Origin of the sequence: Streptomyces sp. NPDC090499 (assembly GCF_044769305.1) — a bacterium.
Classification (GTDB): Bacteria; Actinomycetota; Actinomycetes; order Streptomycetales; family Streptomycetaceae; genus Streptomyces.
The window spans coordinates 1-55,852 of the sequence record NZ_JBIVXP010000026.1 but is presented as its reverse complement, the minus strand read 5'-3'; the positions used below and the strand labels follow the sequence as shown (position 1 = coordinate 55,852).

The 55,852-nt window shown below is 70.4% G+C and carries 56 protein-coding genes, 1 tRNA gene and 1 pseudogene (1 of these 58 cut by a window edge); 13 read left to right on the top strand and 45 right to left on the bottom strand.

Translation table 11 applies throughout. The annotated features are described in order from the left end of the window. The 5 genes from ACIQVL_RS46740 to ACIQVL_RS46720 form a co-directional block, all read left to right on the top strand. Window positions 1-374 carry the 3' end of a cellulose-binding protein gene (locus tag ACIQVL_RS46740; protein ID WP_393809627.1) on the top strand. 562 nt of this gene lie to the left of the window's left edge, so the window shows 374 of its 936 coding nt (coding positions 563-936); its start codon lies beyond the left edge, outside the window; it ends in the stop codon at window positions 372-374. 233 nt (window positions 375-607) lie between these two features. Continuing rightward, window positions 608-1,564, top strand: a complete 957-nt coding sequence (locus ACIQVL_RS46735; RefSeq protein ID WP_403444342.1) for an ABC transporter ATP-binding protein — start codon at window positions 608-610, stop codon at window positions 1,562-1,564. A gap of 1 nt (window position 1,565) precedes the next feature. After that, the gene (locus ACIQVL_RS46730; protein ID WP_403444340.1) at window positions 1,566-2,342 is read left to right on the top strand and encodes an ABC transporter permease; all 777 of its coding nucleotides are present in this window, start codon (window positions 1,566-1,568) and stop codon (window positions 2,340-2,342) included. 122 nt (window positions 2,343-2,464) lie between these two features. Next, window positions 2,465-3,718, top strand: a complete 1,254-nt coding sequence (locus ACIQVL_RS46725) for an ABC transporter ATP-binding protein (RefSeq protein ID WP_403444337.1) — start codon at window positions 2,465-2,467, stop codon at window positions 3,716-3,718. Further along, complete coding sequence (locus tag ACIQVL_RS46720) at window positions 3,715-4,596, top strand: ABC transporter permease (protein ID WP_403444334.1); 882 nt, start codon at window positions 3,715-3,717, stop codon at window positions 4,594-4,596. Before ACIQVL_RS46725 ends, ACIQVL_RS46720 begins: the two co-directional genes overlap by 4 nt. A gap of 66 nt (window positions 4,597-4,662) precedes the next feature. Here ACIQVL_RS46720 and ACIQVL_RS46715 read toward each other — a convergent pair whose 3' ends face one another. Further along, a complete protein-coding gene (locus ACIQVL_RS46715; RefSeq protein ID WP_391381604.1) occupies window positions 4,663-5,004 on the bottom strand; it encodes an ATP/GTP-binding protein in 342 nt (113 codons plus the stop codon). Window positions 5,005-5,227: 223 nt separating this feature from the next. On the opposite strand from ACIQVL_RS46715, the gene ACIQVL_RS46710 reads away from it, so the two are divergent. Next, window positions 5,228-6,256: an LLM class flavin-dependent oxidoreductase gene (locus ACIQVL_RS46710; protein ID WP_403444332.1), complete on the top strand. Its 1,029-nt coding sequence runs from the start codon at window positions 5,228-5,230 to the stop codon at window positions 6,254-6,256. Window positions 6,257-6,359: 103 nt separating this feature from the next. On the opposite strand, the gene ACIQVL_RS46705 is transcribed toward ACIQVL_RS46710, so the two are convergent. Further along, window positions 6,360-6,752: an SCO5389 family protein gene (locus tag ACIQVL_RS46705; RefSeq protein WP_403478613.1), complete on the bottom strand. Its 393-nt coding sequence runs from the start codon at window positions 6,750-6,752 to the stop codon at window positions 6,360-6,362. A 328-nt stretch (window positions 6,753-7,080) separates the two neighbouring features. On the opposite strand from ACIQVL_RS46705, the gene nucS reads away from it, so the two are divergent. Then, complete coding sequence (nucS, locus tag ACIQVL_RS46700; RefSeq protein ID WP_403444329.1) at window positions 7,081-7,752, top strand: endonuclease NucS; 672 nt, start codon at window positions 7,081-7,083, stop codon at window positions 7,750-7,752. 811 nt (window positions 7,753-8,563) lie between these two features. Here the strand turns inward: nucS and ACIQVL_RS46695 are convergent. From ACIQVL_RS46695 to ACIQVL_RS46685, 3 genes are all read right to left on the bottom strand, one after another. Beyond that, the gene (locus ACIQVL_RS46695) at window positions 8,564-11,098 is read right to left on the bottom strand and encodes an ATP-binding protein (protein ID WP_403478612.1); all 2,535 of its coding nucleotides are present in this window, start codon (window positions 11,096-11,098) and stop codon (window positions 8,564-8,566) included. 355 nt (window positions 11,099-11,453) lie between these two features. Then, window positions 11,454-11,777: an STAS domain-containing protein gene (locus tag ACIQVL_RS46690; protein WP_093499049.1), complete on the bottom strand. Its 324-nt coding sequence runs from the start codon at window positions 11,775-11,777 to the stop codon at window positions 11,454-11,456. 185 nt (window positions 11,778-11,962) lie between these two features. After that, window positions 11,963-12,811, bottom strand: a complete 849-nt coding sequence (locus ACIQVL_RS46685; protein ID WP_403444324.1) for a 3-hydroxyacyl-CoA dehydrogenase family protein — start codon at window positions 12,809-12,811, stop codon at window positions 11,963-11,965. A gap of 208 nt (window positions 12,812-13,019) precedes the next feature. Here ACIQVL_RS46685 and ACIQVL_RS46680 point away from each other — a divergent pair, with 208 nt between their 5' ends. After that, entirely contained in the window at window positions 13,020-13,592 is a 573-nt protein-coding gene (locus ACIQVL_RS46680; RefSeq protein ID WP_403444322.1) for a cob(I)yrinic acid a,c-diamide adenosyltransferase, read from the top strand. A gap of 38 nt (window positions 13,593-13,630) precedes the next feature. Here ACIQVL_RS46680 and ACIQVL_RS46675 read toward each other — a convergent pair whose 3' ends face one another. The 4 genes from ACIQVL_RS46675 to ACIQVL_RS46660 are packed head-to-tail and all read right to left on the bottom strand — an operon-like array spanning window position 13,631 to window position 16,469. Then, window positions 13,631-13,855, bottom strand: coding sequence for a hypothetical protein (locus ACIQVL_RS46675; protein WP_403444319.1), 225 nt, complete (start codon window positions 13,853-13,855; stop codon window positions 13,631-13,633). Next, the gene (locus tag ACIQVL_RS46670) at window positions 13,852-14,265 is read right to left on the bottom strand and encodes a hypothetical protein (protein ID WP_403478611.1); all 414 of its coding nucleotides are present in this window, start codon (window positions 14,263-14,265) and stop codon (window positions 13,852-13,854) included. Before ACIQVL_RS46670 ends, ACIQVL_RS46675 begins: the two co-directional genes overlap by 4 nt. Window positions 14,266-14,316: 51 nt before the next feature. Further along, complete coding sequence (locus tag ACIQVL_RS46665; RefSeq protein WP_403478610.1) at window positions 14,317-15,780, bottom strand: sensor histidine kinase; 1,464 nt, start codon at window positions 15,778-15,780, stop codon at window positions 14,317-14,319. Beyond that, window positions 15,777-16,469: a response regulator transcription factor gene (locus ACIQVL_RS46660; protein ID WP_403444311.1), complete on the bottom strand. Its 693-nt coding sequence runs from the start codon at window positions 16,467-16,469 to the stop codon at window positions 15,777-15,779. The genes ACIQVL_RS46665 and ACIQVL_RS46660 overlap by 4 nt, the downstream gene beginning before the upstream one ends. Window positions 16,470-16,529: 60 nt before the next feature. Here ACIQVL_RS46660 and ACIQVL_RS46655 point away from each other — a divergent pair. The 3 genes and pseudogenes from ACIQVL_RS46655 to ACIQVL_RS46645 all read left to right on the top strand — a co-directional run. Then, window positions 16,530-16,815, top strand: a pseudogene (locus ACIQVL_RS46655) (LuxR C-terminal-related transcriptional regulator); the annotation flags it as partial. A 91-nt stretch (window positions 16,816-16,906) separates the two neighbouring features. Next, a complete protein-coding gene (locus tag ACIQVL_RS46650; protein WP_403444308.1) occupies window positions 16,907-18,733 on the top strand; it encodes a glycosyl hydrolase family 18 protein in 1,827 nt (608 codons plus the stop codon). A 200-nt stretch (window positions 18,734-18,933) separates the two neighbouring features. Beyond that, on the top strand, window positions 18,934-19,149 hold the full coding sequence (locus ACIQVL_RS46645; protein WP_403478609.1) for a hypothetical protein: 216 nt from the start codon (window positions 18,934-18,936) through the stop codon (window positions 19,147-19,149). Here the strand turns inward: ACIQVL_RS46645 and ACIQVL_RS46640 are convergent. The 26 genes from ACIQVL_RS46640 to ACIQVL_RS46515 form a co-directional block, all read right to left on the bottom strand. Beyond that, window positions 19,146-19,592, bottom strand: a complete 447-nt coding sequence (locus tag ACIQVL_RS46640) for a DUF2550 domain-containing protein (RefSeq protein WP_403444303.1) — start codon at window positions 19,590-19,592, stop codon at window positions 19,146-19,148. The two genes, ACIQVL_RS46645 and ACIQVL_RS46640, sit on opposite strands and share 4 nt — an antisense overlap. A gap of 130 nt (window positions 19,593-19,722) precedes the next feature. After that, window positions 19,723-20,097 carry a F0F1 ATP synthase subunit epsilon gene (locus ACIQVL_RS46635; RefSeq protein ID WP_189268499.1) on the bottom strand — a complete coding sequence of 125 codons (375 nt, stop codon included), beginning with the start codon at window positions 20,095-20,097 and terminating at the stop codon, window positions 19,723-19,725. Window positions 20,098-20,231: 134 nt separating this feature from the next. Next, complete coding sequence (atpD, locus tag ACIQVL_RS46630) at window positions 20,232-21,668, bottom strand: F0F1 ATP synthase subunit beta (RefSeq protein ID WP_362596823.1); 1,437 nt, start codon at window positions 21,666-21,668, stop codon at window positions 20,232-20,234. After that, window positions 21,668-22,588, bottom strand: coding sequence for a F0F1 ATP synthase subunit gamma (locus tag ACIQVL_RS46625; protein WP_403444460.1), 921 nt, complete (start codon window positions 22,586-22,588; stop codon window positions 21,668-21,670). The genes atpD and ACIQVL_RS46625 overlap by 1 nt, the downstream gene beginning before the upstream one ends. 21 nt (window positions 22,589-22,609) lie before the next feature. Continuing rightward, window positions 22,610-24,199: a F0F1 ATP synthase subunit alpha gene (gene atpA / locus ACIQVL_RS46620; RefSeq protein WP_403444463.1), complete on the bottom strand. Its 1,590-nt coding sequence runs from the start codon at window positions 24,197-24,199 to the stop codon at window positions 22,610-22,612. 125 nt (window positions 24,200-24,324) lie between these two features. Continuing rightward, window positions 24,325-25,146 (bottom strand): F0F1 ATP synthase subunit delta, encoded by an 822-nt coding sequence (locus ACIQVL_RS46615; RefSeq protein WP_403444466.1) that lies wholly within the window; start codon window positions 25,144-25,146, stop codon window positions 24,325-24,327. Then, the gene (locus ACIQVL_RS46610; RefSeq protein ID WP_403444469.1) at window positions 25,143-25,688 is read right to left on the bottom strand and encodes a F0F1 ATP synthase subunit B; all 546 of its coding nucleotides are present in this window, start codon (window positions 25,686-25,688) and stop codon (window positions 25,143-25,145) included. Before ACIQVL_RS46610 ends, ACIQVL_RS46615 begins: the two co-directional genes overlap by 4 nt. A 37-nt stretch (window positions 25,689-25,725) precedes the next feature. Then, window positions 25,726-25,974, bottom strand: a complete 249-nt coding sequence (locus ACIQVL_RS46605; RefSeq protein ID WP_067003022.1) for a F0F1 ATP synthase subunit C — start codon at window positions 25,972-25,974, stop codon at window positions 25,726-25,728. Window positions 25,975-26,050: 76 nt separating this feature from the next. Beyond that, on the bottom strand, window positions 26,051-26,887 hold the full coding sequence (gene atpB, locus ACIQVL_RS46600; RefSeq protein ID WP_393809642.1) for a F0F1 ATP synthase subunit A: 837 nt from the start codon (window positions 26,885-26,887) through the stop codon (window positions 26,051-26,053). A gap of 210 nt (window positions 26,888-27,097) precedes the next feature. Next, window positions 27,098-27,529 carry a hypothetical protein gene (locus ACIQVL_RS46595; protein ID WP_403478608.1) on the bottom strand — a complete coding sequence of 144 codons (432 nt, stop codon included), beginning with the start codon at window positions 27,527-27,529 and terminating at the stop codon, window positions 27,098-27,100. Between the two features lie 302 nt (window positions 27,530-27,831). Next, window positions 27,832-29,196, bottom strand: a complete 1,365-nt coding sequence (locus tag ACIQVL_RS46590) for an MraY family glycosyltransferase (protein ID WP_403444474.1) — start codon at window positions 29,194-29,196, stop codon at window positions 27,832-27,834. A 150-nt stretch (window positions 29,197-29,346) separates the two neighbouring features. Further along, window positions 29,347-30,591 carry a serine hydroxymethyltransferase gene (gene glyA / locus ACIQVL_RS46585; RefSeq protein ID WP_403478607.1) on the bottom strand — a complete coding sequence of 415 codons (1,245 nt, stop codon included), beginning with the start codon at window positions 30,589-30,591 and terminating at the stop codon, window positions 29,347-29,349. A gap of 276 nt (window positions 30,592-30,867) precedes the next feature. Beyond that, window positions 30,868-31,551, bottom strand: coding sequence for a protein-tyrosine-phosphatase (locus ACIQVL_RS46580; protein WP_403444479.1), 684 nt, complete (start codon window positions 31,549-31,551; stop codon window positions 30,868-30,870). Continuing rightward, window positions 31,548-32,195, bottom strand: coding sequence for an L-threonylcarbamoyladenylate synthase (locus ACIQVL_RS46575; protein WP_189268510.1), 648 nt, complete (start codon window positions 32,193-32,195; stop codon window positions 31,548-31,550). Before ACIQVL_RS46575 ends, ACIQVL_RS46580 begins: the two co-directional genes overlap by 4 nt. 61 nt (window positions 32,196-32,256) lie before the next feature. Then, window positions 32,257-33,102 (bottom strand): peptide chain release factor N(5)-glutamine methyltransferase, encoded by an 846-nt coding sequence (gene prmC, locus ACIQVL_RS46570; RefSeq protein WP_403444482.1) that lies wholly within the window; start codon window positions 33,100-33,102, stop codon window positions 32,257-32,259. 42 nt (window positions 33,103-33,144) lie between these two features. Next, entirely contained in the window at window positions 33,145-34,221 is a 1,077-nt protein-coding gene (gene prfA / locus ACIQVL_RS46565; RefSeq protein ID WP_403444485.1) for a peptide chain release factor 1, read from the bottom strand. A 113-nt stretch (window positions 34,222-34,334) separates the two neighbouring features. Continuing rightward, window positions 34,335-34,559: a 50S ribosomal protein L31 gene (gene rpmE, locus ACIQVL_RS46560; RefSeq protein WP_062155333.1), complete on the bottom strand. Its 225-nt coding sequence runs from the start codon at window positions 34,557-34,559 to the stop codon at window positions 34,335-34,337. Window positions 34,560-34,811: 252 nt separating this feature from the next. After that, window positions 34,812-35,927, bottom strand: coding sequence for an LCP family protein (locus ACIQVL_RS46555; protein ID WP_403444488.1), 1,116 nt, complete (start codon window positions 35,925-35,927; stop codon window positions 34,812-34,814). Window positions 35,928-36,156: 229 nt separating this feature from the next. Then, on the bottom strand, window positions 36,157-37,953 hold the full coding sequence (locus ACIQVL_RS46550; RefSeq protein WP_403478606.1) for a trypsin-like serine protease: 1,797 nt from the start codon (window positions 37,951-37,953) through the stop codon (window positions 36,157-36,159). Window positions 37,954-38,202: 249 nt separating this feature from the next. Then, a complete protein-coding gene (gene rho / locus ACIQVL_RS46545; protein ID WP_403478605.1) occupies window positions 38,203-40,209 on the bottom strand; it encodes a transcription termination factor Rho in 2,007 nt (668 codons plus the stop codon). Window positions 40,210-40,616: 407 nt separating this feature from the next. Continuing rightward, window positions 40,617-41,546: a homoserine kinase gene (thrB, locus tag ACIQVL_RS46540; protein WP_403444497.1), complete on the bottom strand. Its 930-nt coding sequence runs from the start codon at window positions 41,544-41,546 to the stop codon at window positions 40,617-40,619. 258 nt (window positions 41,547-41,804) lie between these two features. Then, a complete protein-coding gene (gene thrC, locus ACIQVL_RS46535; protein WP_403444500.1) occupies window positions 41,805-42,863 on the bottom strand; it encodes a threonine synthase in 1,059 nt (352 codons plus the stop codon). A gap of 6 nt (window positions 42,864-42,869) precedes the next feature. After that, window positions 42,870-44,162, bottom strand: a complete 1,293-nt coding sequence (locus ACIQVL_RS46530) for a homoserine dehydrogenase (RefSeq protein ID WP_403444503.1) — start codon at window positions 44,160-44,162, stop codon at window positions 42,870-42,872. A gap of 158 nt (window positions 44,163-44,320) precedes the next feature. Then, a complete protein-coding gene (gene lysA, locus ACIQVL_RS46525) occupies window positions 44,321-45,712 on the bottom strand; it encodes a diaminopimelate decarboxylase (protein ID WP_403478604.1) in 1,392 nt (463 codons plus the stop codon). Between the two features lie 15 nt (window positions 45,713-45,727). Further along, on the bottom strand, window positions 45,728-46,705 hold the full coding sequence (gene nrtL / locus ACIQVL_RS46520; RefSeq protein WP_403478603.1) for an ArgS-related anticodon-binding protein NrtL: 978 nt from the start codon (window positions 46,703-46,705) through the stop codon (window positions 45,728-45,730). A 108-nt stretch (window positions 46,706-46,813) separates the two neighbouring features. Beyond that, window positions 46,814-47,353 carry a response regulator gene (locus ACIQVL_RS46515; RefSeq protein ID WP_403478630.1) on the bottom strand — a complete coding sequence of 180 codons (540 nt, stop codon included), beginning with the start codon at window positions 47,351-47,353 and terminating at the stop codon, window positions 46,814-46,816. 60 nt (window positions 47,354-47,413) lie between these two features. Between ACIQVL_RS46515 and ACIQVL_RS46510 the strand changes: the two genes are divergently transcribed. Next, window positions 47,414-47,485, top strand: a tRNA-Arg gene (locus tag ACIQVL_RS46510). A gap of 184 nt (window positions 47,486-47,669) precedes the next feature. Here ACIQVL_RS46510 and ACIQVL_RS46505 read toward each other — a convergent pair. The 9 genes from ACIQVL_RS46505 to ACIQVL_RS46465 all read right to left on the bottom strand — a co-directional run bounded on the left by ACIQVL_RS46505 (window position 47,670) and on the right by ACIQVL_RS46465 (window position 53,811). Continuing rightward, entirely contained in the window at window positions 47,670-48,125 is a 456-nt protein-coding gene (locus ACIQVL_RS46505; RefSeq protein WP_355718437.1) for a hypothetical protein, read from the bottom strand. 158 nt (window positions 48,126-48,283) lie between these two features. Further along, window positions 48,284-49,678, bottom strand: a complete 1,395-nt coding sequence (locus ACIQVL_RS46500) for a tyrosine-type recombinase/integrase (RefSeq protein WP_403478602.1) — start codon at window positions 49,676-49,678, stop codon at window positions 48,284-48,286. Then, window positions 49,675-49,887, bottom strand: coding sequence for a helix-turn-helix transcriptional regulator (locus tag ACIQVL_RS46495; protein ID WP_403478601.1), 213 nt, complete (start codon window positions 49,885-49,887; stop codon window positions 49,675-49,677). The genes ACIQVL_RS46500 and ACIQVL_RS46495 overlap by 4 nt, the downstream gene beginning before the upstream one ends. Further along, window positions 49,877-51,250, bottom strand: a complete 1,374-nt coding sequence (locus tag ACIQVL_RS46490; RefSeq protein ID WP_403478600.1) for a replication initiator — start codon at window positions 51,248-51,250, stop codon at window positions 49,877-49,879. Before ACIQVL_RS46490 ends, ACIQVL_RS46495 begins: the two co-directional genes overlap by 11 nt. Then, window positions 51,247-51,507: a hypothetical protein gene (locus tag ACIQVL_RS46485; protein ID WP_403478599.1), complete on the bottom strand. Its 261-nt coding sequence runs from the start codon at window positions 51,505-51,507 to the stop codon at window positions 51,247-51,249. Before ACIQVL_RS46485 ends, ACIQVL_RS46490 begins: the two co-directional genes overlap by 4 nt. 104 nt (window positions 51,508-51,611) lie before the next feature. Next, the gene (locus ACIQVL_RS46480) at window positions 51,612-51,902 is read right to left on the bottom strand and encodes a hypothetical protein (protein ID WP_362655990.1); all 291 of its coding nucleotides are present in this window, start codon (window positions 51,900-51,902) and stop codon (window positions 51,612-51,614) included. Between the two features lie 32 nt (window positions 51,903-51,934). Then, window positions 51,935-52,129, bottom strand: a complete 195-nt coding sequence (locus ACIQVL_RS46475) for a hypothetical protein (RefSeq protein ID WP_108014878.1) — start codon at window positions 52,127-52,129, stop codon at window positions 51,935-51,937. A gap of 12 nt (window positions 52,130-52,141) precedes the next feature. After that, window positions 52,142-53,464, bottom strand: a complete 1,323-nt coding sequence (locus tag ACIQVL_RS46470; RefSeq protein ID WP_403478598.1) for an FtsK/SpoIIIE domain-containing protein — start codon at window positions 53,462-53,464, stop codon at window positions 52,142-52,144. Continuing rightward, window positions 53,464-53,811 (bottom strand): hypothetical protein, encoded by a 348-nt coding sequence (locus tag ACIQVL_RS46465; RefSeq protein ID WP_403478597.1) that lies wholly within the window; start codon window positions 53,809-53,811, stop codon window positions 53,464-53,466. Before ACIQVL_RS46465 ends, ACIQVL_RS46470 begins: the two co-directional genes overlap by 1 nt. Window positions 53,812-54,014: 203 nt before the next feature. Between ACIQVL_RS46465 and ACIQVL_RS46460 the strand changes: the two genes are divergently transcribed. Next, complete coding sequence (locus ACIQVL_RS46460; protein WP_403478596.1) at window positions 54,015-54,755, top strand: GntR family transcriptional regulator; 741 nt, start codon at window positions 54,015-54,017, stop codon at window positions 54,753-54,755. A 465-nt stretch (window positions 54,756-55,220) separates the two neighbouring features. Here the strand turns inward: ACIQVL_RS46460 and ACIQVL_RS46455 are convergent, their stop codons facing one another. Further along, the gene (locus ACIQVL_RS46455; protein WP_403478595.1) at window positions 55,221-55,556 is read right to left on the bottom strand and encodes a hypothetical protein; all 336 of its coding nucleotides are present in this window, start codon (window positions 55,554-55,556) and stop codon (window positions 55,221-55,223) included. Between the last annotated feature and the right edge of the window lie 296 nt (window positions 55,557-55,852).

The following is a 55,852-nucleotide window of genomic DNA, read 5'->3' as shown; positions in this document are numbered from 1 at the left end:
AGCGTGACCTGGCGTCCCGCCAGCAGAAGGCCGAGAAGCGCCTCGCGGAGATCGAGCACCGTGCGGAGCAGCTGCGTCTCGAGGCCGAGAAGCTGCGCACCGACGCGGAGCGCCGTGCCCGCCAGACCGTCGAGACGGCGCAGCGCCAGGCCGAGGACATCGTTGCGGACGCGAACGCCAAGGCCGACCGGATCCGCTCGGAATCCGAGCGTGAGCTGGCCGCGCTGACCAACCGCCGCGACAGCATCAACGCCCAGCTGACCAACGTCCGCGAGATGCTGGCGACGCTGACGGGGGCGGCGGTGGCTGCCGCCAGCTCGCCGACCGAGGACGAGCCGATCTCCCGTGGGGTTCCGGCGCAGCAGTCCCGGTAAGCGCCGGTTGCCATAACGAGGGTCCGCATCCTTTCGGGGTGCGGGCCTTCGTCGTTCGGCCGCGGGCCCGGTGGGGGTTGTTCGCGCAGTTCCCCGCGCCCCTAAAAGAAGAGGGACGCTGCAGCGAGCGCCCCTTCAGGGGCGCGGGGAACTGCGCGACCAGCCCCCACGGCGCTGCACCCGGCCACGCCGCTCGGGTGGCACCCCCGGTGAGCCCGCCCTAGCGTGGCCGCATGATCGAGCTGGCGGGCCTGACCAAGCGCTACGGCGACAAGACGGCGGTCGACGACCTCACGTTCACCGTCAGACCCGGCATCGTGACCGGGTTCCTCGGGCCCAACGGTGCCGGGAAGTCCACGACCATGCGGATGATCCTCGGGCTCGACCACCCCACGGCGGGCCGGGTGCGGATCGACGGCAAGCGGTACGAGCAGCTGAAGGACCCGCTGACGTACATCGGGGCGCTGCTCGATGCGAAGGCCGTGCACGGCGGGCGCAGCGCCTTCAACCACCTGCTCTGCCTCGCGCAGAGCAACGGGATCCCGCGGGCGCGGGTGGCCGAGGTCCTCGACACCGTCGGGCTGACGGCGGTGGCGCGGAAGAAGGCCAAGGGGTTCTCGCTCGGGATGGGGCAGCGGCTCGGGATCGCGGGGGCGCTGCTCGGCGATCCGCGGATCCTGATGTTCGACGAGCCGGTCAACGGGCTCGACCCCGAGGGCATCCACTGGATCCGGACCCTGATGAAGACCCTGGCCGCCCAGGGCCGGACCGTGTTCGTGTCGTCCCATCTGATGAGCGAGATGGCGCTGACCGCCGACCATCTGGTGGTCATCGGGCAGGGGCGGCTGCTCGCCGACACCTCCATGGCGGACTTCATCCGGACGAACTCTCGGTCGTACGTACGGGTCCGCTCCCCGCAGCGCGAGCGGCTGCTCGACGTGCTGCACGGGGCCGGGATCACCGTCGTCGAGACGGGGACCGGCACCCTGGAGGTGGAGGGCGGGAAGGCCGAGCCGATCGGGGAGCTGGCGGCGCAGAACGGGATCGTGCTGCACGAGCTGAGCATCCAGCAGGCCTCGCTCGAGGAGGCGTTCATGCAACTGACGGCGGAGTCCGTGGAGTACCACGCGCACGCCGACTCGCCCCCGGTGCCGCAGGCCTGGGGCACCGGCTGGGAAAAGGGAGCGTGAGATGGCCGTCGTCACCCAGGTCGTACGGTCCGAGTGGACCAAGATCCGGTCCGTCGCCTCGACGGTGTGGACGCTGTCGCTGGCCGTGGTGGTCACGGTGGCCCTCGGGATGCTGCTCTCCGGGCTCGCGAACAGCCAGTTCTCCAACATGCCCGCCCGTGAACGGCTCTCCTTCGACCCGACGAACATCAGCTTCGCCGGGATGACCCTCGGCCAACTGGCGATGATCGTGTTCGGGGTGCTCGTCGTGTCGAACGAGTACAGCACCGGCATGATCAGGGTCTCGCTGGCCGCGGTCCCGCAGCGGGCCACCTTCCTGTTCAGCAAGGTCGCGGTGGCGGCCGGCCTGGTGCTGGTGGTCGGCATGGTGACCAGCTTCGCCGCCTTTTTCCTCGGGCAGGCCATGCTCGGCTCGCACCGGGCCCACCTCGGCGACCCCGGGGTGCTGCGCGCGGTCGTCGGCGGCGGGCTCTACATGACGCTGATCGCGATGTTCTCCATGGGCGTGGCCGCGATGCTGCGCTCGCCGATGCTGTCGCTGGGCATCCTGATGCCGTTCTTCTTCCTGATCTCCAACATCCTCGGCAACGTCGACGCGACCAAGAAGATCGGCCGGTTCCTGCCGGACCAGGCGGGCAGCCACATCATGCAGGTGGTGCCGAGGGTCGGCGACGACGTCCCCTACGGCCCCTGGGGCGGGCTCGGGATCATGGGCCTGTGGGTGATCGCCGCGCTGGCGGGCGGGTACGTCCTGCTGAAGCGGCGCGACGCCCAGTGACCGGTCCCGCCCGGCCGAGACTTTGCTTGCTCTTGGCCGGAACCGTCAGCTCCCCGATATCCTCCTAACCCTTACGGGGGGCGTCTGCCCCGCTGTCCTGATCCTTTCGATGGGTGCGGAGCATGATCGAGGCTGTCGGCCTGACCAAGCGCTACGGCGACAAGACCGCCGTGTACAACCTTTCCTTCCAGGTACGACCCGGAGCCGTGACCGGCTTTCTCGGGCCGAACGGCTCGGGCAAGTCGACGACCATGCGGATGATCCTGGGCCTGGACAACCCGACCGCCGGCTCGGTGACGATCGGCGGCTTCCCCTACCGCAAGCTCCCGAACGCCGCCCGCCAGGTCGGCGCGCTGCTCGACGCCAAGGCGGTGCACGGCGGCCGGTCCGCCCGCAACCACCTGCTGTCGCTGGCCCAGCTGTCCGCCATCCCGGCCCGCCGGGTCGACGAGGTACTCGGCGTGGTGGGCCTCCAGGACGTGGCCGGAAAGCGCTCCAAGGGCTTCTCGCTCGGCATGGGCCAGCGCCTCGGCATCGCCGCCGCGCTGCTCGGCGACCCCCAGGTGCTGCTCTTCGACGAGCCGGTCAACGGCCTCGACCCCGAGGGCATCCTCTGGGTGCGCAACCTGATGAAGTCCCTCGCCGCGGAGGGCCGTACGGTCTTCGTCTCGTCCCACCTGATGAGCGAGATGGCGCTGACCGCCGACCACCTCATCGTCATCGGCCGGGGCCAGCTGCTCGCCGACATGAGTGTGACGGACTTCATTTCGGCCAACTCCGCCGACTTCGCACGGGTGCGCACCCCGGACACCGAGCCGCAGCTGCGCGAGAAGCTCAGCTCGGCGCTGACCGAGGCCGGCGGCCACGTCCTGCCCGAGCAGGACGGGGCGCTCAGGGTGACCGGGCTGCCGCTGCCCCGGATCAGCGACCTCGCGCACGAGGCGGACGTACGGCTGTGGGAGCTGTCCCCGCACCAGGCCTCGCTGGAAGAGGCGTACATGCGGATGACGCAGGGCGCCGTGGACTACCGGTCCTCCATCGACCAGAAGGTGGGCCTCCAGCAGCCGCTGCCGCCGGGCGCCCAGCCGCCGATGCCGGTGCCCGGACAGGGCCAGCCCGGCTGGTACGCCCCGCCGCCGCCCCAGCAGGGCGGCCGGCCGTTCGCGGGGCCGTACGCGGCACCGGGGGCGCCCGCCGCGCCCGGGAGCGGGTACGGCGCCCCGCAGGGTCCCTACGGGCCGCCGCAGGCCGCTCCGAACCCCTACGCGCCGCCGACGCCGGCCCCGGCGGCCGCTCCTCCCGCCCCGGCCCCTGCCGCCACTCCTGCCCCCGCCTCCGCCCCCGCCGACCTGACCAAGCCCGAGGACGCCCGATGAGCACCCACCAGCCTCCGCTGCCGCAGGCCGCCCCGTCCGCGCCCGACTGGCAGGCGGCGCCCGGCGGCCCGTACCCCGGCTACGTCTCGCCGATCCCGGTGGTGCGCACCCACCTCGGGCACGCCATCGCCTCGGAGTGGACGAAGATCAGGTCCGTGCGGTCGACGATCTGGACCCTCGGCGTCTTCGTCCTCCTGGTCGTCGGCATCGGCCTCCTGGCCGGCGCGGTGGTCAGCAACTCCTCGTCGTCCGACGACCTGTCCAGCGAGAGCGCGCTGTCGCTCGGCTTCTTCGGCCTGCTGCTCGGCAGCATGTGCATCATGACGCTCGGCGTCCTGACGACCGCCTCGGAGTACGGCACGGGAATGATCCGTACGACGATGGTGGCCTGCCCCTCCCGCGCGCGTGTGCTCGCGGCGAAGGCGATCGTCTTCTTCGCGGTCGCGTTCGTGATCACCCTCGCGGCCAGCGCGTTCGTGGCCATGACGCAGGTGTCGATGCTGAGCGACGTCGCCCGGACGCCGACCGCCGGGGAATGGCTGAAGGGAACCGTCGGCGTCAGCCTCTACATCGCGCTGCTCGGGCTGCTCTCGCTGGTCATCGGCTCGATCATCCGGCACTCGGCGGGTGCCATCACCATCATGATCGGCGCGGTGCTGGCCCCGCTGGTGATCGCGCTGTTCATGTTCTCGTCGTCGCTGGAGAAGGTGCGCACGGCCCTGTTCGAGTACTCGATCCCGAACCAGCTGAGCATCTTCTACTCCAACTCGCTCAGCGATTCCGGCCCTTCGGGCTGGGACCCGCTGTGGATCATCCTGGGCGTGACGGCCGTCGCGTTCGCCGGCGCCTACGCCCTGCTGGAGAAGCGGGACGTCTGACGGCGCTCCAGAACCTCGGCTCCAGAACCTCGGCTCCAGAACCTCGGCTCCAGAAGAACCTCGGCTCTAGAACTTCGGCGCGTTACGGGACCGCTGCACCCGCGTGGTGCGGCGGTCCTTCGCGTTCCAGCAGGCCTTGTGCCAGTGCCGGCGCTCGTCCACGCCCGAGTGCTCGGGCCAGGCCACGACGTGCGGGACGCCGGAGGCGATCACCTGGTCGCAGCCCGGACAGCGGTACGTCTTGCCGACCGCGCTGGCGCCGGCCACGTGCCGGACGCTCCACTCCTCGCCCTGCCAGCTCTCGGTGGACTGCCAGCCGCCGTAGCGGTCCGCGCGGTCGTCCTCGGCGCTCCGGCCGGACGAAGCCGCTCCGTTCGGGCCCTTGGGTCGGTTGCGACGCGGGGACACGGGACACCTCTCGGGGCTATACAGGAAGCATGGGCTGTGTCCAGCCTACGACGCGCGCACGGGGGTACGCGTAGGGCACGAACCCGCACAAGTCCCCCTCCAGGGCGACCCATTCTCCAGACAATCCGCAAATCTCTCCGCCAGGCCGTGTCCTCGGCACGTGTCAGACGGTTATGCCCGGTGGGGGAGCTCCGGGTCGGAGCCAGGAAAGCAGGAAGAAACGATGCGCGTAGGTAGTTTTGTGCTGGCCGCCCAGTTCCCGGGCCAGGGTCAGGGGGAAGCCCTGCACCGGGCGGTGCGCACGGCGGAGGTGGCCGAGGAGTCCGGTCTGGACGCGGTCTGGCTGGCCGAGCACCACTTCGTGCCGTACGGCACCTGCCCGTCGGCGGTCACGCTGGCGGCTTTACTGCTGGGTCGCACCCGGCGTCTGCGGGTCGGTACGGCGGTGAGCGTACTGCCGACCGTCCATCCGGTCGCCCTCGGCGAGCAGGCCGCACTGCTGCACGTGACGAGCGGCGGCCGCTTCACGCTCGGCGTGGGGCGGGGCGGGCCCTGGGTGGATCTGGAGGTCTTCGGATCGGGCCTGGAGGCGTACGAGCAGGGCTTCCCCGAATCACTCGATCTGCTGATGCGCTGGCTGCGCGAGCCGGCCGTGTCGGCCTCCGGGCCTCGCTTCTCGTTCCGTGAAGTCCCCGTCGTACCACGCCCGTCGGAGGCGCTGACGGAGGCGCCGGGGCCGGAGGTGGTGGTCGCCTGCACCTCCGCGGCGAGCATCCGGCTGGCCGCCGAGCGGGGGCTGCCGATGCTGCTCGGGATGCACGTCGGCGACGAGGAGAAGGCCGAGATGGTCGCGTTGTGGCGGCAGCATGCGCGGGCGGCCGGGCGGCCGGGCGACGAGATCACCGCGGCGGCCCATGTCTCGGCCGGCGTCTGCCAGATCGCGGACAGCCGCACCGACGCCGCGGAGACCCTGACCAAGGCGATGCCGGGCTGGCTGAAACAGGGTCTGGAGGCGCATGTGACGGTGGACGGCCGGTTCCGCTCCATGCGGGACCCGCTCGCGTACACCGAACTGCTCTGCGGACTCCACCCGGTGGGCACCCCGCGGCTGTGCGCCGACCGGCTCGCGGCGACCTCCGAGCGGACCGGCATCTCCCGTTTCGCCCTGCTGACCGAGGGCTCGGGGGACCTGGCGGCCACGGAGGAGAACGTACGACGGCTGGGTGCCGAGGTACTGCCGCACCTCCGGTGACCTCACCGCCGCGGGGAGCTTGCCGCCCCAGTGACTGATGCACCTCCCGCGTGTGGAGCGGCAAGCAAGCGGCTCACTGCGTCAGCAGGACCGACGCACGGCGTCAGCAGTCCCGCAGTTCCGGGGACTGGTTCAGCAGCTGGTTGCGCACAGAGGTGAAGCGGGCCAGCGTCTCGTCGACCGAGGCATCCAGCGGGAACACCGCCACACGGTGGCAGTTCTGGAAGGCCAGCCGCACACCGAAGTGCCGCTGCAGGGCGCCGCGTATGGCGTCACTCGCGAGCGCACGCAGCAGCTGGCCGCGCGCCCGCTCGTCCGGCGGGGGCGTCTGGTTGTCGGCGAACTCTCCGCCGTCCACCTTCAGCTGGGCCACCAGGGAGCTGATCATCTCCCATGCGTAAGGCAGGGAGGTCCGGACGCAGTCGACGAAATCTGCTTCGTCGACCTCGCCTCGCTCGGCCTGTTCGAGTAGGGCCGGTGAGACGTCGAGCGACATGGGTACTCCTCTCGCACCCCCGGACAGCAGGGGTTGGCGGACAGGTAAGGGAGTTCGCGATACCGAACACGCTGAGTACACAATCCGCGACCTCCCGGTTACTACGGTAGGCAACGGGCGGTGACCCCACCAGGAGATTGCGTATATGCGACGGTCCCTTTAGGCACACAATCGGCCAGGTTTGAACAGGCGTGTGCAGACGACTCTCCAGGACCGGTCGCAGGGGCGGTCCGCAGGCCGGTTCGGCCACCGCCCGGATGCCGCTGGGACGTCACTCGGATCCGGGCGAATCGCGTGGAGGGCGGCGCGTCGAGTAGCGTTGCCGACCATGCGTCTCGTCATCGCCCGGTGCTCCGTCGACTACGCCGGCCGGCTCACCGCCCACCTCCCGTCCGCCCCCCGTCTGATCCTGGTCAAGGCGGACGGCAGCGTCTCGATCCACGCCGACGACCGGGCCTACAAGCCCCTGAACTGGATGTCGCCGCCGTGCACCCTCAAGGAGGGGACGGGTGACGAGGCCGGCGTCTGGACCGTCATCAACAAGGCCGGCGAGAAGCTCATCATCACGATGGAGGAGGTCCTGCACGACTCCTCGCACGAGCTGGGCGTCGACCCGGGCCTGATCAAGGACGGCGTGGAAGCGCACCTGCAGGAGTTGCTGGCCGACCGTATCGAGACGCTCGGCGACGGCTACACGCTCATCCGGCGCGAGTACATGACGGCGATCGGCCCGGTGGACATCCTCTGCCGCGACGCCGAGGGCCAGACCGTGGCGATCGAGATCAAGCGCCGTGGCGAGATCGACGGCGTCGAACAGCTCACCCGCTACCTCGAACTCCTGAACCGCGACCCCCACCTCGCCCCGGTCCGGGGCATCTTCGCCGCCCAGGAGATCAAGCCCCAGGCCAAGGTCCTCGCCACCGACCGCGGCATCGGCTGCACCATCCTCGACTACGACGCCCTGCGCGGCATCGCGGACGACAAGCTGCGACTGTTCTGACCGGGGACCGACGCCCCTGAACGAGGCCGGCACACCAGGCCCTTCCTCCCCCGAGCCGACCAGTTGCGCGCCGCCCACCCCCGAACCGCCGCAACAGCACCCAGCCCCTACGACGGCGACCGGCGGCACCGGACCGGCCTGAGCCGGGTTCGGCACCGCCGGTTCACGCCGTCGTGGACGCGCACCGTCGCGGCGGGGTCGAGGGCCGACGCCCCTGAACGAGGCCGACACATCAGGCCCTAGCTGCCCCGAGCGGGCCAGTTGCGCGCCGCCCACCCCGAACCGCCGCAACAGCACCCAGCCCCCTACAACGGCGACCGGCGGCACCGGACCGGCCCGAGCCGGGCCCGGCACCGCCGGTTCACGCCGTCGTGGACGCGCACCGTCGCGGCGGGGTCGAGAGAGAGCCGACGCCCCTGAACGAGGCCGATACACCAGGCCTTTCCTACCCCGAGCGGGCCAGTTGCGCGCCGCCCGCCCCGAACCGCCGCGACGGCGCCAAGCCCCCTACAACGGCGACCGGCGGCACCGGACCGGCCTGAGCCGGGTTCGGCACCGCCGGTTCACGCCGTCGTGGACGCGCACCGTCGCGGCGGGGTCGAGCGAGGGCCGACGCCCCTGGACGAGGCCGACACATCAGGCCCTAGCTGCCCCGAGCGGGCCAGTTGCGCGCCGCCCGCCCCGAACCGCCGCGACGGCGCCAAGCCCCCTACGACGGCGACCGGCGGCACCGGACCGGCCTGAGCCGGGTTCGGCACCGCCGGTTCGCGTCATCGTGGTTGCGCGCCGTCGCGGCGGGGTGGGGTGAGGGTCAGATCAGGGTGCCGGTCGATGTTCCGGGGCTGATGCCCTCCGATCCGGAGGCGCTCGTCGCGACGCTCGGGGAGTCGGATGCCGGGCCGCTCGCCGAGTTGGAGGTGGTCGGCGTGTCGGACGGGCCCGTCGGCGTGACCGACGTCGAAACGCTCGGAGTCGGCGACCCGGACGACTTCGACGGGCTCGGTGATGCCGACTTCGAAGGCGAGGGGGACTTCGAGGGCGACGCCGACGGTGAGTGTGTCGTACCGCCCCCGGAGGACCCCTTCGTCCCCGAAGCCGAGGCCGAAGGCGTCTGTGTGTCGGAGGGCGGGGTCGGGTCGTCCGACGTGCCCAGGGTGCCGTCGGGGCCCGGGTCTGTCGGCTTGGCCGTCGTCGTGCCGGTGTTGCCCGTGCCCGGGGTCTGGCCGGGGTCGGCGCCCAGGCTGCCGTCGCCCGGGTCCTCGCTCGCCGAGGGGTTGACGCTCACGTTGTTGGACGGGTCGTCGGCGTTGTTGTTGGAGGTCATGCCGAGGGTGACCACGGTGCCCAGGACGGCCGTCAGGAGCACGCCCGCGCCCACCGCGACCAGGTTGCGGCGGGCCATGCGGATCAGGCCGCCCCCGCCGCCCCGGGACGGCGTCGGCTGCCCCGGGACGCGGTGCGTCACCAGCGTGTCGGAGACCGGCGAGTGCACCGCGGGGAAGGGCGTGGTGACGCCGCCGGCCGGGGATATGGACTCCTCGTGGCGGGCGTCGGGAATCTCGTCGCCCGCCATCGCGGCGGCCGGGATGACCTCGCCCGAGCGGTCGGCGACCAGGGCGAGGGCCCGTCGGCCGGCCGTCGTACCCCGCTTGTCGGAGAGCGCCCCGCGCAGCCCGATCGAGGCCTCCAGTTCGGCCCGCGCCCGGTCCAGCCAGCCGCCGCAGAGGGCGAACACGCCGAGTTCGTGGTGGAAGTAGGCCTGTTCGCCGACCTCACCGGCGAGGCGGGAGGCCTCGGCGCCGGCCCGCAGGGCGCGTTCCCAGGCGCTCCAGTGCAGCCCCGCCGCGAACGCGGGCGCGGCCGTGCGGGCCAGTCGTACCGGCGTGCTCTCCTCGTCCTGCGCCGGCGGCACCGTCTCGGGGACGACCACCGTCAGGGCGGCGAGGATCGCGTCGGACTCGGCGCAGACCCGCTCCGGGGTGACCGAGGGGTGCCCTGCCCACCAGCCGTAGTGCTGGGCGGCGGTGAGGGCCTGGGCCGTCGCGTCGTCGGCGTATCCGGCGGCCTCCAGCTGCTGCAGGACGCCCGCGGCGAGCCGGTAGCGGGAGCCCACCGGGGAGACCAGTCCGCAGCCCGCCAGTTCGCCGAGGGCCGCGTCCGCGTGGGTGTCGCCGACGAGGGCCGGCAGATGCGCCTGGTGCGGCACCTCGCCGCCGAGGGCGACCGCGAAGCGCAGGGTGGCGCGGGCGGAGGCGCTGAGCCGGGAGGCGAGCAGCGGGGCGGGTGCGGCGGCCTCGCCGAGGGACGGGAGCGGGACCTCGTCGGTCGCCTCGGTGTCGAAGGACGCCTCGACCGGAAGGTCGGAGAGCGCGGCGATGTCGGACAGTTCGGGCAGGTCGGCCGCGAAGACGCCGTACTCGTCGACGGCGCCCGTGCTGGCCCGCACCTGGTCGCGCTGGCGCAGCAGGGCGCCCGCCTGGACGAACCGCAGGGGCAGGCCCTCGGACTCGAACCAGAGGTCGCCGGCCCAGTTGGCCTCCTCCTCGGTGAGGACGCGGCCGACCGCGCGCTCCAGGATGTCGACGCCGCCGGCCCGGTCCAGGCCGTCGAGGAAGACCTCCTCGACGGCGGAGTCGGCGGAGGGCGCCGGCACCTCCGGGGTGGCGCCGATCAGGAAGGCGCACTCGGGGGTGGCGTCGATCAGTTCGTCGAGCCCGGTCCCGCCGAACTCGACGTCGTCGAGGACGACGACCGCGCCGATGTCCCGGACCAGGCCGAGGAGCTCGTCGTGGTCGGGGCGGTGCTCGGGGGCCTTGTAGACGGCGTGGAAGAGGTCGTGGAGCAGGTCCTCGTGGGTGCGGTGGAAGCCGTTGAGGCGGACCACGCCGTCGGGGGCGAGGTCGGAGCAGTCGTCGGCGACCAGGTCCAGGAGGGCGGTGCGGCCGGAGCCCGCGGGGCCGGTGAGGCGCACGGAGCGGCCGCGGGCCAGCAGCCGGACGAGCCGCTCGCGGTCGTCCTGACGTTCCAGGAGCGGCAGCTCGGGCTGGGCGGGGCCGGGTGGAACCGGCGGCCGGACGGCGCGCTCGTACTCGGCGCGCTCGGCGGCGGTCCGCTTCTCCGGTCCGGCGGGGCGGTCGGTCGGCGGGCAGGGTTCTATCTCGCTGCCGTCGACCGGATTGACGGTCAGCAGGAAGTCGCCGGCGACCAGCCGCGTGGTGCGGGCCGTCGCCGGCGCGCTCTGGCCGAAGTCGGTCGTGAGGGAATCCCTGGGCGGGCGCTGCTGGCGCGGCGTGCTGCCGTCACCGTCCTGGCCGTACCCCTCGGGTCCCGGGTTGATCGGGTCCATAGGTTCCTAGCCCCCCAAAAGCGTCGTGTGCCGTGAATACCGGCCCCTCCCGGCCTGTTGCACACCGCGCTGTCGCTTCTGGTCCGGGCCCGCGCTCGAAGGGTGGCAAGGGCGGCGGGCGACCGAACCTTAAACCTTCGCACAGTATCTACGACAGTCCGGGGTACCGCGCCGTCCGAGACATCACGGTCTCGTGAGGATTGCGTCTGACGTGCGCATGCGCACCGTCCGACCGGGTCACCCCCGTCGCCCGATTCACACCGGATGGCCGTGTCCCGAAGGTTCGCCTCCGCACAGCCGGCCACAGTGGCACAGCAGCCCGCCGGTCACCGTGGCACGGCGGCCGGTCCCGGTGTCACACCCGTGGCAGCGACTCCGCCCCGATACCCCCCTCGATCGCCAGGATCCGGTGCAGCCTGGTGGCCACCAGCAGGCGCTGCATCTGCGGCGGCACGCCGCGCAGCACCAGACGGCGGCCGCAGCGGCCGGCCCGCCGGTGGGCCCCCATGATCACCCCGAGTCCGGTGGCGTCCCAGGAGTCCAGCTCGGACAGGTCCAGCACCAGATCGCCGACTCCGTCGTCGACGGCCGAGTGCAGGACCGTACGGGCGTCCGCCGCGCTGCGGACGTCGAGGCGGCCCCCGACGACCAGCTCGGCGTGGTCGCCCCTGATGTACATATGCGCTCCCCGAGAGTGCGTGTCCTACTCCGTGAAAGTGTTGTCCGGTATTGCAACGTCTGACTGCGTTCGCCGGTCAGAGGTTGCCATCTGTAAGCGAACCGATACCGAATTCACCCCAGAGGGTGAAACCTCCGGGGTTTGTGCGTTTTGACAGGCGGTCAGAGAGGCTACGTACTGATGTTTCAGTACGTGTAGAAGCCCTGCCCGCTCTTGCGCCCGATGTCACCGGCGTCAACCATCCGGCGCATCAGCTCCGGCGGGGCGAACTTCTCGTCCTGCGACTCGGTGTAGATGTTGCTGGTGGCGTGCAGCAGGATGTCGACACCGGTGAGGTCGGCCGTGGCCAGCGGGCCCATGGCGTGACCGAAGCCCAGCTTGCAGGCCAGGTCGATGTCCTCGGCGGTGGCGACGCCCGACTCGTACAGCTTGGCGGCCTCGACGACGAGCGCCGAGATCAGCCGGGTCGTCACGAAGCCGGCGACGTCCCGGTTGACGACGATGCAGGTCTTGCCGGTGGACTCGGCGAACTCCCGCGCGGTGGCGAGGGTTTCGTCGCTGGTCTTGTAGCCGCGGACCAGCTCGACGAGCTGCATCATCGGCACCGGCGAGAAGAAGTGGACGCCGACGACCCGTTCCGGGTGCTCGGTGGCGGCCGCGATCTTGGTGATCGGGATGGCGGAGGTGTTGGAGGCGAGCACGGCTTCCGGGCGGACGATCTTGTCGAGCGCGCGGAAGATCTCGTGCTTGACCTCCAGCTTCTCGAAGACGGCCTCGACCACGAGGTCCGCGTCGGCGACCGCGTCCAGGTCGGTGGTCGTGGTGATGCGGGCCAGGGCGGCGTCGGCGTCGTGCGCCTCCAGCCTCCCCTTGCTCACGAACTTGCCGTACGAGGCCTGGATCCCGCCCACGGCACGGTCCAGTGCCTCGTCGGTGACGTCTCGCAGGACCACGTCCCAGCCGGCCTGCGCGGCGACCTGGGCGATGCCCGAACCCATCAGGCCGGCCCCGATGACGGCAAGCTTCCGTGCCACTCCGCTCCCCTTACACGCTGTTGAGGTATGCCTCTTGGGCGGGACCCTAGCGCTCGTCGGGGGCCGGGAAACCCGGTAAGTAATGCGTGTCACGGTCTCAGGACGTGAGACAACCGTCACGTCCCGTCAGGCGGCCGCGGCGGCAGCGTCCGTTTCGCGCCACGTACGGCGCGGTCCACTGGTACGGGGACACCCTTACGCTGGCCGCATGGTCAATCTGACGCGCATCTACACCAGGACCGGCGACCGGGGCACCACCGCGCTCGGGGACATGAGCCGGGTCGCCAAGACCGATCTGCGGATCTCCGCCTACGCCGACGCCAACGAGGCGAACGCGGTCATCGGGACGGCGATCGCGCTGGGCGGCCTGCCGGAGGAGGTCGTCAAGGTGCTCACCCGGGTGCAGAACGACCTCTTCGACGTCGGCGCGGACCTGTCGACCCCCGTGGCGCAGAACCCCGAGTTCCCGCCCCTGCGCGTCGAGCAGTTCTACATCGACAAGCTGGAGGCGGACTGCGACCGCTTCAACGAGCGGCTGGAGAAGCTGCGCTCGTTCATCCTGCCGGGCGGCACCCCGGGCGCGGCCCTGCTCCACCAGGCCTGCACGGTCGTACGGCGGGCCGAGCGGTCGACGTGGGCCGCGCTGGAGGTGCACGGCGAGGTGATGAACCCGCTGACGGCGACCTATCTCAACCGGCTGTCGGACCTGCTGTTCATCCTGGCCCGGACGGCCAACAAGGAGGTCGGGGACGTGCTGTGGGTGCCGGGCGGGGAGCGCTGACCCGCCCGGCACGTTCGCCCGCTCCCCCGTCTCGGGTCTCAGCGGTCCGTGTCGTCCCGGGCCGCGTCCTTGTCCGCCTGCGTGAGCGCCGACTCGGCCGCGTCCGCCTTCTGCTGCATCTCCGGGTAGCCGGAGGGTGCGCCGGCCGGGACGCCGGTGGGCGTGGCCGCCGCCTTCTGCGGTGTTCCGGCGTCATGGGCGCAGCCCGCGGCGAGTGACGCGAGAACGGTGAGCGCGACGGCCGCGAGCTTCAGGCCCCTCAACTCGCGCTCCCGGCGGCGCCTTCGGCGTTGTCCTGGCACCAGGTCCGCACGTCGGCCAGATCCTGCTTGCGCTGCTCCAGGGTCGGCACCAGGGACTTGCGGAAGGTGAGCCGGTCCTGGAGGTACGTGGCGACCTCGTCGTGCCCCGCAGCCTTCGCGTTGTCCAGCCGCCGCTGCAGCCGGGCGACCGAACCCCGCTCGTCCGCCCCCGCGTTCAGCCGCTGCAGTGCGCGGTCGATGCGGCGGTCGATCCTGGGGACCCGCTTGCACAGTGCCCGCGCCCCGTCTCCGGTGGGGGTCGCCGCCGGCGCGGGCGTGCCGTCGGCGACGGCCGCGCCGGTACCGGCGGCCAGCAGGGCCGCGGTGGCGAGCCCCACGAGCAGGGTGCGCCGGTGGTGTCGTGCGTGCATCGCGTTCTCCGTTCCGCGGACGGCCCCGTCGTCCGTCCGACGCGACGGAGGCTAGGAACCGTCTTTGGGAAAACTCTGTGACTGGTTTGTCCGGGCTGTGGCGATCAGCCAGTCCCGGTGGGCCGGCAGCGCACCACCCGCCCGGGGCAGCCGTACCTCGAAGCGTGCGCCGCTGCCGTCCGGACCGGCCGTGACCGTGACCCGGCCCCCGTGCAGTGCGGTCTGCTGGGCGACGAGGGTCAGGCCGAGCCCCGAGCCGGAGCTGCCGGGGCCGCGCCGGAACCGCTCGAAGATCCGGCTCCGTTCGGCGGGCGGCACGCCCGGCCCGCGGTCGTCGACGGTGATCACGGCCTGCCCGTCCGCACCGCGCAGCCCGACCGTGACGGTCGCCCGGCCGTCCGGCTCCCGGCCGTGCGCCAGCGCGTTGGCGAGCAGGTTGTCCAGGAGCAGCCGCAGTCCCGGCTCCCAGCCGTGGACCGTGAGCCCCGGTGCCGCCTCGACGGTGATCCGGGCGTCCGGGGCACCCCGCCGGGCCTCGGCGGCCGCCGCGTCCGCGGTCTCGGCGAGGTCCACGGTCACCAGGGCCTCCGCCTCGACCAGGTCACCGCGCCCCAGTTCGCGGAGCATCACCAGCAGGCCGAGCAGCCGGGCGTGCTCGTGGCCCAGATCGGCGAGGACCTCCGTGCGGTCCGGTTCGGGCAGGTCGGGGTGGCCGACGAGGATGTCGAGGTTGGTGCCCATGCTCATGAGCGGGGTGCGCAGTTCGTGGGCGGCGGCGGCGGAGAAGGAGCGGGCGGTGTCCAGGGCCTCGGCGGTGCGGGCGGCCTGTTCGTCGTAGCGGGCGAGGACCTTCCGGAGGGTCGCGGCCAGCTCGTCGACCTCGGTCACCCCGGTCGGCTCGTGGTGCAGCCGGGCGGTGCTGGCGCGCGGGTCGAGTCCGGCGGTACGACGTCCCAGGCGGCGCAGCGGGCCGGTCGCGCCGGTGGCGATGCCCCAGGCGAGCAGGCCGGACAGCGGTGCGGCGAGCAACGTCGTCACCGCCACCCGGCGCCGCACGAGCCGGAGTTGGGCCTGGTCGGCGGCGTCGGTCGAGAAGACCCACAGCGTCCCGGGACCGCGGGCCGTCCGGATCGGCACGGACAGCGCGCGCCAGCCGGTGGCGCCGTCCCGGACGGTGACCGGAGTGTCCGCCCGCGCCGGGAGCCGCACCGCGGCGTCCGGTTGGGGGCCGCCGCTGAAGGTGGCGTCGGGTCCGACGACGCGGACGCCGACGTCGAGGGCGGCGCTGTACAGCAGGCGTTCCCGGTTGTCGGCCGCCTTGGGCCGGCCGCCGGCACTGGCCCGCAGCAGGGCACGGGCGTCCGGGGTGACGGCGGCGGCGCGGGTCCGCAGGTGGTCGTCCTCGGCGCTGTGCAGGTCCTGCCTGACCAGCTGCAGCAGCAGCCATCCGGAGGCCAGCACCAGGAGCGGCACGGTGACCCCGACCGCGAGTCCGATGCGGGTGGACAGCCTCATGGTTCGTCCCGCAGGACGAATCCCACGCCGCGGACGGTGTGCACGAGCCGGGACCGGCCGCCGGCCTCCAGCTTGCGCCGCAGATAGCTGACGAAGGTGTCGACGGCGTCGGTGCGCACGTCGAAGTCGTAGCCCCACACCCGTTCCAGGAGCTGGTCCCTGGTGAGAACCAGTCCGGCGTTGCGGGCGAGCACCTCAAGGAGCTCGAACTCGCGCCGGGTCAGTTCCAGCGGCCGGCCGTCCCGTGCGGCGGTACGGGCCGCCGGGTCGATCACCAGGCCCGCGGTCCGCAGCACCTCGCCCGCGGGCGGCCGGCGCCGCAGCAGCGCGTGCAGCCGCAGCACCAGTTCCTGCAGGGCGAACGGCTTGACGAGGTAGTCGTCGCCGCCCGCCTGGAGACCGGCGATACGGTCGGCGGTCTCGTCGAGCGCCGAGAGCATCAGCACCGGGAGGTCCCGGCCGTCGCCGCGGAGCCGCCGGCACACCTCGATGCCGGTCAGGCCGGGCATCGACACGTCGAGGACGAGGACGTCCGGCGGGGTCCGCTCGACCGCCGCGAGCGCCGCGTGGCCGTCGTCCGCCGTCCGCACCCGGAAGCCGCTCAGCCGCAGTCCGCGCTCCAGCGAACGCCGGATGGCCGGATCGTCGTCCACGACCAGGACCGATCCGGGACCGCCCGTCCCACCCATGCGCCCTCCCCTCACCGTCCGGTCAGGGTACGGCTCTCCTGCGCCGGGGCGTGCGGGGGCGCCGGCCGGGCGGTGGGCGGCGTGACCGCCGAGCCGGCGGATCGTGTGGTGGAGAGGCTCACCCGGCGCGAGCGCGAGGTGCTGTCCTGTCTCGGCGGCGGGCTGTCCGACGCCGAGACCGCGGGGCCGCCTCGACATCGCCGGGGCCACGGCGAAGACCCACGTCAGCCGTTTGCCGGCGCAGCCGGAGCTGCGCAGCCGGGCGCAAGCGGCGGTGCCGGCGCAGGAGTTGGGGATCCGAGGGGTCGTATACAGAGTCGCAGGGAAAGTGGTCCAGACCTATTGACCGGTGGTCCAGACCTTTCTATTCTCGCCGCACCATGGGCATGAAGGCTCAGTCATGCCCACGTCACCCCCGATCAAGAGGGAGGCGCAGCATGCGCTTCAGACACAGAGTCGCAGCAGGGCTCGCGACACTGGTGCTCCCCCTGGCCGGCCTGGTCGGCATCGCGAGCCCCGCCCAGGCCGCGACGTCCGCCACCGCGACCTACACCAAGACCCAGGACTGGGGTACCGGCTTCGGCGGCCAGTGGACCGTCAAGAACACCGGTACCACGGCCATCAGTTCGTGGACCGTCGAGTGGGACTACCCCTCCGGAACCTCGGTCACCTCCGCGTGGGACGCGGACGTCACCTCCTCCGGCACCCACTGGACCGCCAAGAACAAGTCCTACAACGGCTCCATCGCCCCCGGCGCCTCCGTCTCCTTCGGCTTCAACGGAGCGGGTTCGGGATCGCCGAGCAACTGTCTGCTCAACGGCGCCAGTTGTGACGGCGGCACCACCGTCCCCGGTGACTCGGCCCCGTCCGCGCCCGGCACCCCGACCGCGTCCGGCGTCACCGACACCTCGGTGACCCTGAACTGGTCCGCCGCCACCGATGACAACGGCGTCAAGAACTACGACGTCCTGCGTGACGGCAGGGTGGTCTCCACGGTGACCTCCACGTCGTACACCGACTCGGGTCTCACGGCCGGTACCGACTACTCGTACACGGTCCAGGCCCGCGACACCGCGAACCAGACCGGACCGGTCAGCGGCGCGGCCGCCGTCCACACCACTGGCGGTACGACCACTCCCCCGACCACCGGCTCCAAGGTCAAGCTCGGCTACTTCACCGAGTGGGGCATCTACGGCCGCAACTACCAGGTCAAGAACCTGGTGACGTCCGGCTCCGCCGCGAAGATCACGCACATCAACTACGCCTTCGGCAACGTGACGAACGGCCAGTGCGCGATCGGCGACGCCTACGCGGACTACCAGAAGACGTTCACCGCCGACCAGTCGGTCAGCGGCGTCGCCGACACCTGGGACCAGCCGCTGGCCGGCAACTTCAACCAGCTGCGCGAGCTGAAGGCCAAGTACCCGAACATCAAGATCCTGTGGTCCTTCGGCGGCTGGACCTGGTCCGGCGGCTTCGCGCAGGCGGCGGCCAACCCGACCGCGTTCGCGAACTCCTGCTACAACCTGGTCGAGGACCCGCGCTGGGCCGATGTCTTCGACGGCATCGACATCGACTGGGAGTACCCGAACGCCTGCGGGCTGAGCTGCGACACCAGCGGCTCGGCGGCCTTCAAGAACCTGATGTCCGCACTGCGCGCCAAGTTCGGCTCGAACAACCTGGTCACCGCGGCCACCACGGCCGACGGCTCGGCCGGCGGCAAGATCGACGCCACCGACTACGCGGGCGCCTCGCAGTACGTCGACTGGTACAACGTGATGTCGTACGACTTCTTCGGCGCCTGGGCGACCACCGGCCCGACCGCCCCGCACTCCCCGCTCACCTCGTACACGGGCATCCCGACCGCCGGTTTCGACACCGCCGACGCGATGGCCAAGTTCAAGGCGCAGGGCGTACCGGCGAGCAAGCTGCTGATCGGCATCGGCTTCTACGGCAGAGGCTGGACCGGCGTCACCCAGGACGCGCCGGGCGGCACGGCCACGGGCGCGGCGACCGGAACGTACGAAGCGGGCATCGAGGACTACAAGGTCCTCAAGACGTCCTGCCCGGTCACCGGCACCGTCGCGGGCACGGCATACGCCCACTGCGGCACCAACTGGTGGTCCTACGACACCCCGTCGACGATCGCCGGGAAGATGAGCTGGGCCAAGACCCAGGGCCTCGGCGGCGCGTTCTTCTGGGAGTTCAGCGGCGACACCAGCAACGGCGAGCTGGTGAGCGCCATCAACTCCGGGCTGAGCTGAACCTCCGCCCGCCCCACACCGTCGCGGGCGGCCTCCGGGTCGTCCGCGACGGACGCGTTTCACGCCCCGCACGCCCCCCGCGTGCGCGGAAGGGGCCATCCGGCCCTCGCGGAGATCCGATCGGCCACCGGGAAGCATCCGCTGACCGGGCAGAATCGATATCTCAACCGGAAAGCAGCGCAAGTCCTTCGGGGGAAGAAATGACGCACCACAGGCCCAACAGGCCCATCACGGCCGGACGGCCCGTCAAGTCCAGGGCCGCATCCTTCGGGATGTTCGCCGGGACCACACTCGCGGCCCTGCTGGCCGCCCTCCCCCTCGACGTCACGGTGACGCTCGGCGACTCCACGTCCCGTCCCGTCGTGATCGTCAGTCAGGTCGACGTACCCAACCCCATATGTCAGGCAATGAACTAGGCGACGTTCACCCGTTGCCCGGGCGGTGCCGCCTCCAGCCACGCGAGGAAACCGGTCAGCGCGTCTTCGCTCATCGCGAGTTCGAGGCGGGTGCCGCGGTGGGTGCAGGCGAGGATGACCGCGTCGGAGAGCAGGGCCAGTTCCTCCTCGCCCTCGGGGAGGCGGCGGCCGGCCACCTCGATCCGGTCGCGCGCCAGGACCCGGCGGGGGCGGTAGGCGTAGGAGAAGACGCGGTACCACTCGACGCTGTCGCCGTTGTAGCGGGCGACGCCGTAGCTCCAGCCCTTGCCGCTGGTGTCCGTCTTCTCGGGGACGTCCCAGCGCAGGGAACAGTCGAAGGTGCCGCCGGAGCGCTGGATCAGTCTGCGGCGCAGGCCGAACAGGAAGAGTCCCACCACCACCAGCACGACCACGACTCCGGCCACAGTCAGAGCGAGGACCATCGGCACCGACCTCCCCGTCTCCTAGGTAATGGAACGTAAAAAGACCCAGATCTACCTCAGCCGCGGCTGGGACCGGAGTGGCTCCGGTCCCAGCCGCGGCTGGGTTACGTCAACGCATGAACGCAGTGTGTCAGCGCGCGGTCGCCGCCCGCAGACGGACGTCGGCGCGTCGCTCGGCAGTGGCGTCGCCCGCCGCCTTCGCGCGCTCCAGCTCACGCTCCTCGCGCTGGACGTCGATCTCGTCCGACAGCTCGGCGGTCTCGGCGAGCAGCGAGAGCTTGTTGTCCGCGAACGAGATGAAACCGCCGTGCACCGCGGCGACGACCGTTCCACCATCACTCGTACGGATGGTCACCGGGCCCGACTCCAGCACACCGAGCAGCGGCTGGTGACCGGGCATGACGCCGATGTCGCCGGACGTGGTGCGCGCGACGACCAGGGTGGCCTCGCCGGACCAGACCTGGCGGTCCGCGGCGACGAGCTCGACGTGCAGCTCAGCAGCCAAGGGTGGCTCCTCGGGTCACCACCCGGCAGGGGCGCCGGGTGTTGGGGTCAATTCTAGTAGGCGTGCGTGAGGGGGCGGGACGCGCCCGCCCCCTCACACGAAGAACACAAGGAGTTCCGGAGAACTCAGGGTGTTCAGGAGACGCCCAGCTCCTTGGCGTTGGCCTTCAGGTCCTCGATGCCACCGCACAGGAAGAACGCCTGCTCCGGGAAGTGGTCGTACTCGCCGTCGATGATCGCGTTGAAGGCCGCGATCGACTCGTCCAGCGGGACGTCCGACCCGTCGACGCCGGTGAACTGCTTGGCGACGTGGGTGTTCTGGGACAGGAAGCGCTCCACGCGACGGGCACGGTGGACGGTGAGCTTGTCCTCCTCGCCCAGTTCGTCGATACCGAGGATCGCGATGATGTCCTGGAGGTCCTTGTACTTCTGGAGGACCGTCTTCACGCGCATCGCGGTGTTGTAGTGGTCCGCCGCGATGTAGCGCGGGTCCAGGATCCGGGACGTGGAGTCCAGCGGGTCCACGGCCGGGTAGATGCCCTTCTCCGAGATCGGACGGGAGAGCACCGTCGTCGCGTCGAGGTGGGCGAAGGTGGTGGCCGGGGCCGGGTCGGTCAGGTCGTCCGCGGGGACGTAGATCGCCTGCATCGAGGTGATCGAGTGACCACGGGTCGAGGTGATGCGCTCCTGGAGGAGACCCATCTCGTCGGCCAGGTTCGGCTGGTAGCCCACCGCGGAGGGCATCCGGCCGAGCAGGGTCGAGACCTCGGAACCGGCCTGCGTGAAGCGGAAGATGTTGTCGATGAAGAACAGCACGTCCTGCTTCTGGACGTCACGGAAGTACTCGGCCATGGTGAGGCCGGCCAGCGCGACGCGCAGACGGGTGCCCGGGGGCTCGTCCATCTGGCCGAAGACCAGGGCGGTCTTGTCGATGACGCCCGAGTCGGCCATTTCCTCGATGAGGTCGTTGCCCTCACGGGTGCGCTCGCCGACACCGGCGAACACGGAGACACCGTCGTGGTTGTTGGCGACGCGGTAGATCATCTCCTGGATGAGCACCGTCTTGCCGACGCCGGCACCGCCGAACAGACCGATCTTTCCACCCTTGACGTACGGGGTGAGAAGGTCGATGACCTTGACGCCGGTCTCGAACATCTCGGTCTTCGACTCGAGCTCGTCGAAGTTCGGGGCCTTGCGGTGGATGGACCAGCGCTCGCCCGTGTACTGCTCGTCGACGTTCAGCACCTCACCGAGGGTGTTGAACACCTTGCCCTTGGTGAAGTCGCCGACCGGGACGGTGATGCCGTCGCCGGTGTCGGTGACCGGCGCCTGGCGGACCAGACCGTCGGTGGGCTGCATGGAGATGGTGCGGACCAGGCCGTCACCCAGGTGCTGGGCGACCTCCAGGGTCAGCGTCTTCTTCTCGCCGGCGTTGGCCGGGTCGGCCACCTCGACGTGAAGGGCGTTGTAGATGTCGGGCATCGCGTCGACGGGGAACTCCACGTCGACGACCGGGCCGATGACCCGGGCGACGCGGCCCGTGGCCGTCGCGGTCTCAACAGTGGTGGTCATTATCGGTCACTCCCCGCGGTCGCGTCGGCCAGGGCGCTGGCGCCACCGACGATCTCGCTGATTTCCTGGGTGATTTCGGCCTGGCGGGCCGCGTTGGCAAGACGGGAGAGCGTGTTGATCAGCTCGCCCGCGTTGTCGGTGGCCGACTTCATCGCGCGCCGCGTGGCGGCGTGCTTCGAAGCCGCCGACTGGAGCAGCGCGTTGTAGATGCGGCTCTCCACGTAGCGCGGCAGCAGGGCGTCGAGGACGTCCTCCGCCGAGGGCTCGAAGTCGTACAGCGGGAGGATCTCGTCGCCCTTGGCGGCGCCTTCCTCCGCGACCTCGTCGAGGCTCAGCGGCAGCAGCCGGTCGTCGAGCGCCGTCTGCGTCATCATCGACACGAACTCGGTGTAGACGATGTGGAGTTCGTCCACGCCGCCGTCCGCCGTCTCGGTCTCGATGGCCTCGATCAGCGGCGCCGCGACCTTCTTGGCGTCCGCGTACGTGGGCTCGTCGGTGAAGCCCGACCACGAATCCACGACCTTGCGCTCGCGGAAGTTGTAGTGGGACAGACCGCGGCGGCCGACGATGTAGGTGTCGACCTCCTTGCCCTCCGCCTCAAGGCGCGCCGTCAGCTGCTCGGCGGACTTGATGGCGTTCGAGTTGAAGGCACCGGCGAGACCGCGGTCGCTCGTGAGGAGCAGCACCGCGGAACGCGTCGGCGTCTCCGCCTCGGTGGTCAGCGGGTGCTTGGTGTTGGAGCCGGTGCCGACCGCCGTGACCGCGCGGGTGAGCTCGGTCGCGTACGGCGCGGAGGCCCGCACCTTGCGCTGCGCCTTGACGACACGCGAGGCGGCGATCATCTCCATCGCCTTGGTGATCTTCTTGGTCGCGGTGACGGATCGGATGCGACGCTTGTAGACCCGGAGCTGGGCTCCCATGAGTCAGGTCCCTTCCTTACGTCACTTGGCCGCGGCCGGAACGTCCTCGCCGAGAAGCTTGCCGTCCGAGGTCTCGAACTGCTTCTTGAAGTCGGCGATCGCGTCGGCAACAGCGGTGAGGGTGTCGTCCGACATCTTGCCGCCCTCCTTGATGGAGGTCATGAGGCCCTGCTCCTTGCGGTGCAGGTACTCAAGCAGCTCCTTCTCGAAGCGGCGGATGTCGGAGACCGGGACGTCGTCCATCTTGCCGGTGGTGCCGGCCCACACGGAGACGACCTGGTCCTCGGTGGACATCGGCTGGTACTGGGCCTGCTTGAGCAGCTCGACCAGGCGCTGACCACGCTCCAGCTGCGACTTCGACGCGGCGTCCAGGTCGGAACCGAAGGCGGCGAACGCCTCCAGCTCGCGGTACTGGGCCAGGTCCAGACGCAGACGGCCGGAGACCTGCTTCATCGCCTTGTGCTGCGCGGAACCACCGACTCGGGAGACGGAGATACCGACGTTCAGCGCGGGGCGCTGACCGGCGTTGAACAGGTCCGACTCCAGGAAGCACTGGCCGTCGGTGATGGAGATGACGTTGGTCGGGATGAACGCCGAGACGTCGTTGGCCTTGGTCTCGACGATCGGCAGACCGGTCATCGAGCCGGCACCCATCTCGTCGGAGAGCTTCGCGCAGCGCTCCAGGAGACGGGAGTGCAGGTAGAAGACGTCACCCGGGTAGGCCTCACGGCCCGGCGGGCGGCGCAGCAGCAGGGAGACGGCGCGGTAGGCGTCGGCCTGCTTCGAGAGGTCGTCGAAGATGATGAGGACGTGCTTGCCGTCGTACATCCAGTGCTGGCCGATGGCCGAGCCGGTGTACGGCGCCAGGTACTTGAAGCCGGCCGGGTCGGACGCCGGGGCGGCGACGATGGTCGTGTACTCCAGCGCGCCGGCCTCTTCCAGGGCGCCACGCACGGAGGCGATGGTCGAGCCCTTCTGGCCGATGGCGACGTAGACGCAGCGGACCTGCTTCTTCGGGTCGCCCGAGCGCCAGTTGTCGCGCTGGTTGATGATCGTGTCGACGGCCAGGGCGGTCTTGCCCGTCTGGCGGTCGCCGATGATCAGCTGACGCTGGCCGCGGCCGACCGGGGTCATGGCGTCGACGGCCTTGTAGCCGGTCTCCATCGGCTCGTGCACCGACTTACGGGCCATGACGCCGGGAGCCTGCAGCTCCAGGGCGCGGCGGCCGGACGTCTCGATCTCGCCGAGGCCGTCGATCGGGTTGCCGAGCGGGTCGACGACGCGGCCGAGGTAGCCCTCGCCCACCGCGACGGAGAGGACCTCACCGGTGCGCTGCACCGGCTGACCCTCCTCGATGCCGCTGAACTCACCGAGGACGATGGCGCCGATCTCGCGCTCTTCCAGGTTGAGCGCGAGGCCGAGGGTGCCGTCCTCGAACTTCAGCAGTTCGTTGGCCATGGCCGAGGGAAGACCCTCGACCTTCGCGATGCCGTCGCCGGCAAGGGTGACCGTACCGACCTCCTCGCGCGAGGCCGCGTCCGGCTTGTACGACTGGACGAAGTTCTCCAGTGCGTCCCGGATCTCCTCCGGCCGGATCGTGAGCTCCGCCATCTGGGTTCCCTGCTCTCCTTGTTGGGCCCGAAGTTTCACTTGGGGGGTCTGGGGGCGACCCCCAGGATTCTTCTGCACACCGGCCCAACCAGGGCCGTAAGTACGTACTGACTCTTGAGTTGGTACTAGCTCGCCATGCGGCGGGCCGCGTCCTCGAGCCGGTCCGCGATGGAACCGTTGATGACCTCGTCACCGACCTGCACCCGGATCCCGCCGACGACCGCGGGGTCGACGTCGAGGTTGAGGTGCATCGTGCGGCCGTAGAGCTTCGCGAGGGCGGCGCCCAGGCGCTGCTTCTGCGGCTCGCTCAGCGGCACCGCCGAGGTGACCACGGCGACGACGCGGCTGCGGCGGTCCGCGGCGAGCTTGGACAGGGCCTCCAGGCCCGCTTCCAGGCTACGTCCACGCGGCACGGTCACAAGGCGCGTGACCAGACGCTCGGTGACCGGCTTGGCGCGGCCGCCGAGCAGCCGGTGCAGCAGCTCGGTCTTCGCGGCGGCGCCGGCCTTGCGGTCGGTGAGCGCGGCGCGCAGTCCGGTGTTCGAGGAGACGATCCGGCCGAACCGGAACAGCTCGTCCTCGGCGTCGTCCAGCGTGCCGGACCGCTCCGCGGCGGTGAGGTCGGCGGTGTTCGCCAGCTCCTCCAGCGCGTCCACCAGGTCACGGGGCTGCGACCAGCGGGACCGGACCAGCCCGGACACCAGGTCGGCGGTGGTCTCGGAGACCTGGCCGCCGATCAGGCGCCGGATCAGCTCGGCCTTGGCCTCGCCGGACTGCGCCGGGTCGGTGAGGACCCGGCGCAGGCCGCCCTCGCGGTCGAGCAGCGCGGTGACGGCCGCCAGCTCGTCGGCGAGCCGCGTCGCGTCCACGGACGTGGCGTCCGTCAGCGCGTCGAGACGCTCGCGTGCGGCTGCCAGGGCCTCGCGGCTCGCTCCGTGCGCTGTCATCGAGCCGCCTCGGCCTTCTCCTCAAGCTCGTCGAGGAAGCGGTCGATCACACGGCTCTGCCGGGCGTGGTCCTCGAGGGACTCGCCGACGAGCTTGCCGGCCAGGTCGGTGGCCAGGTGGCCGACGTCCTGACGGAGCGCCTGCGCGGCGGACTTGCGGTCGGCCTCGATCTGGGCGTGACCGGCGGCGACGATCTCCTCACGCTGCCGCTGGCCCTCGGCGCGCATCTCGGCGATGAGCGTGGCGCCCTGCTCCTGAGCCTCCTGGCGCAGGCGCGCGGCCTCGTGCCGGGCCTCGGCCAGCTGCGCCTTGTACTGCTCAAGGACGCTCTGGGCCTCGGTCTGCGCGGCCTCGGCCTTCTCGATACCGCCCTCGATCGCCTCGCGGCGCTGCTCCAGAACCTTGTTGATGTTCGGAAGGAGCCTCTTGGCGAGGAAGCCGAAGACGATGACGAAGGCGATGAGGCCGATGACGAGCTCTGGGATCGGCGGGATGAGGGGGTTCTCGGCCTCCTCCGCCGCCAGCTGAACCAGGGGGCTCATATCAGTGCCTTTCGTCTAATGGTGCGCGACGGTCGGGTCAGGAGGCCGGGTAGACGAACGGCATGACCAGACCGATCAGGGCGAGCGCCTCACAGAAGGCGAAGCCGAGGATCTGGTTGGCGCGGATCAGGCCGGCCGCCTCGGGCTGGCGGGCGAGGGCCTGCGTGCCGTTACCGAAGATGATGCCGACGCCGACGCCCGGGCCGATCGCGGCGAGGCCGTAACCGATGGAGCCGAGGTTGCCCTTGATCTGGACAGCGGCCAGGGTCTCGTGCAGAACGGACATGCCGGTTCTTCCTTCTCTTTCAATGACCGGTGGGGGTTGGCCACCGGATGCCATGGGTGGTGGGGCGGGTTGGCGCTCAGTGCGACTCGGCGAGCGCGCCCTGGATGAAGCTGCAGGTCAGCAGTACGAAGACGTAGGCCTGAACAGCCTGGATGAAGAGTTCGAAGGCGGTCATCACGATGACCATCACGAACGACACGGCGGAGTAGGCGATACCGATGCCGTTCAGCATGTACCAGCTGGCGATCGTGAAGAGCAGCAGCAGGGTGTGGCCGGCGAACATGTTCGCGAAGAGTCGGACGGCGTGGGTGAAGGGCCGCACGAGCAGGTTCGAGAAGAGCTCGATCGTCATCGACAGCGGCAGGACCGCGCCGAGCGACTTGTCGTAGCCGGTGAAGTTCTTGAAGGCGCCGACGAAGCCGTGACGCTTGAAGGTCAGCGAGACCCAGGTGATGTAGACCAGGCCGGCCAGGACCGCGGGGTACGAGATGATCGCGGTGACCGGGAACTGGGCGAGCGGGATGATGGACCAGAGGTTCATCATCCAGACGAAGAAGAACAGCGAGACGACGAACGGAACGTACTTCTCGCCTTCCTTCTTGCCGATGGTCTCGTAGACGACGCCGCGCCGGACGAAGTCGTAGCCGGACTCGGCGATCATCTGGAGCTTGCCCGGGACGACCTTCGGGCGGGCGAAGGCGGCCCAGAAGAAGCCCACGATGATGATCGACCCGAGCAGCGCCAGCAGCATCGTCTTGTTGAAGTACAGGTTGCTGTCCGCGTCGCCGAAGAGCGGCTTGAACAGGAACGAGTGCAGGCCCGGAGCCGGGAAGCCACACCCGTCGAACAGGTGACAGCTCGTGTCGAAAGCGAGCGTCTGCGTCGGGTCAGCACTCACCGCGGGCTCCTTCATCGTGGCGCATGGATACGGCAACCTCGTTGTGTCGGCGCGGCACAGGGCCGCGGTTCGGCACGGGACTGGTGTTACGGATGTGGGGGCGGCTGGGGGGCATCTCGCCTCGCGATTGAGCAGGCGTCAGCTCAGATGCCCGCGCCCGCGATGCCGCAGTTGGCACCGGACGATAGCAGCATCTCTCGTGCGCCTTTATCCCGGCCCTACCTCTCACGAGGAATGCCCGGTCTTCTCGACCTTGTCGGTCTTGTCGGGTTCGACGTAGAGGATCTTGGCCTTCATGTGGGCGCGGGTCTGGGCCGCGATCCACGTGAGCGTGGCGGCCACGAGCGTGATGGCGAACGCCCGGGGGTTGAACAGCGTCGTGTTCTTGAACGCGGCCATGAAGATGAACAGCAGCAGAAGCTGGGCCGCGTAGAGCATCAGGCCCATCATCTGGAACAGCTGGGGAAACGACTTCGCGGTGCGCTGCAGGACGTACAGACCGATCCCCATGAAGAGGATCACGATCACCGTCGCGACGAGCGCACCGATCGCCCCCTTGCCGCCCGCGACCACGCCGCTGACGACGGCGGCGAGCACGCCGACGGCAGCCGTGGGTACGGCGGCCTGGGCCAGGTTCCGGGCGTCATTGGACGGCATGGCGGCAACTCCGCTTTCACAGGGGGGCAGGTGTCGTCATGGACGAGCGTAGTCCCGGTCGGAGGGTCGAAGACCTCACGCTGACGGACCGTCGCAGTCGGGTCCATCGACTCTGTCCGGGGTTCTCGTGAACCGTATCACAAACTATTTGATGAGGTCTTTACCTGGTAGGTGTGCTCGCTGTCACACATGAGAGTGAACCTGCGCGTCTGAGCGAAAACCGGGCCGTTGTGTCTGGTATTGGGGGCCTTTGGACCCCCACGACTTGGCAATGCTCTAGTCAGATTCTTACCTTGGCAGGGTCAGCGGGAGGTCTCGGAAGCCCGCCGGTCCAGGAAGCGCGAGCGGGTGCCGATGGCGGTCGAACCGGCCGTCACCGGGGAGCGGTGCTCGTCGCTCGGCTTCTCCGGTTCCTCCGGCTCCTCCTGCTCGACGCAGGCCGCGACCTGGGCCGTTGCCACCGCCGGCTCCTCGGCCGACTCGACCGGCTCGACCACCCCACGACTCCGGTAGCGGGGCGGCACGAAGGCCTGCGCCCACAGCGGCGCCCGCGGCGTGAACCGCGGCAGCAGGAGCAGCCCCAGGCCGATCGCGCTGAGGAACACCACGCCGAGCACGATCCACATGGACGCCGAGTTCACCGAGTAGGCCAGCGCCCCGAAGCCGATCAGCGCCGCCCAGAAGTACATGATCAGCACGGCCCTGCTGTGCGAGTGGCCGACCTCCAGGAGCCGGTGGTGCAGGTGCCCCCGGTCCGCCGCGAACGGCGACTGGCCGCGCCAGGTGCGGCGCACGATCGCCAGCACCAGGTCGGCGGCCGGCACCGCGATGATCGTCAGCGGCAGCAGCAGCGGGATGTAGACCGGGACCATCTGGTGCACGGTGCTGCGCTCGGACCCCGCGAACAGGTTCATCGCGTCCGGGTCGACCTGCCCCGTGACCGAGATCGCACCGGCGGCCAGCACCAGGCCGATCAGCATCGACCCGGAGTCGCCCATGAAGATCCGGGCGGGATGCATGTTGTGCGGCAGGAAGCCCAGGCACATGCCCATGAGGATCGCCGAGAAGAGGGTCGCCGGGGCGGCGGCCTCGATGCCGTACGAGTACCAGATCCGGTAGGCGTACATGAAGAACGCCGCGGCCGCGATGCAGACCATGCCGGAGGCGAGGCCGTCCAGGCCGTCGACGAAGTTGACCGCGTTGATGGTGATGACCACCAGGGCCACCGTCAGCAGGGTGCCCTGCCACGGGGTCAGTGCGACCAGACCGACACCCGGGATGGGCAGCCACAGGATCGTCAGACCCTGCATGACCATGACGCCCGCGGCGATCATCTGACCGCCCAGCTTGATCAGCGCGTCGATCTCGAACTTGTCGTCGAGCACGCCGATCAGCCAGATCAGCGCCGCGCCGGAGAGCAGCGCCCGCGGCTCGTTCGACTTCTCGAAGACCTCGTTGAGGTTGGACATGTGGTCGGCGACCAGCAGACCCGCGCACAGGCCGAAGAACATCGCGATCCCGCCGAGCCGCGGAGTGGGCTCCCGGTGCACGTCACGTGCCCGGATCTCCGGCATGGCCCCCGCCACGATCGCGAACTTCCGCACCGGCCCTGTCAGCAGGTACGTCACCGCGGCCGTGATGCAGAGCGTCAGCAGGTATTCACGCACAGGCTTCCCCACATGTCTCGCTGGCCATCACAGCCCCACACCCTAGCGAGGGACGCATATGTATGGGGACTTCCGGGTAGCGACGATGGTTGCACGCAACGCTGTGAGCCGGACTCACAACCGGGCGTCCGACGCTGCGCCTACCCCGTCTCACCCGGGATACGGCGGAAATCTACCGGTGAGCTCGCGCACCTCGGCACGCGCCCTCCCCACGTCAGTGACACCGCTCACCACGCCCGCCAGCAGCGCCGCGATCCGGGTCATCTCCGCCTCGCCCATGCCCTGCGTGGTGACGGCGGCCGTGCCCAGCCGCAGCCCCCGCACGTCGCCGTACGGCAGGGCGCAGCAGTCCAGCACGATCCCGGCGGCCGCGAGCCGCCCCCGGGCGGTCTTCCCCGCGACGCCGAGCGGTGCGGTGTCGACGGTGATCAGATGCGTGTCGGTGCCCCCGGTCGTGACGGCCAGTCCCGCCTGCGCCAGCCCGGCCGCGAGAACCCTCGCATTGGCGACCACCTGATGGGCGTACGCGGTGAACGCCGGTGTTGCCGCCTCCCCGAACGCGACCGCCTTCGCGGCGACGGCGTTCATCTGCGCACCGCCCTGCGTGAACGGGAACACCGCCCGGTCGAGCCGCTCGGCCAGCTCGGGCGCACCGCACAGCAGCATCCCGCCGCGCGGCCCGCGCAGCACCTTGTGCGTGGTCGCGCACACCACGTCGGCGTACGGCACCGGGTTCGGTGCCGCTCCCCCGGCGACGAGCCCGATGGGATGGGCGGCGTCGGCGATCAGATAGGCGCCCACCTCGTCGGCGACCTCGCGGAAGAAGGCGTAGTCGATGTGCCGGGGGTAGGCGATGGACCCGCACACGATCGCCTTGGGCCGGTGGCTGCGGGCCAGCGCCCGCACCTGGTCGTGGTCGATCAGCCCGCTCTCGGCGTCCACGCCGTACCCGACGAAGTCGAACCAGCGGCCGGAGAAGTTGGCCGGCGAGCCGTGCGTGAGATGGCCGCCGTAGGGCAGCCCCAGGGCCAGCACGGTGTCGCCGGGGCGCAGCAGGGCCGCGTACGCGGCCAGGACGGCCGACGACCCGGAGTGGGACTGCACGTTGGCGTGCGCGGCGCCGAACAGCGCCTTGGCCCGGTCGACGGCGAGCCGCTCGGCGACGTCCACGATCTCGCAGCCGCCGTGGTAGCGGGTGCCTGGATATCCCTCGGCGTACTTGTTGGCGAGCGGCGACCCGAGCGCGGCCAGCACGGCCGGCGAGGTGAAGTTCTCGGCGGCGATCAGCTGCAACGACGTCGACTGCCGGGCCACCTCACCCAGCAGGATCTCGGCCAGCTCAGGATCCTGCCGTCGCAGGAGATCGCCCTCGAGGAGGGCAGGGGTGACCGACATGACGTGCTCCGGGCGGTCGACGGTGACGTATGTCCAATGTAGGTCGGGTGTGGGGCGGACGCGCGGTTTGTACGTACGGTCGTGGGAGCCGGGCCGTCGCGCTGCCGGAGGGGCGGTTGCGGCCGGTCCCGCGGCCGCGGGTGCGTGGGGGTTGCCCGCGCAGTTCCCCGCGCCCCTTACGGGGCGCCGCACCCCACGCGTCTCACCAGGCACCCAGCCCCGGCAACCGCCACCGCCGTGGGCAGGCGTTCCGCAGGGCGGTGTGAGGGATGCGGGCTACATTCGCGCCGCAACGCCTGTCAGTGCCGTGACCACCGGGTCCAGGGCCTCGTGTATCTCGTCGCCGATGGACTGGAAGAAGGGCAGCGGGGCGCCGTACGGGTCGTAGACCTCGTCCGCCTCCGCGGTCGGTGCCAGGAGCCAGCCGCGGAGGGCCGCCGCCGCACGGACCAGCGCACGCGCCCGGACGACCACGCCTTCCGACGTCGGCGGCAGGGTCGCCGGGTCTATCGCGCGGACCAGCCGGGTGAACTCCTTCAGCGTGAAGGTGCGCAGGCCCGCGGAGTGGCCCATGGAGATGACCTGCTGGCGGTGGTCGCGGGTCGCGGTCAGGACCAGGTCGGCCCGGATCACGTGCTCGTCGAGCAGTTCGCGGCCCACGAAACCGGAGGCGTCCGCGCCGAAGTCGGCGAGGACGGCCTCCGCGTTGGCCTCCATGGGCGCGCCCTCGTGGCCCCAGGTACCCGCGCTCTCCACGACCAGCCCGCCGCCGAGGAAGGCGCCGAGCCGGTCCGTCACGAGATGGCGGGTCAGCCGCTCGGTGATCGGCGAGCGGCACACGTTGCCGGTGCTGACGTGGAGGATGCGGAAGCTGTCACGCGGCAGCCCCACGAACGTCGTCGTGATCTCCGCCGCGCTTTCCCCGTTGCCTATGCCACGCCCCGCGTCAGGGGCTGTCAATTCGCCACCTCAAGGTCGGGTACGACCTTCCGCAGCTCCTCCGCCGAGATCGCGCCCGCACGCAGCAGCAACGGAACTTCGCGGGTGACGTCGACGATCGACGAGGGGACGTTGCCGGGGGTCGGGCCACCGTCGAGGTACACGGAGACGGAGTCGCCGAGCATCTCCTGCGCGGCGTCGCAGGTCTCCGGGGACGGGTGGCCGGTGAGGTTGGCGGAGGAGACGGCCATCGGACCGACCTCGGTGAGCAGCTCGATGGCGACCGGGTGCAGGGGCATCCGGACGGCCACCGTGCCCCTGGTGTCCCCCAGGTCCCACTGGAGGGACGGCTGGTGCCTGGCGACCAGCGTGAGGGCGCCCGGCCAGAACGCGTCGACCAGCTCCCAGGCCAGCTCGGAGAAGTCGGTGACGAGACCGTGCAGCGTGTTCGGGGACCCGATCAGCACGGGGGTGGGCATGTTGCGGCCCCGGCCCTTGGCGTCGAGGAGGTCGGCGACCGCCTCCGAGGTGAACGCGTCGGCGCCGATGCCGTACACCGTGTCGGTCGGCAGCACCACCAGTTCGCCCCGGCGGACGGCGGACGCGGCCTCGCGCAGACCCGTCACGCGGTCGGTCGCGTCGTTGGTGTCGTATCGCCGTGCCATGTCTAGCGGGCCTCCTCGTACACGTACATCTGGACGTCGGAAAACACTGCCTGCGGGGTGCTCACGGCAGCGCCTTGCGGGCGGTCGCGAAGCGGGGGCGCCGGTTGAGGTCCGGGTGGTCGGCCGCGTCGGCCCAGCCCCGCTCCTCGGTGAAGATCCACGGCACCTGGCCGCCCTGGGTGTCGGCGTGCTCGATGACGACGACACCGCCGGGGCGCAGCAGCCGGTGCGCGGTGCGTTCGATGCCCCGGATCAGGTCCAGGCCGTCCTCGCCGGAGAACAGGGCCAGCTCCGGGTCGTAGTCGCGGGCCTCGGGGGCGACGTACTCCCACTCGGTGAGCGGGATGTACGGAGGGTTGGAGATGACCAGGTCGACATGGCCGTCGAGGTCGTGGAAGGCGTCCAGGGCGTCTCCCTGGCGCAGGTCGACCCTGGAGCCCGCCATGTTCTTGCGGGTCCACTGGAGCGCCTCCTCGGACAGCTCCACGGCGTGCACGCGCGAGCGCGGGACCTCCTGGGCGAGGGCGAGCGCGATGGCGCCGGAACCGGTGCACAGGTCGACGATGCGGGGCTCGACCACGTCCATGGCGCGCACGGCGTCTATGGCCCAGCCGACGACGGACTCGGTCTCCGGGCGCGGCACGAACACGCCGGGACCCACCTGGAGTTCGAGGTAGCGGAAGTACGCCCGCCCGGTGATGTGCTGGAGCGGCTCGCGCTGCTCCCGGCGGCCGACGACCTCCCAGTAGCGGGCGTCGAAGTCGGAGTCCTTGACGGAGTGCAGCGCGCCCCGCTTCACGCCGTGCACGAACGCGGCGAGCTCCTCCGCGTCGTTGCGCGGCGAGGGCACGCCGGCGTCGGCCAGCCGCTGGGTGGCCTGGGCCACCTCCGCGAGCAGCAGGTTCACGCTGGTCCTCCGTGTCGTACTCGGTCGTCGTGCGTACGTGCCTTACGCGGCCGCGAGCTTGGCCGCCGAGTCCGCGTCGACGCAGGCCTGGATCACCGCGTCGAGGTCGCCGTCCAGGACCTGGTCCAGGTTGTACGCCTTGAAGCCCACGCGGTGGTCCGAGATGCGGTTCTCCGGGAAGTTGTACGTGCGGATCTTCTCGGAGCGGTCGACGGTGCGGACCTGGCTGCGGCGGGCGTCGGCGGCCTCCTTCTCCGCCTCCTCCTGCGCCGCTGCGAGCAGCCTGGAGCGCAGGATACGCAAGGCCTGCTCCTTGTTCTGCAGCTGGCTCTTCTCGTTCTGGCAGGAGGCGACGACTCCGGTGGGCAGGTGCGTGATGCGCACGGCGGAGTCGGTGGTGTTGACGGACTGCCCGCCGGGCCCGGAGGACCGGTAGACGTCGATCCGGAGGTCGTTCGGGTTGATCTCGACGTCGACCTCCTCCGCCTCCGGCGTGACGAGGACACCCGCGGCGGAGGTGTGGATACGGCCCTGCGACTCGGTGGCCGGCACGCGCTGCACGCGGTGCACGCCGCCCTCGTACTTGAGCCGCGCCCAGACGCCCTGGCCGGGCTCGGTCGCGCCGTTGCCGCCCTTGGTCTTCACGGCGACCTGGACGTCCTTGTAGCCGCCGAGCTCGGACTCGGTGGAGTCGATGACCTCGGTCTTCCAGCCGACGCGCTCCGCGTACCGCAGGTACATGCGTAGCAGGTCACCGGCGAAGAGGGCGGACTCGTCGCCGCCCGCGCCGGCCTTGATCTCCAGGATGACGTCCTTGTCGTCGGACGGGTCCCGGGGGACGAGCAGCAGGCGCAGCTTCTCGGTGAGCTCGTCGCGCTGCTTGTCCAGCTCCTTGACCTCGGCGGCGAAGTCGGGGTCGTCGGCGGCCAGTTCACGCGCGGTCTCGATGTCGTCGCCGGTCTGCTTCCAGGAGCGGAACGTGGCGACGATCGGGGTGAGTTCGGCGTAGCGCTTGTTCAGCCTGCGCGCGTTGGCCTGGTCGGCGTGGACCGACGGGTCGGCGAGCTTCTTCTCCAGGTCTGCGTGCTCGACGACGAGTTCCTCGACGGCCTCGAACATTTTTGGCTCCTGATACTGCTACGGCGTGGGGAGGGGAAGGCGGGCGACCAAAAACGCCGGTCCCGGGCACACCCTCGCAGGGGCGTGGCCGTGGACCGGCGAAATGGGGCTCGCTACTTCTTGGAGCCGGCGGCAGCCTTGCCGAAGCGGGCCTCGAAGCGGGCCACGCGGCCACCGGTGTCGAGGATCTTCTGCTTGCCCGTGTAGAACGGGTGGCACTCGGAGCAGACCTCGGCGCGGATGGTGCCGCTGGTGATGGTGCTACGAGTCGTGAACGACGCGCCACAGGTGCAGCTGACCTGCGTCTCGACGTACTCGGGGTGGATGTCGCGCTTCAAGGGATTCTCCTAGATTTCGGGAGGGCACCGGGTCGCCTTCGCGGGCTTGCGGGGCGTGAACCGGGGCCGACGTACCAGTCTGCCAGCACTGGCCGCATCCCCCAAAACCGGGGGCTCAGGTGATCTATTCCCTGCGGGTGCCTGGGGGCTGAGCGCGCGGTTCCCCGCGCCCCTCTCGGGGCGGTCCGGTGGACCCGCCTTCTCGGGGGCGCGGGGAACCGCGCGGCAAGCCGCCACGCACCCGCACCCGGACTACGAGGTCACGACCCCCTTGGCCTGCCCCGTCGCCGTCCCCTTCGTGGCGGAGGCCGGGATCGGCCGGTCGTTCTTCAGGGCGTTCCAGACCAGCTTCGCCTTCGCCTTCGCCACGATCACCCGGTTCGGGTTCGACGGGTCGTACTCGACCGGCATCGTGACCATGTGCATGTTCTTGGAGTCGATGGACTTCAGGCCGTTCGCGAAGTCGACGAGGGAGTTCACCGAGCCGAGGTCGGAGTCGGTGGTGACCGCCTTCGTCGCGGTGTCGGACAGGTCGTACAGCTTCTTGGGGCTGGTGAAGACGCCCACCTGCTTGACCTGGTTGACGAGGGCCTTGATGAAGGCCTGCTGGAGCTGGATGCGGCCCAGGTCGGAGCCGTCGCCGACGCCGTGCCGGGTGCGGACGAGGCCGAGGGCCTGCTTGCCGTTCAGCGTGTGGGTGCCGGCCTTGAGGTCGAGGTGGCTCTCCCGGTCCTCGATGGCCTTCGTCGTGGTGACCTCGACGCCGCCGAGCTCGTCGATGAGCTTCTGGAAGCCGGAGAAGTCGACCTCCAGGTAGTGGTCCATCCGGATGCCGGACATCGCCTCGACGGTCTTGACCGCGCAGGCCGCGCCGCCCGTGGAGTACGCGGAGTTGAACATCACGCCGGTCGCGGCGGAGTGCGTGGTGCCGTGCGCGTCGGTGCAGGCGGGGCGGTCGACCAGGGTGTCCCGGGGGACGGAGACCACGGCGGCCTTCTTGTGGCCCTTGTAGACGTGGACGATCATCGCCGTGTCGGAGCGGGCGCTGCCGTCGTCCGCGCCGCCGCCGAGCTTCTTGTTGGCGCCGGAACGCGTGTCCGAGCCGAGGACCAGGATGTTCTCGGAACCGTTGTCGACCTTGGCGGGCCGGTCGGAGCCGAGCATCTGGTTGATGTCGACGGTCTTGAGGTTGCCGTTGAGCTTGAAGTACAGGTAGCCGACGCCGGCGCCGCCGAGGACGAGGATGCCGGCCGCCGTCCAGGCCGTGGCATGGAGCGCCCTGCGGCCCGCCCCTCGGGACCTGCGGTGGCTCGTGGCCTTCGTACCGGGCCCGGGTATGCCCGGACCGGGCGTGCTCTCGGCGGTCATGGGCTCCTCTGTTCTCGTACGACTGGTCGGTTACCCCCTGCTTTCAGGGTCAGGCCCGGCGTACCGGGATCATCGGCACGTATCCGGACCATCGTCGCTCCGCCAGGTCAGACGGCGAAACTCGGGAAAGGGTTGCACAACGCAGTGTGCCCACCGCGTGGAGCGATGGGCACACCGAGTGACCGGCAGTCACCGGGCAAGCGGGGCGAAACCCCGCTCACCAGCCATGTCAGCCGAAGATGTCGTACTGCTGGAAACCGGTACCGAGCGACTTCCTTGTGCCGAAGATCTCACTGGTCGCCTTGCCGGTGCCCGGGTACAGGTAGAGCGTGCCGCCGGTCGTCCGGGCCACGAGGTCGGCCTTGCCGTCGCCGGTCAGGTCGCCGACCGCGGCGAGGGTGTTGAAGCCGGTCCAGCCGGCGCGGACCTTCACCCGGGCCGAGAAGAGGCCGGTGCCGGACTTGCCGGTGCCCTTGTACAGGTACAGGTCGCCGCCGCTGCTCTTGCGGGCCAGCAGGTCGGCCTTGCCGTCGCCGTTGAAGTCGCCGACGCCGCGCAGCTGGTTGTACTGGCTCCAGCCGCCGCCGATCTTGACGCGGGCCGCGAAGGTGCCGTTGCCCTTGCCGGGGTACAGCCACAGCACGCCGCTGGAGTCCTCGGAGAGCACGTCGGGCAGGTAGTCGCCGGTGAGGTCACCGGGGATCACCATGGCCTTGCGGGTCTTCCAGTTGGTGAAGATCTTCTTCGTGGCCCAGGAACCGCTGGTCTGGGCGCTGTTCAGCACGAAGTGGTCCCAGTAGATGTCACCGGTGGAGGACACCCGGTAGACGAGGTCCTGGAAACCGTCCCGGTCGAGGTCGGCCTGGAGGATGACGTTGACGCCGCTCCAGTCGCCCCAGGACTGGCGGGCGGCGAACGAGGTGCCCTTGGAGTCCAGCTCGTAGCCGACCTTGTTCGACGACTTGCGGGCGAACAGGTCGGCCTTGCCGTCGGTGTAGCTCAGGTTCGTGTCGGCGATCTGCGCGTAGGCGGCACCGACATAGGTGCTGACCTTCGTGAAGACGGCGTAGGCGCCCTTGGCGACGCAGTCCTCGACGCCCCAGGAGACCACGCCGACGATCCTGCCGCCGACGACGAGCGGACCGCCGGAGTCGCCGTTGCAGGTGGTCGTCGTGCCGGTGTCGCTGCCGGTGGCGGCCGTGCCCGCGCAGACCATGTGGCCCTTGACGAAGTCGGTGCTGCCGTAGGCGGCGGTGCAGGTGGCGTCCGTGTCGATCGGCAGCGTGGCCGTCTTCAGCGTGTCGGAGATGTCGTCCGAGGTGGAGCTGGTCCGGCCCCAGCCGTAGGCCTTGGCGGTCGTGGCCGCCGTGCCCGTGTACGACGCGGTGTCGGTGTTCGTCGTCATGCGGATCGGGGTCGCCTTGACGGGGGCCGCGAGGGTGAGCACCGCGATGTCGTTGTTCGGGGCTCCGTCGGTGGACACGCTGTACGACGGGTGGTTCCACTGGCGCAACACACCGGTGGCGGTGCCGCCGTGCAGGTTGGCGGTGCCGTCGCTGTTGGTGGTGGGCAGCGAGGCGGTGCCGGTGACGACCGCGGAGTCCGTGGTGCTCCACTTGAAGCCCTTGACGCAGTGCGCGGCCGTGAGGATCTTCGTGGGCGAGATGACCGAGCCGCCGCAGAAGAAGCCGACGTCGTCGCTGGTGCTGGTGGTGCCCTTGTCGTCGTAGTACCAGAGCTGGGCCATCCACGGCGCCGCGGTGATGGTGGTCGTACCGCCACCGATGATCTTCGGCGAGACGGCCGAACCGCTCGCGGTGGCCGTGGAGTTCTTCGTGGCCGTCGTACCGCTGTCGGCGGTGATCGCACGGGCGATCCGCTTGTTCAGGACGGCCTGTGACGGCGCACTGACGACCGGCTTGGCCGTGGGCACCGGCTGGGTGGCCGCGCTGGCGGAGGTCGAGATCAGTGCGGCCGTGACGGCGGCGGCGATTCCGGCCGCGGCCACGGGCAGTGCGAAACGCATCCGGCGTCTGTGACGACCGCTCCCGGACGTGGGTGTACCCACCTAAGTCCCCCCTCGGGATCAGGAGTTCGTGATTCGGTCAATTGACCGACGCGCGATCGTACCCTGGGGAGGAAAACGCAAGGAACCGCCCCCTGCGCATTGCAGGAGGCGGTTCCTGGACGCGCCCCGAGGGGGCGCGGGGAACTGCGCGACCAGCCACGGCGAACCCGCAGCCGACAACCGGTCCGCGGCTCCGCCTTTTGTCGGCTAGTCCCCGTTACCGGGGGTGGGCGTCGTCTTCTGGATCTGCATCAGGAACTCGACGTTCGACTTCGTCTGCTTCATCTTGTCGAGCAGCAGCTCGATCGCCTGCTGCTGGTCCAGCGCGTGCAGCACGCGCCGCAGCTTCCAGACGACCGCCAGCTCCTCGTTGCCGAGCAGGATCTCTTCCTTGCGGGTGCCGGACGCGTCGACGTCCACCGCCGGGAAGATGCGCTTGTCGGCGAGCTTCCGGTCGAGCTTGAGCTCCATGTTGCCGGTGCCCTTGAACTCCTCGAAGATCACCTCGTCCATGCGGGACCCGGTGTCCACCAGCGCGGTGGCGAGGATGGTCAGCGAGCCGCCGTCCTCGATGTTGCGGGCCGCACCGAAGAAGCGCTTCGGCGGGTACAGGGCGGTCGAGTCGACACCACCGGACAGGATGCGGCCGGAGGCCGGCGCCGCCAGGTTGTAGGCACGGCCCAGACGCGTGATCGAGTCGAGCAGCACGACGACGTCGTGGCCCAGCTCCACCAGGCGCTTGGCGCGCTCGATCGCCAGCTCGGCGACCGTGGTGTGGTCCTCGGCCGGGCGGTCGAAGGTCGAGGAGATGACCTCGCCCTTCACCGACCGCTGCATGTCGGTGACCTCTTCCGGACGCTCGTCGACGAGGACGACCATCAGGTGGCACTCGGGGTTGTTGTGCGTGATCGCGTTGGCGACGGCCTGCATGATCATGGTCTTGCCGGTCTTCGGCGGGGCCACGATCAGACCGCGCTGGCCCTTGCCGATCGGCGACACGAGGTCGATGATCCGGGTCGTCAGCACGCCGGGGTCCGTCTCCAGGCGGAGGCGGTCCTGCGGGTAGAGCGGGGTCAGCTTGTTGAACTCCGGGCGGCCGCGGCCGTGTTCGGGCGCCATGCCGTTGACGGAGTCCAGGCGGACCAGCGCGTTGAACTTCTCGCGGCGCTCGCCCTCCTTGGGCTGGCGGACCGCGCCGGTGACGTGGTCGCCCTTGCGCAGGCCGTTCTTGCGGACCTGGGCGAGGGAGACGTACACGTCGTTCGGGCCGGGCAGGTAGCCGGAGGTCCGGATGAACGCGTAGTTGTCGAGGATGTCGAGGATGCCCGCGACGGGGATCAGGACGTCGTCGTCGGCGACCTGCGGCTCGGCGCCGCCGATCTCGTCACGGCCACGGCGGCCACGGCGGTCGCGGTAGCGGCCACGACGGCCACGACGGCCGTCACCGAAGTCGTCGTCGTCCTGCGGGCCGGCGTTCCGGTCCTGACGGCCGCCGCCCTGCTGCTGCGGCTGCTGCTGACGGTCCTGGCGGCCGCCCTGGCCGCCGCCCTGCTGCTCGTCGCCCTTGTTGCGGCGGTCGCGGTCCCGGCCGCGGTCACGGCGGTCACGACGGCCACGGCCCTCGTCACCGGCGTCGCCCTGCTGCGGGGACTGTGCGGGCGTCTCGGCCTTCGGCTCGGTCCGCGCCTCGGCGGCGGCGGTCTCGGCGCCGGTGGCGGTGGGGCTGCCGACCTCGGCGGTGGCCCGGCGACGGCGGCGCTCGGCCGGGGCGTCGTCCCCGTCGCGCTCGGCCTCGCCGACGCGGCCGGCCGGCTGTCCGGGGATCTCGATCTGCTGCTGGGCCACGGCCTTCTCGGCGGGGGCCTCGGCGGCCTGCTCCGCCTTCTTCTCGGCGGCCTCGTCACCCGTGCGGGCCTTGGAGGTCGCGCGGCGCTTGGGCTTGGTCTCGGTGGCGGTCTCGGCCTTGGCGGAAGTTCCGCCGCCGGCCTGCGCCTCCTTGATGACCTCGATCAGCTGGCTCTTGCGCATCCGCGCGGTGCCCCTGATGCCGAGGCCGGATGCGACCTGCTGAAGCTCGGCCAGCACCATGCCCTCGAGGCCGGTACCGCGGCGCCGCCGGGAGCCGGCACCCGAGGCAGGCGCGGAGGCGTCCGTGGCGGGCGCGGCAGCGGTCTCCTCGACACGTGCGCCCATCAGATCGGTGGTGTCGCTCACGAAGGGTCCTTCCCTGGAGCGGACGTCGGCCTGTCTGGCTCGGCGACCGGTTGTGCTGTCCGGCTTTCGGTCCTTGCTTGTGTGGACCGTGCCGGGGCGGTGGTCCGCCAGTGCGGCGGAAGAGATATCTGGTGACGGCGCTTCCGACGAGCCGTGGCACCCGGTGTCACGTGGCGTGGTAGCACCTGTTCCGGAGCGTGCCCAGCGGCCCTCTCAGTGCCCGGGTACGGCGTACTGCCCAGGTACGTCATACAGAACGCTGAATGGCTTGGGAGACTCCCGGAAGAATGTCTGTCCCGGACGGGGACACGAAGCACCTCGCCATGGTGGGGTCGGGTGCAGACTTGAGGTTAACACTACCGGATCCAACAAACATTCCCCCTCTCCAAATCCGGCAATCGTGCGCGTCACATGTCACTGGAAGGCGCGAGCGGCAGCACGCTCGCTCCCTGAAGGTCCAGGTCGAGCCGGTTGGCGGCCCAGTCCCGGCCGGCCAGGGCCTGCACCTTTTCGGCGCTGCCGGCATCGGCGAGCGCCATCACGGTGGGTCCGGCGCCGGAGATCACGGCCGGCACGCCGTCGGCGCGCAGCCGCTCCACCAGGGCGGCGCTCTCCGGCATCGCGGGAGCGCGGTACTCCTGGTGCAGACGGTCCTCGGTGGCGGGCAGCAGCAGCTCGGGACGCCGGGTGAGGGCCTCGACGAGCAGGGCCGCGCGGCCCGCGTTGGTGGCGGCGTCGACGTGCGGCACGGTGCGCGGGAGCAGTCCGCGCGCGGTCTCGGTGAGGACCGGCTTCCCGGGCACGAAAACCACCGGAACGATGGAATCGCTGGGCTCCATCCTGATCGCCCGCGCGGCGCCGGACTCCATCCAGGAGAGCGTGAAGCCGCCGAGCAGGCAGGCCGCGACGTTGTCGGGGTGGCCCTCGATCTCGGTCGCGAGCTCGAGGAGGGCCGCGTCGTCGAGGCGGGCCTCGCCGCCTATGGTCACGGCACGCGCGGCGACGATGCCGGCGCAGATGGCGGCGGAGGAGGAGCCGAGGCCGCGGCCGTGCGGGATGCGGTTGGCGCACACGATCTCCAGGCCGCGGGGCTGTCCGCCCAGCAGGTCGAAGGCGGTGCGCAGGGAGCGTACGAGAAGGTGGCTCTCGTCGCGCGGCAGCGTCTCGCTGCCCTCCCCCGCGATGTCGATGTGCAGCCCGGAGTCGGCCACCCGGACGACGACGTCGTCGTAGAGCCCCAGCGCGAGGCCCAGGGCGTCGAAGCCCGGACCGAGGTTGGCGCTGGTGGCAGGGGTGCGCACCCGGACGGCGGCGGCGCGGAACGCTGGACCGGCCATCGCTCGATGACTCTCCTTGAGCTGCGTGATGGTCGAATGACATTCGATAGGTACGTGGGGGACCCTCGGGCCGTGGCCGTGGAGACGGCGCGGCACCGCGCCGTATGCGGAGGCATATGCAGCGGGCGGGTTCGGTACAGCCTATCGAAGGAAGGTTCTGTGGCGACATAGGGCGCACAGGAGGCGCACGATGCGTGTCGTAAGCCCCCTGTGCCCCCTCCGTAGGGAGTTCCCTGTCCGGGACCCCTCGGTGATTCCCTAGGCGAGGCCCAGCCGCTCGGCCGCGGCGGCCGCGTCGACCGGCACGGTGACCGGCTGCGGGGCGCCGGCGACGGCCCAGTCGGGGTCCTTCAGGCCGTTGCCGGTGACCGTGCAGACGATGCGCTGGCCGGGGTCGACCTTGCCCTGCTCGGCGGCCTTCAGCAGACCGGCGACGGAGGCGGCGGAGGCGGGCTCCACGAAAACGCCCTCCTGGGCGGCCAACAGCCGGTAGGCGCGCAGGATCTCACGGTCCGTCACCTCGTCGATGAGGCCCCCGGACTCGTCCCGGGCCGCGAGCGCGAACTGCCAGGAGGCGGGGTTGCCGATGCGGATCGCGGTGGCGATGGTCGAGGGGTCCTTGACGATCTCGCCGCGCACGATCGGGGCGCTGCCGGAGGCCTGGAAACCCCACATGCGGGGCGTCCGGGTGGAGATGCCGTCGGCGGCGTACTCCTTGTACCCCTTCCAGTACGCGGTGATGTTGCCCGCGTTGCCGACCGGGAGGACGTGGATGTCCGGCGCGTCGCCGAGCATGTCCACGATCTCGAAGGAGGCCGTCTTCTGGCCCTCGATGCGCACCGGGTTGACCGAATTGACCAGCGCCACCGGGTAGTTCTCGCTCAGCTTGCGGGCGAGGGTGAGGCAGTCGTCGAAGTTGCCGTCGACCTGGAGGATCTTCGCGCCGTGCACGAGGGCCTGGCCCATCTTGCCGAGCGCGATCTTGCCCTGCGGTACGAGCACGGCGGAGACCATGCCCGCGCGCACGGCGTACGCGGCGGCGGAGGCGGAGGTGTTTCCGGTGGAGGCGCAGATGACGGCCTGCGCGCCCTCCTCCTTGGCCTTGCTGATGGCCATGGTCATGCCGCGGTCCTTGAAGGACCCGGTCGGGTTCGCGCCCTCCACCTTCAGGTGGACCTCGCAGCCCGTGCGCTCGGAGAGCACCTGCGCGGGCACGAGGGGCGTGCCGCCCTCGCGGAGCGTCACGACCGGCGTGGTGTCGGAGACGGGCAGCCGGTCCCGGTACTCCTCGATGATTCCGCGCCACTGGTGGGTCATTGCTGGTTACTCTCCTTCAACCCGCATGATGCTGGCGACACCCCGCACGGTGTCGAGCTTGCGCAGCGCCTCGACGGTCCCGGAGAGGGAGGCGTCGGAGGCCCGGTGGGTGACGACGACGAGGGAGGCCTCGCCGTCCTTGCCGGTCTGCCGAACCGTATCGATGGAAACCCCGTGCTCGGCGAAGACGGTGGCGACCTGGGCGAGAACACCCGGTTTGTCGGCGACGTCGAGGCTGATGTGGTAACGCGTGACGACATCGCCCATGGGCGACACGGGCAGACCGGCGTACGCCGACTCGCCGGGCCCCGTTGCCCCGCTGAGCCGGTTGCGGCAGACGGCGACGAGGTCGCCGAGGACCGCGGAGGCGGTCGGGGCGCCGCCGGCGCCGGGACCGTAGAACATGAGCTGTCCGCTGGCGTCGGACTCCACGAAGACGGCGTTGTACGCGCCGCGCACGGAGGCGAGCGGATGGGTCAGCGGAATCATGGCGGGGTGCACGCGGGCGGTCACCGAGCCGCCGTCCCGGGCGCGCTCGCAGATGGCGAGCAGCTTGATGGTGCAGCCCATGTTCCTGGCGGAGGCGAAGTCGGCGGCGGTGACCTCGGTCATGCCCTCGCGGTAGACGTCGTCGAGCCGGACGCGCGAGTGGAAGGCGATGCCGGCGAGGATCGCGGCCTTGGCGGCGGCGTCGAAGCCCTCGACGTCGGCGGTCGGGTCGGCCTCCGCGTAGCCCAGCGCGGTGGCCTCGTCGAGGGCCTCCTGGTAGCCCGCCCCCGTGGAGTCCATCTTGTCGAGGATGAAGTTGGTCGTCCCGTTGACGATGCCGAGCACCCGGTTGACCTTGTCGCCGGCCAGGGACTCGCGCAGCGGCCGGATCAGCGGGATGGCACCGGCGACGGCGGCCTCGTAGTAGAGGTCCTTGCCGTGCTGCTCGGCGGCCGCGTGCAGGGCGGCGCCGTCCTGGGCGAGCAGCGCCTTGTTGGCCGACACGACCGACGCGCCGTGCTCGAAGGCGGTGGTGATGAGGGTGCGGGCGGGTTCGATCCCGCCGATGACCTCCACCACGACGTCGATGTCGCCGCGCTTGACGAGGGCGGTGGCGTCGGTGGTGACCAGCTCCGGATCGATGCCCGCACGGACCTTGGAGGGCCGCCGGACGGCGACACCGGCCAGTTCGACCGGGGCGCCGATCCGCTGGGCGAGGTCGTCGGCGTGCGTCGTCATGATGCGTGCCACCTCTGAGCCGACGACCCCACAGCCCAGCAGCGCCACCTTCAGCGGACGCGTACGCATCATCCGACCTCGTTTCCTCATACCGTCTACGGTTGGACCAGTCTCACTCACCGGACGGGAGTTTCTACCCTTCGTCCGGATCGTGAGACATCTATTTCATTGTGCGGGGATGCCAGACAGGAGATCTTCCGCCTGCCTGATCCCCCTGCCTGCCGGCGCTGTCATCCGACGTCGAGCCGGAGCAGATCCTCCTCCGTCTCCCGCCGGACGATCACCCGGGCCGCGCCGTCCCGCACCGCGACGACGGGCGGCCGGAGCACGTGGTTGTAGTTGCTGGCCATGGAACGGCAGTAGGCACCGGTGGCCGGTACGGCGATCAGGTCACCGGGTGCCAGGTCGCCCGGCAGGAAGGCGTCCTTCACCACGATGTCCCCGCTCTCGCAGTGCTTGCCGACGACACGGGCGAGCATCGGCTCGGCGTCGCTGGTCCGGGAGACCAGGGCGACGCTGTACTCGGCGTCGTAGAGCGCGGTCCGGATGTTGTCGGACATGCCGCCGTCCACGGAGACGTAGGTACGGAGGTTGTCCAGCGGCTTGATGGTGCCGACCTCGTAGAGGGTGAATGCGGTAGGCCCGACGATGGCCCGCCCCGGCTCCACGGAGATCCTGGGCGTCCGCAGCCTGGCGGCCTCGCACTCCCTCGTCACGATCTCGGTGAGCGCCTTGGCGATCTCGTGCGGCTCCCGCGGGTCGTCGTCGCTCGTGTACGCGATGCCGAGCCCGCCCCCGAGGTCGATCTCGGGCAGCTCCACCCCGTGCTCGTCCCTGATGTCCTTGAGCAGCCCGACCACGCGGTGCGCGGCGACCTCGAACCCCGACATGTCGAAGATCTGCGAGCCGATGTGCGAGTGGATCCCGATGACCTCGAGTCCGTCGAGCTGCAGCGCCCGCCGTACGGCCTCCGCGGCCTGCCCGCCGGCCAGCGGGATCCCGAACTTCTGGTCCTCGTGGGCGGTGGCGATGAACTCGTGCGTGTGCGCCTCGACGCCCACGGTGACACGGATCTGCACGCGCTGCCGCGTGCCGAGCTCCCGGGCGATGTGGGCGACCCGCACGATCTCCTGGAAGGAGTCGAGGACGATCCGCCCGACACCGGCCTCGACGGCCCGCCGGATCTCCCCCTCCGACTTGTTGTTCCCGTGGAAGGCGATCCGCTCGGCGGGCATCCCGGCAGACAGCGCGGTGGCCAGCTCACCACCCGAACACACGTCGAGGTTGAGCCCTTCCTCGTGCAGCCAGCGCACGACGGCCCGCGACAGGAACGCCTTGCCGGCGTAGAACACGTCGGCGTCCGGTCCGAACGCGGTGCGCCAGGCGCGCGCACGGGCCCGGAAGTCGTCCTCGTCGAGGACGTAGGCGGGGGTGCCGAACTCCTCGGCGAGGGTCTTCACGTCGACACCGCCGACGGCGACGGCGCCGTCGGCGTTCCGGGTGACGGTCTGGGCCCACACCTTGGCGTCGAGGGCGTTGAGATCGGTGGGCGGGGCGGCGTAGTGCCCCTCGGGCAGGACATCGGCGTGCCGGGGCCCGGCGGGGTGCGCGGAACGGCTCATTGCTCTTGGGCTCTCTCAGAGGTGATCGGGTGCGTCGATGCCGAGCAGGAACAGGCCGCCGGCGAGCACCGTCCCGGCGGCTTCGGCGAGGGCGAGCCGGGCACGGTGGGCGGCCGAGGGTTTCTCGTCGCCCCGGGGCAGCACGGTCGGCAGGAACGGCAGCGCGGCGTCGGCGACGGTGACGAGGTGCCGGGCGAGCCTGTCGGGGGCGCGACGGATGGCCGCGCCGATGAGGATGCGGGGGTAGTCGGCGAGGGCGGTGACGAGACCGTCCGGGGCGTCGGGGACGTCGCCGGGCACGGCATCGAACCCGAGCCGCCCCGCTCCCCGCCCGGCGGCCCGCACCCGGGCGTGCGCGTACCGCACCCGGAACAGCGGGTTGCTCTCCCGCTGCACGAGGTGGTCGGCGGTGATCCGGGGCCGGTCGTGGGCGGCGGGATGCAGCAGGGCCCACTGGGCGGCGTCGGGCCCGAGCGGCGCCGGGTCCTCGGGCGCCGGAACGGGCCGGAGACTGACGGGTTCCCCGTGCTCGACCTCACCGCGGCCGCCCTGCGTCGCAACGATCCTGACCACGGCGTCGGCAACGACCTCGGCGCGGACGTCGTACGGCACCCGCAGGGCGACCACCTGCCCGTCGAGGGCGTCGCCGTGCCCGTAGCAGGCCCCGAGGCGCTGGATCTCCCCGACCAGGGTGGCGGTCGGCGAGGAGCCGGAACTGAGGGAGATGTTGAGGAACCCGACCCCGGTGACGACGACGTCCTCGACGCCGGCGCACTCCGCGAGCAGCGGCACCAGGATCTCGGCGACCCGCACCGGCGGCTGCCCGGCGGGCCCGGCGAGCTGCAGCGCGACGTTGGTGGCGTAGTCCCCGCACCCGCCGGGTCCGGGCGGCGTCACCACGACCCGCTCCGGCACGGCCACACTGAGCTCCCCCGCGTCCACGGCACGGCGCACCGCGCGCAGGACGGTACGGGAGAGCTCGACGGGGGTCACGGGACAAGCGTAGGGGAGGAGGGGGGTGGGTATGCGAGCCGGTTCGGACAGGCTTCCGGCATGTGGACGGTGCCGGAAGGGCAGCGGGGGCGGTGGGGGTGACGGGGATCAGGGACAGACGGGGTTGCCCCCGGCCCGCTCCCCCGAGAACCGGACCTCGCCCCCGGTCTCCCCGCCATGCCGCCGTTCGATCAACTCCCGCACCACCTGGACGAGTTCGGCGGGTTCGAAGGGCTTGGCGAGAAACGCGTCGACGCCGACGTCAAGACCGGTCTCGACCTCGTGCTGCGTGCAGGCACTGACGATGGCGAGCGGAAGATCGTGGGTCCGCGGATCGGCACGCAGCTGGGCGGCGGTCCGCAGCCCGTCGAGCCGAGGCATGACGACGTCGAGGGTGATCACGTCGGGACGCACCCGATGAACGACATCCAGACACTCGGCACCATCGGCCGCGGTCACGACCTCGATACCCTCCAGTTCGAGATTGACCCTGATCAGCTGCCGGATGACCTTGTTGTCGTCCACAACAAGCACCCGGCCCGACACCCCTGGCACAACTCGAGAGTAGGTCCGGACCGGCCACCGCGTCCGGGTTTTCCCGACTTCCACCCCGTGCGAGCGAGCACCCCCGGGAAACCCGTTCCTGATCACCCCGACCGAGCTGGTAGTGTTCTACCCGTCGCCGCGAGCAACAGCTCAACGCCAGACGCCCCCGTAGCTCAGGGGATAGAGCAACGGCCTCCGGAGCCGTGTGCGCAGGTTCGAATCCTGCCGGGGGCACTTCGCATGAGGTGCCTAAAGACCCCGCCGCCAGCGCGTTTGCTGGGTGCGGGGTCTTGTTGTTTGTGCAGGGGGATGCGGCTCGACGCAGCCTCATGACAGTGATCACGTAATGACGACGTAATGATCTTGGCAGGCTTTCAGGCAGGTCAATGGCATCTTTCAGGCCCTCCGAGGCAACCTCCTAAAGATCCAAAGCAGCAACGAAGGCAGAGAATGTGGGCGCCACGACGCGCCACTCGTATGACACGGGGTCCGTCCGGACGTAGCTGCCCACAACCCGTGGGTCCGCGGGGTCGGTGCGGTAGTCGAGGGCCAGGGCGACATCATCGCCCAGCACGCGGTTCACCGCGATGAAGAACGCCTGCTCGACGTCCAGCCAGGGCAGTTCGACCGGCGTCTCCTGGCTACTGCCCCACGCCACGTGCAGAAAGGCGGAGTACGGCTCGTCGTCGAAGGTGTCCAGTGACCTGGACTCGGATTCCATCTGCTCCGTGCTTCTCAGGAAGTCAAGTGGACTCTCGAACCACGGGATCAGTCTCGCCATCTCGACGTCGCCCGGATGGCGCCACCGGCCCTGATCGAGCAGGAACGTCAGCTGTGCGGGCAAGGTCAGCCCCCGGACCGTCGCGTACTCCATGACGGACAGCGTGGCACAGCCGGTGTCGACCTCGACGGCCCTTGGCCAGCCACTACTGATCAACTGCTCAGCACACCGGTATGAACTACCTGTCCCAAGATGAGCGCGAGCTCCGGATCTCTCCGGAGCTCGCGTTCATCGCAGTCCTGCGGGCCGTTTCACGTCTCGTTCTCGGTGTCGTCCTCCTCCCCCAGACCCTTCAGGATCCGGTCGTTCATCTCCTGCTCCTGGCCATCGATGCACTTGGCGTAGATCTTCAGGAGGACGTCCACCGAGTGGCCTGCGCGAGCCGCCACCTCTGGGGCGGGAACGCCCGAGTTGAGCCACTGGGAGACGCCCGCGTGCCGGAGGTCGTACGGACGAGCCGCCAGGACGGAGCCGACCTGTTCGGGTGGGAACGCCAAGGCTCGGGCCTGCTTCCACGCGCGCGAGTACGACGAGGCGGCGATCACGTTGCCCCGCTCGCTGGAGAACAGCCGGCCGTCGTCGGCCGTACCGAACTCCTTGATGTGGTCCTGAAGCAGTCGCACGAGCGGGGGCGGTATCGGCACGATGCGTACCTCACCGTCCGCCCGCTGCTTCAGGCCGCGCCGATCGTGTGCCTCGCCGGAGTCGGTCCACGCCTTACCGGCGGTGGGCCTGGTCTCTGCCAGATCAATCCGGCCCCAGCCCCTCTCCGGAAGCGTGCAGTCCGAGAGCCGCAGCCCGAGCGCCTCACCGGGACGCATGGCCGCGTAGTACAGGCAGCCGAAGAACGCCCGTAACCGTCGGCCGCTCGCCCGGTCGTAGCCGCCGACGTACGTGATCGCGGTCAGCAGCTCCCGCGCCTGCCGAGGGTTGACCACCACCCGACGATCAACCTCCTGCACCGCTCGCTTCCCCCGCTTACGCCGCACTCGGCTCAGCGGATTCGAGGGCAACGCCTCCAGCTCAACCCCGTATTCGAGGACGTTGAAGACCACCGCACGCCGCCGACGGTACGTCTGCGTCGCCGCAGGCTTGCCGTCGAGCTTCCGCGTGAGCGCGTCGATCAGGTCATGCACGCGGGTGATCTCCTGAAGCTCGGCCACCGGCAGCGACGCCTTCTCGACCCATTTCGCTGCCGCCGCGATCTCCTCGGGCCGCTCGCGCTCCCTCCGAGGCGGAGGCAGGACGTACGAGCGCAGTGCCCGCCGTAGATCGGCCGGGGCCGGACGCCCACGAACCGACTTGACCAGCGCGGGCATGACCGTAGCCAGGGCATCGGTCATGCTGTCCCGCTGCTTCGCCGACGCCTCGGGCCACCGGGCATCGATGTACTTCAGCGCCAGTTCGAGCAGGGACAGAGCAGCCTTGCCCCCGCGGAGGGAGTCGGGCAGACCGGTCACCGTGTCGAAGGGCTCGCCCTTGTCCGCCGCCCGAAGCAGCTTCGCCCGGAAGCGGTCGGCGAGCGCCTTGGTCTTGTGCGACTCGTGGAACGGCTCCCCGTCCACGGACCAGCGGACGAGATACGTCGGTTTCTTCGCGGAGCGGTTGATGCTGAGCTTCCAGATGACGACCTTGTACGACTTCACGACGCCGCCCTCTCCGCCCGCTCCTCCAACCAGTCGTTGAGCACATCCCGCCGAACTCGGAGCTCCCCATTCGGCAGCCGGATGCAGGCGGGGGCGATGCGCAGTTCCCGCCAGCGGTAGAAGGTGCGCCGGGAGATACCGCCCAGTTCGTCGAGCACCTGCCGAACGGTGAGCAGCTCGGCCGACTTCGCACGGCTGTCACGCCCCACGACGACCACCGCCCTCCCGCACCGAAGCGGCCAGGAGCTCCCCCGCCGGCGAGTAGCCGCGCCCCGCATAACGCCACTGGCCAACCACGACGGTCGGGACGTCAGCCAGGCCCAGCGACGCCCGTTGCTGCTCCGCACGATGATCGGCACGGGCCTGCCGAAGAGCGGTCAGCGTGGTCGAGTAGCGCCGCGACTTGCTGGAGAAGTGGCCGCCGTACCCGAGCATGTGCGCCCAGCGACGAAGCCCGAGCGGCTCGAACTCCGCCAGGCTGCCCAGCCACCAACACGTGCCGATCATCCGCAGCACGTGCGCCCGAACGGGCAGCATGACCATGTCTCGCGCGTCGTAGATCCGGCCGTCCACCGCGCCAGCGGTTTCCGCCCCCTTCGTCGCGTACTTGGCGATGTAGCCCGCCACGGCCCCGGCAGAGGCTGGCTGCTCCCCCGCGTCCCGGCGGTACGAGGTGACGGGTCGTACGTCGACCTGCCCGCCGAATCGCAGCTCCCGCGGACCGACGATGCTCGCGCCTGGCGCCGTAAGCCGCACCCGACCAGCCACCACCGGAACGGCCTCCGCCAGCAGTGCCGTAGTCGCCCAGCCCGGCGGAGGTGAGTCGGGCCCGTCCGGTCCGTCGAGGCGGATCACACCATGGAAGTGGACCAGGCCCCGCCGCTGATACTCGGCGACCTTCGCGTACGAGAGTCGGGCGACCTCCCCGAACTCCGTACGCGACAGCCCGGCCCGCCGGGCGACCTCCCGCCGCAGCTCCAGCCCGAACCGATGCCAGAGCCGACCGGCGAACGCGTGCCAGAGAACGGCGCCCGCGTAGTCGTAGCAGCGCGGGCAGAGCGGTTCGCCGAGGCGAGGATCATCGGCCGCGTGACGCGTACGGCATCCGACCGGCCGCCCGTGCGGACAGCACTCCCCCGGCCGGCGGGGACGACAGACCCGTACGAGCCCATCGTGTTCCCGCCGGGTGTGGACCGGCCCAAAGCCGGGAGCGGTGAGCGTGGCGAACACGCGCGGGTGCCCGCTCACCGCCTCCGTGACGTTCTTGCCGCCGACGAGTCCGGCCCGAACCAGTTGGTACGTGTCCGCCCGGTACAGCGCCGAGCAGGCCGGGCAGACCGTCGCCCGTCGGTTGCCGCATGCGGTGAGCAGGCGACCGCCGTAGACGTCCGAGCCGTACGAGAGCAGGGCCGCACCCGTGGTCGTGTCGAAGACGGTCGCCGTGCCGACCAGGTGAATCGGGTTGGTGCAACCGCCGAGGCGGACGATGTTCCGGCGCCAGGCGTCGAAGTCGGGTTCCGATGCCCTGGCGACCAGAGCGGCAGCGCTGCCCGGTACGAGGGTTGTGGTCATCGGCGACCACCGCCCCCACCGAACGCGTGCCGCATCACGGCCGAGATTGCCTCCGGCCGAGTCTTGGCGCTGAACCGGAACGTCGGATCCGTGAGCCAGACCGCGGCAGCGTGCGCCGGGCACAGGTGCTGCTCGGTGTCGTCGAGCCCGACGAGGACGACACGTTCGGATCCCTCACAGGTCGAGACCTCGGGACCGTCTCCCTTGAGGTCGCAGTCGGGCAGCGGAGATTTGCGCGAATGATGCGCGGTGGACAAAGTGTGAGTGCTCCTTTCACTGCTCACGTGGCGAATGGAGTGGGTTCCTGACGGGGTCGGGTTTGGCGACTTCGCGCCCCGTCGGGAGCCCGTTGTACGGGCGATCACTGCCGGTCCTTGGGCGGGATCGCAATGACGCTGTAGGCGATCGGACCGAAGTCACGGCGTGCGTCGTAGTAGCCCTCGCCGATGTCCTCGACGGGCACGCCGAGGGACGCGGCGACATGCTCCGCGCCCTCCCTTCGCGCTGCGGCGTCGGACGCGTCGACAAAGACGCCGAAGGACGCGTTGCGCGGGACGAGGACAGCGGGGTTGGCGGTCAGGAAGTCCGCCAGCTCTCGAAGACCGGCGATGAACGCGGCCCGGTCGCCGGAGCGGATGACGTACTCGGACACAGGAAGTCCCTTTCCCTTCCCAACGGGTGCTTTCAGAAGCGGAGTTGGCCGAGGAAGCCGTTCACGCCGTCGAGGAAGGCCTGAGCGAACGGCGCGGCCACGGTCTTGGAGAGCAGGAAGCCGAAGGCTCCGCAGAGCAGCGCGTCGGCCCACCGCAGGTACCGGATGCGCAGCAGGAACCAGATCAGCAGGCCCAGCAGGAGAACGGCGGACATGGACACCAGCACGGCAGGCCCCTTTCACGGCGCTGTGACGTGCAGCTCGGACAGGACGGGAGTCAGGTGCGCGTACTCGGCGGCAACGGCTTCCGCCTCCGCCTCGGTGATCAGGTGCGAGCGGGCGCGTTCCCAGCCGTCGCCGGAGGCGAGTACGGCCGTACCGGCCTGTTCCGGTGTGATGGCCTGCGCCGCCTTCAGCGCATCGGGGTTGAGGTCGCCGAGCGCCATTTCGGCTGTTCCGGGGTCGGCCACGCGGTGACAGACCCGGCCGCCGAGCTGCGCTCGCAGGGCGGTCACCCCGGGCCCGAGGTCGGAGCCGACGCGTTGGCCGGCGACGACGAGGAACACCCCCAGTGCCGCACCGAGCTGAGCGAGCCGGATGAGCGCCGTACCGGCCGCCTGCGCTTCGTCCTTCTCGCTGCGGCTCGCGACGAGGAACAGTTCCGCGATCTCGTCGACGATCACGACCACGGGGACGGGACGTTCCTTGTCCGGCAGACCCCAGACGTTTCGGACCCGTGCCGCCCGGCACACGCTCATGCGGTCGAGGGTCAGATCAACGAGCGCGCCCAGCAGCCTGACCGCTTGTTCACGGTTGGTCGCGAGGGCGGACAACCGCGGCCCGTAGAGGGACAGCTCCATGCCGCCCTTGCAGTCGATCCCGACCAAGGCGACATGCTGCGGGGCGAGGCCCGCCACGAGAGCGTTGATCAGTGTCGACTTACCGGAACGGGTAGCCCCCACGATCAGCCAGTGCGGCACGCTCCGCAGGTCAACCACCCAAGTGGCCCCGGTCTCCAGCACACCCACGGCCACCCGGAGCAGATGGCCAGGTCCCCACCGCTTCGGCACCCGCGGAGCAGCCAACGGATCGGACGCCGACGCGACGACCCGTACGACCCCCGGCTTCCAGGAGGTGACCCGCACCCCGTGAACCTGCCAGTCCTCCGCCATGGCCGGTGCCGCCTTGACGAAGTCCTCGGGCACCTGCCCTGGTAACAGCCGGACCAGCAACACGAAGCCGCCGGCAGTCGGCCGTATGAGACCGCGGTGCGGCACACGCGGCTGTGGCGGAGGCGCGCCGTTGCCGACGAGCCCGGAGACGACCGTAAGCGCCGGTCGCCGACTCACAGCGAGCCCGCACCCGGCCATCAGCGGCCGCCACGTCCGCACGACCCGGAAGGCGGCGACCGGAAAGCCGAGTAACAGCCACCAGGCGACGGGATGACGGCGGCGCAGGGCCGGGCCCACCAGAAGCAGGCCCGACACCAGCACTGCGGCCACCAACAGCACCCAACTCGGCCCGGTCGCACCGGCCGATGTGGTGGTGGAGGCCAGTTTCATCACTGCCCGGCCCCCTTGCCCGCCGGAGCGGGAGCGCTCAGGGGCCGGATCTCAGCCGCACGGAACGCGATCCCGTGCCGCCCCTCGTTCTCCCACGGCGTGGCGACCAGGTCCCGCACGGCCACCGGCATGCCGAGCTGCACACCGGCCGGCTCACCGGCCACGCTCACGGTTACGACGTCGGCCGACGCCCCGGCCATCAGGCACAGGCCGACCTGGTACATGGTCTTGCCGGTCTCGCGGTCGACCCGCAACTGACCGGTCTCTCGGTTGGCGATCCGCGGAGCCGGGGGCACGGCGCAGATGATCCCCGTGAACTTCGCGGTGTCGATCGGAAGGCTTGCCACTGTTCGTCTCTCCTCGTCACTGACACCCACAGGCCGATCCTGCGGGTTGCTAGACCACCCGTAGTACGGGTGATGCAGACCAGACTGCCGACCCGTAGTACGGGTTGTCAACCGACCTAGCGATACGAGAAACTGCCCACGATCGTGGGCAAGCCGTCCACGGCGACGGACAGCCGCAGAAGCCACCGCCACGGAGGGCCCACATGCCGCCGAAGAACACGCAGCCGAAGTACCGGCAAATCGCCGACTACCTGCGCGATGGCATCCTGCACGGCACCTTCCCGGCCGGCCAGCCACTCCCGTCCGAGGAGGCGTTGGCGAAACAGTTCGGCGTGACGCGCCCCACAGTCCGCCAAGGCCTGGCCGAGCTGCGGGCATCCGGTCTCGTCGAGGCCATCATGGGCCGCGGCACCTTCGCCCGCTCCCCCCACAGCCGCCCCGGCCTCACCCGCCCGCGCGGCGTACGCCGAGCCTCGGACGGCCGCTACATCGAGGCCGACGGCATCCGCTGGACCGACGCCGAGCCGCCGGTAGCCACCCGAACCGACGCCCCATTGGCCCTGGCGGACCTACTCCGCATCCCGCCGGGCGAGCCGATGTTCACCTACGACGCCCTACAGACGGCCGACAACGGCCATCTCCGCCAACTTCACCGGACATACGTGCCGTTCTCCGTCCTTATCGACACCAAGTACGAGGAGGAAGCCCCACCGCCGGCCCCGGAGCTCTACGCCGCCCTCGCCGACCTGGGCCACGAACTCCACTTCACGGAGTACGTCCGCACCCGCATGCCTCTACCAGACCAGGCCCAGGCTCTCCGGCTCACGGACGGGGTGCCCCTCCTGCATGTCCTGCGCGTGACACTCACAGCGGAAAACAAGCCCTTGGCCTTGGAGGAGTTCCACCTACCGGGCGACGAGTTGGAGCTGTCGTTCAGGCTGTAGCCAGACCCCTGATGGCTCAGACTTTCTTCACGTGATCAAGCCGGCTGCGCTCCGCTCCGCCGGGCGCGCTCCCGGCTCCGCTCCGGGCGCCGCTCCTGCCTTCGGCCCGCTCCGCCCGCGCTGCGCCGACGCGCGCCCACGTGCACGCGGCCGGGTCATGAGTCGATCACCGTAGAGAGGCAGCCACGGTCAGAACAGCCTCCGGCGGGGGCGCTCAGGCTCCGAGATGGCGGGGGCGCCGTTCGCGAGTGCCGGCGAGTCAGTGGCGTGCGCGGGGTGCTCCCATCCCGTCTGCCATCGACCCAGGCAGAGCCGAGCAGACGCGGCCCATGGCGTCCAGGTCGTTCGTACAGTGGCGCGCTCCACCTGGACGCCATGAACCACGCCCGCTCCACGGTGTGTGGGCCGACGGCAGACGGGATGGGAGCTGGGGAGAGTGGTGGGCTGAGGAGAGTCACGAACACGTCAGTCGAGGTAGGGGACGTGGTTGTCCGGCTCCAGTACCGGCTCGGCCCATGCAGCGTGTGAGAACACCGTGCGCCACGTGAGCTTGCCGCCGGTGTCGTCAGCAAGTTTTGTCCGAGTGCGAGGCGTAAGGCGGATTCGGTAACGCAGGCCCTCCACCTCGACGATGCCGCAGTCGCCGTCATCGGGGTTCTCCGGCTTGGCGGGGCTCAGGTCTACCTGCCAACCAGCCTGGCTAGCGAGGTACATCCACACCTCAATGGCTCGCTCCCGATCCGCGAAGTCGCCTACCTTGGCGATGATCTGAGCGGGATCGGTGCGGTCGTCCAGGGCCATGCCGTTCCTCCATCAGTTCTTAGGATCATGGCAGATCAGTCGCCGCACCTTGATCCAGGCATGCAGCCAGCATTGCGGGCTCGACGGAGCTGACATCTGCGACTGACACCAACGTCGGCAGACGGGGGCAGACAGTGACGGTTCCCTGCGACTATGGTCACTGGCCGGTGACCCTGGTCACCTGCGCAACCTTCACTGTTATGAGAGGGCATTTGATCTAGGCGAATTGCCCTTTCTATGCTAGTAGGTCCCTCGCCAGGTTGGTGTCGTTTCGTCTGTTATGCGCTTTGCGAGGT

Bases quoted from the DNA above. Each gene is read 5' to 3' on its own strand.
- ACIQVL_RS46735 (WP_403444342.1), top strand. From the start codon at position 608: ATGATCGAGCTGGCGGGCCTGACCAAGCGCTACGGCGACAAGACGGCG.
- ACIQVL_RS46730 (WP_403444340.1), top strand. From the start codon at position 1,566: ATGGCCGTCGTCACCCAGGTCGTACGGTCCGAGTGGACCAAGATCCGG.
- ACIQVL_RS46725 (WP_403444337.1), top strand. From the start codon at position 2,465: ATGATCGAGGCTGTCGGCCTGACCAAGCGCTACGGCGACAAGACCGCC.
- ACIQVL_RS46720 (WP_403444334.1), top strand. From the start codon at position 3,715: ATGAGCACCCACCAGCCTCCGCTGCCGCAGGCCGCCCCGTCCGCGCCC.
- ACIQVL_RS46710 (WP_403444332.1), top strand. From the start codon at position 5,228: ATGCGCGTAGGTAGTTTTGTGCTGGCCGCCCAGTTCCCGGGCCAGGGT.
- ACIQVL_RS46705 (WP_403478613.1), bottom strand. From the start codon at position 6,752: ATGTCGCTCGACGTCTCACCGGCCCTACTCGAACAGGCCGAGCGAGGC.
- nucS (WP_403444329.1), top strand. From the start codon at position 7,081: ATGCGTCTCGTCATCGCCCGGTGCTCCGTCGACTACGCCGGCCGGCTC.
- ACIQVL_RS46695 (WP_403478612.1), bottom strand. From the start codon at position 11,098: ATGGACCCGATCAACCCGGGACCCGAGGGGTACGGCCAGGACGGTGAC.
- ACIQVL_RS46690 (WP_093499049.1), bottom strand. From the start codon at position 11,777: ATGTACATCAGGGGCGACCACGCCGAGCTGGTCGTCGGGGGCCGCCTC.
- ACIQVL_RS46680 (WP_403444322.1), top strand. From the start codon at position 13,020: ATGGTCAATCTGACGCGCATCTACACCAGGACCGGCGACCGGGGCACC.
- ACIQVL_RS46670 (WP_403478611.1), bottom strand. From the start codon at position 14,265: ATGCACGCACGACACCACCGGCGCACCCTGCTCGTGGGGCTCGCCACC.
- ACIQVL_RS46665 (WP_403478610.1), bottom strand. From the start codon at position 15,780: ATGAGGCTGTCCACCCGCATCGGACTCGCGGTCGGGGTCACCGTGCCG.
- ACIQVL_RS46660 (WP_403444311.1), bottom strand. From the start codon at position 16,469: ATGGGTGGGACGGGCGGTCCCGGATCGGTCCTGGTCGTGGACGACGAT.
- ACIQVL_RS46650 (WP_403444308.1), top strand. From the start codon at position 16,907: ATGCGCTTCAGACACAGAGTCGCAGCAGGGCTCGCGACACTGGTGCTC.
- ACIQVL_RS46645 (WP_403478609.1), top strand. From the start codon at position 18,934: ATGACGCACCACAGGCCCAACAGGCCCATCACGGCCGGACGGCCCGTC.
- ACIQVL_RS46640 (WP_403444303.1), bottom strand. From the start codon at position 19,592: ATGGTCCTCGCTCTGACTGTGGCCGGAGTCGTGGTCGTGCTGGTGGTG.
- atpD (WP_362596823.1), bottom strand. From the start codon at position 21,668: ATGACCACCACTGTTGAGACCGCGACGGCCACGGGCCGCGTCGCCCGG.
- ACIQVL_RS46625 (WP_403444460.1), bottom strand. From the start codon at position 22,588: ATGGGAGCCCAGCTCCGGGTCTACAAGCGTCGCATCCGATCCGTCACC.
- atpA (WP_403444463.1), bottom strand. From the start codon at position 24,199: ATGGCGGAGCTCACGATCCGGCCGGAGGAGATCCGGGACGCACTGGAG.
- ACIQVL_RS46615 (WP_403444466.1), bottom strand. From the start codon at position 25,146: ATGACAGCGCACGGAGCGAGCCGCGAGGCCCTGGCAGCCGCACGCGAG.
- ACIQVL_RS46610 (WP_403444469.1), bottom strand. From the start codon at position 25,688: ATGAGCCCCCTGGTTCAGCTGGCGGCGGAGGAGGCCGAGAACCCCCTC.
- ACIQVL_RS46605 (WP_067003022.1), bottom strand. From the start codon at position 25,974: ATGTCCGTTCTGCACGAGACCCTGGCCGCTGTCCAGATCAAGGGCAAC.
- atpB (WP_393809642.1), bottom strand. From the start codon at position 26,887: ATGAAGGAGCCCGCGGTGAGTGCTGACCCGACGCAGACGCTCGCTTTC.
- ACIQVL_RS46595 (WP_403478608.1), bottom strand. From the start codon at position 27,529: ATGCCGTCCAATGACGCCCGGAACCTGGCCCAGGCCGCCGTACCCACG.
- glyA (WP_403478607.1), bottom strand. From the start codon at position 30,591: ATGTCGGTCACCCCTGCCCTCCTCGAGGGCGATCTCCTGCGACGGCAG.
- ACIQVL_RS46575 (WP_189268510.1), bottom strand. From the start codon at position 32,195: ATGGCACGGCGATACGACACCAACGACGCGACCGACCGCGTGACGGGT.
- prfA (WP_403444485.1), bottom strand. From the start codon at position 34,221: ATGTTCGAGGCCGTCGAGGAACTCGTCGTCGAGCACGCAGACCTGGAG.
- ACIQVL_RS46555 (WP_403444488.1), bottom strand. From the start codon at position 35,927: ATGACCGCCGAGAGCACGCCCGGTCCGGGCATACCCGGGCCCGGTACG.
- ACIQVL_RS46550 (WP_403478606.1), bottom strand. From the start codon at position 37,953: ATGCGTTTCGCACTGCCCGTGGCCGCGGCCGGAATCGCCGCCGCCGTC.
- thrB (WP_403444497.1), bottom strand. From the start codon at position 41,546: ATGGCCGGTCCAGCGTTCCGCGCCGCCGCCGTCCGGGTGCGCACCCCT.
- thrC (WP_403444500.1), bottom strand. From the start codon at position 42,863: ATGACCCACCAGTGGCGCGGAATCATCGAGGAGTACCGGGACCGGCTG.
- ACIQVL_RS46530 (WP_403444503.1), bottom strand. From the start codon at position 44,162: ATGATGCGTACGCGTCCGCTGAAGGTGGCGCTGCTGGGCTGTGGGGTC.
- lysA (WP_403478604.1), bottom strand. From the start codon at position 45,712: ATGAGCCGTTCCGCGCACCCCGCCGGGCCCCGGCACGCCGATGTCCTG.
- ACIQVL_RS46505 (WP_355718437.1), bottom strand. From the start codon at position 48,125: ATGGAGTACGCGACGGTCCGGGGGCTGACCTTGCCCGCACAGCTGACG.
- ACIQVL_RS46490 (WP_403478600.1), bottom strand. From the start codon at position 51,250: ATGACCACAACCCTCGTACCGGGCAGCGCTGCCGCTCTGGTCGCCAGG.
- ACIQVL_RS46470 (WP_403478598.1), bottom strand. From the start codon at position 53,464: ATGAAACTGGCCTCCACCACCACATCGGCCGGTGCGACCGGGCCGAGT.
- ACIQVL_RS46460 (WP_403478596.1), top strand. From the start codon at position 54,015: ATGCCGCCGAAGAACACGCAGCCGAAGTACCGGCAAATCGCCGACTAC.
- ACIQVL_RS46455 (WP_403478595.1), bottom strand. From the start codon at position 55,556: ATGGCCCTGGACGACCGCACCGATCCCGCTCAGATCATCGCCAAGGTA.